This is a genomic window from Ramlibacter sp. bp-362 (assembly GCF_054956735.1).
Window position 1 is genome coordinate 1 of record NZ_JBUDXE010000016.1, and the last position, 54,200, is coordinate 54,200.

Here is a 54,200-nt window from a genome sequence, read left to right on the forward strand (position 1 = left end):
CCCCCCCCGACGCTCTTCCGGTCTGTCGTCCGATCTGTCGGCCGTTCTGTACGACGGCGAGGTGTGCCTGGGCTGGCGGTGAGCGCAGCGAACCCCAGCTTTCAAGCCGACACGGCCTCCAAGGCCGACGCGATCACCCCGCCGCCCAGGCACACCTCGCCGTCGTACAGAACGGCCGACTGGCCCGGGGTCACCGCCCACTGCGGTTCGTCGAACGCGAGGCGCATGCCTTCTTGCGTGGCCTCCAGCGTGCACGGCGCGTCCGCCTGCCGGTAGCGCGTCTTCGCCGCATACGCTCCCGGCGCCGGCGGCGTGCCGGCGATCCAGCTCAGGTCGTCGGCCTCCAGCGCAGACGACAGCAGCCAGGGATGGTCGTGGCCCTGCACGACCCACAGCGTGTTGTGCTCCAGGTCCTTGCGCGCGACGAACCACGGCGCATGTTCGCCGCCGCCGCGCTGCGCGCCCTTCTCCTTGACGCCGCCGATGCCCAGGCCCTGGCGCTGGCCCAGGGTGTAGAAGGACAGGCCCTGGTGCCTGCCGATCACGCGGCCGCGCGGGTCCTTGATCGGCCCGGGCTCCTTGCGGATGTAGCGGTTGAGGAATTCGCGGAAGGGCCGCTCGCCGATGAAGCAGATGCCCGTCGAATCCTTCTTGCGCGCGTTGGGCAGGCCGATCTCCTCGGCCAGGCGCCGCACCTCGGTCTTGCGCAGCTCGCCCACCGGGAACAGCGTCTTCGCGAGCTGCGCCTGGTTCAGCCGGTGCAGGAAATAGCTCTGGTCCTTGCTGGCGTCCAGGCCCTTGAGCAGCTCGAAGCGGCCGGCCCGCTCGCGCACGCGGGCGTAGTGGCCCGTCGCGATCTTCTCCGCGCCCAGGCGCATGGCGTGGTCCAGGAAGGCCTTGAACTTGATCTCGGCGTTGCACAGCACGTCGGGGTTGGGCGTGCGGCCCGCCTGGTACTCGCGCAGGAACTCGGCGAACACGCGGTCCTTGTATTCGGCGGCGAAGTTGACGTGCTCGATCTCGATGCCGATCACGTCGGCCACGGCGGCCGCGTCGACGAAGTCCTCGTTGGAGGAGCAGTACTCGCTGTCGTCGTCGTCTTCCCAGTTCTTCATGAAGATGCCGACGACCTCGTAGCCCTGCGCCTTGAGCAGGTGCGCGCTGACCGCGGAGTCCACGCCCCCGCTGAGACCGACGACGACACGCGGCTTGCGACCCATGTGTGCGATTATCCCAGCGCACCCTTGCCCCCATGCTCCAACGGCCCAACTCCGTGCCGCTGCCGCGGCAGCGCCTGTCGCCCGCCGGCGTGGCGGCGAGCGGGCTGCTGCACATCGCGCTGCTGTGGATGCTGCTGCAATACGCGCCGGTGCAGCAGGCCGTGCGCTACGTGGTGGCGCAGGCCATCCGTCCCGCGGCGCGGCCCCCGGCGGCGGCGCCGGCCAGCCGCGCGATCACGCTGCCGGCGCCGCCGGGCACGCCCGGCGACCCGCTGTCCGTCTTCAGCCAGCGGCCGCAGTCGAGCGTGCCCCTGCAGATCACCGACACGCTGCCCGACAGCCTGCGGCTGCGCAAGCCGCAGCCGCGGCGGCAGCGGCGCGAAACGCCGAAGGCGGACGCTGCCCCGGCGCCGCGCCTGCGCATGGACACGGAGCTGAACCTGCCGCAGCCGGAAGTGCAGCCCGCGCCGCCCAGGCCGGAACCGGAAACGGAGCCGGTGCGGCCGCTGCCGGTGCCCGTGCCGGAGACCGTTCCTGTGCCGGTGCCGCCGCCGCCCGAGCCCGTTCCTGTCCCGCCGCAGCCGGTCCCGGTGCCGGAGCCGTCTCCGCTGCCGCCGGTGCCCGCTCCGGAGCCGGTCCCCGTGCCGGCACCTCCGCCGGTGCTCGCCGCTCCGGCTCCCGCGCCGGAGCCGGCACCGGTGCCGCCGCCACCCGTTCCGATCGAGCCGGTGCCGCCGCCACCCATTCCCGTCGAGCCGGTGGCACCGCCCCCGGTTCCGATCGAACCGCCGCCGGTGCCCGCGCCTGCGCCCGTGCCGCTGCCCGTCGCGCCCGCGCCGGAGCCTTTGCCGGCGCCCGTTCCGCCGCACCCCGTGCCCGTCCCGGCGCCGGCCCCCGTGCCCGCGCCGGTTCCCGCGCCGCCAGCGCCGGTGCCGCCCGTGGCGAGCCCGCCCGCGCCCGCCGTGCCCGCCCCGGCGCCGCGCAGTGAAGCGCCCGTCCTCACCGTCCCCGTCACGCCTGGAGCACCGCAGGCGGGCTCCGTTACGCCGGGGCCGGCGCCCGGGCCCGGCTGGGGCGCACCCGGTGTCGCGCCGCCTGCCGTCGCGCGTCCGCCGGCGCTGCCGCCCGCTCCGTTGATCCTGCCGCCATCACCGCTGCCTTCGCTGCAGGGGCCCTACCGGACACCGCCGCGGCGCAGCCTGGCCGACATGGCCAACGAGCAGCTGCGGCGCGGGCAGGCGCGCGACAGGCTGGCGGAAGGGATGGAGGGCGCCGCGCGCGAGGATTGCCTGCGCGGAGAGCGGCAGGACGGGCCGGTGACGGGCTTGTTGAACGCGCCGTCGGTGGTGGGGCGTGCGCTTTCCGGGAATTGCCCGAAGTAGGGCTACTTGCCTTCGCCGTCGCCCAGCATGGGATCGCGTTCGCGGCCGGGGCCACGGATGCTCGGGTCGGAGTACACGGCCGACATCGGCAGCCGCACGCCGGCCAGGTAGTCCTCCAGGCAGCGCAGCACCAGCGGACTGCGGTGGCGGTCGGCCGTCGCGCGCAGTTCCTCCGGTGTCATCCACAGCGTGCGCACGATGCCGTGGTCCAGCGGGCGCCCCGGCTCCTCCTGGCCCACTTCGCCGGTGAAGGCGAAGCGCAGGTAGGTGATGTCCTCGCCCGTGGTGGCGCGCTGGAAGCGCGAGATGTAGACGCCCAGCAGGTGCGTGGGCCGGAAGTGCCAGGCGGTTTCCTCCAGCGCCTCGCGCGCGCAGCCCTCGGCCGGCGTCTCGCCGGGCTCCAGGTGGCCGGCCGGATTGTTGATCCGCAGGCCTTCGGTGGTTTCCTCCTCGATCATGAGGAAGCGGCCGTCGCGCTCGATCACGGCGGCCACGGTGACGCTCGGTCGCCAACGCTTGTCCATGGCGCATTATGTTGGTTGTGCGCACAATCGTGGCCTCCGCGACCCCGCCACGCCAATGCACCGCACCGCCACCGCCTTGCTGCTCGCCCTCGTCGCGCTGTCCGCGGCGGCCCAGTCCGGCCTCCCCGCGATCCAGGCGCCGCCCGCCGCCGCCAATCCTTACGGGCTCGGCGCGCTGTGGGCGCAGGGCGACCTGGTGTCGCGCGCGACGATCCTGGTCCTGGTGCTGATGTCGCTCGCGAGCTGGTACGTGCTGGTGGCCAAGCTGGTGGCGCAATCGCGCCTGGGCGGGCAGGGCCGCGCGGCGAACGCGAGCTTCTGGCGCGCCGACACCGTGCGGCAGGGCGCCGAGGCGCTGCAGCCGGGCAGCCCCTTCCGCTTCATCGCGGAATCGGCGCTGGAGGCCACGCGCAAGCACGACGGTCTGATCGGCAAGGTGGACCTCAACACCTGGGTCGCGCAGAGCATCGAACGCGCGGTGGGCACCGTGCACAGCCGCACGCAGGAGGGCCTGGCGGTGCTGGCCACCGTGGGGTCGACCGCGCCCTTCGTCGGCCTGTTCGGCACGGTCTGGGGCATCTACAACGCGCTGGTGCGCATCGGCGCCTCGGGCGCGGCGTCGATCGACAAGGTGGCCGGCCCCGTGGGCGAGGCGCTGATCATGACGGCGCTCGGCCTCGCCGTCGCCGTGCCCGCGGTGCTCGGCTACAACTGGCTGGTCCGGCGCAACAAGGTCGCCATGGACACGGTGCGCGCCTTCGGCTCGGACCTGCACACGGTGCTGCTCGCCACCGGCGGCAAGGAAGCCTGAGCTTGGCGATCCGGTATCACGCGCCGCCGGAGGAGGATCCGCTGATCGCGCAGATCAACACCACGCCGCTCGTCGACGTGATGCTGGTGCTGCTGATCATCTTCCTGATCACCATCCCGGTGGTGAACAGCTCCATCGCCGTGACGCTGCCGCGCGAGCAGAACCAGCAGCGCGACGCGCAGCAGGAGAACGTGATCGTCACGGTGGACGCGCAAGGCACGACCTGGTGGTTCGAGACGAAGTTGCCGGACCCTTCCGCGCTCACCGAACTGCTGACCCAGCTCGCGGCCATGCAGCCGCAGCCGGAGCTGCACATCCGCGGCGACGTGCGCGCGGACTACGAGGCCGTCGGCCGCGTCGTGCTGGCGGCGCAGCAGGCCGGTATCGCCCGCATCGGCTTCCTCACCGAACCGCCCCCGCGCTGAAGCCATGCACATCCGCGCCGGCAGCGAGCCCGATCCCGAACCGCTGGTGGACATCAACACCACGCCGCTGGTGGACGTGCTGCTGGTCCTGCTGGTGATGCTGATCATCACGATCCCGATCCAGCTGAACGCCGTGAGCCTGGAGATGCCGGGACGCAACGCGCCGCGACCGCCCGAGCCGCCACCGATCGTGCAGCTGGAAGTGGATGCCGCCGGGCGCTTCCTGTGGAACGGCGAGCCGCTCGCCGACCGCGCCGCGCTGGAGCGCAAGCTGCACGAGGCGGCGCGGCAGGCGCAGCAGCCGGAGATCCACGTCCGCCCGGACCGCCATGCGAAGTACGCGGCGGTGGCCGCGGCCCTCACGAGCGCCCAGCGGGAAGGCCTGGTGAAGATCGGCATCGTCGGCATGGAGCAGTTCGCGCCATGAGCGCCGCAGACGCCGCCGAGGCCCTGCTGATGTACGCCGTGGTGCCGCTGTGGATCGCCGCCGGCCTGGCGGACTGGGCCTGCCACCGCCGCACGGCCATCGAGCGCACCAGCGGCTGGCCCGAGAACGTCTTCCACTGGATCCTGTTCGCCGAGGGCGGCGTGGTGCTGGTCGCCGCCGCCTTCCTGGAGGTCACGGCCGGCGCGCTGCTGCTGGTGGCTGCGGCCTTCCTCGTGCACGAGGCCACCACCTGGATCGAGCTGCGCCACGTCGTGCCGCTGCGCGACGTGCGGCCGGCCGAGCAGATGGTGCACAGCTTCATGGAGGTCCTGCCGCTGGTGGTGCTGGCCTTGCTGGCCCTGATGGACTGGGAGCAGGCCCAGGCGCTCGCCGGTGCGGGCGCGGCCGACTTCGACCTCCGCGCGAGGGAGGTGCCGTGGCCCGCGGGCTACCTGCTCGCGGCCGGCGCCTCGGTGCTGGCCTTCAACGCGCTGCCGCTGGCGGAGGAGGGCGTGCGCTGCCTGCGCGCGCGCCGGTGATCAGGTCTCGTACTCGGGCGCGCCCTGCACCCACATGAAGGACTGCAGGTCGATCATGTCGCGCGCCTTGAAGCCCGGCTTGCGGTCCAGGTCGCGCCGCAGCACCGCCGCGAAGGTCAGCAGCTCCTGGTACAGCGGCCAGGACGGGCGCGGCTTGTAGTCCAGGGCGTAGCCGTACAGGTGGGCCGCCCGCCGGCTCGCGCGCGGCTTGATGAACAGGTGGCGGTCGGGCCGGGCGATGAAGCCGAACACCGTGGCCACCGGCCAGGTGAGCACGCGGCTCTTGCGCTGGGGCAGGTCGGCGAGCGCCTCGATCCAGTCGTTGAAGCGGCGCTGCGGCGAACCGTGGCCGTAGAGGAAGGCGTAGAGCTCGGTGGCGAACAGCCGGGCGCCGGCCGGCGACTTCACCGCGTCGCGCAAGGCCATGCGCTCGAACGAGAACAGCAGGTTGGAGCGCGACTCGATGCGCACCGCGGCGTCCGCGATGGCGCGGAACTCGCCGCGCGCCAGCAGCTTGCGGAAGGCGGCGGGGCCCAGTTCGGCCTCCCACTCGAGGTGGGCGCGCTCCTTGTGCGAGCGCTCGGCCACGAGGTAGGTCTCGTCCTCGAAGCCATCGGGATAGAACAGTTCGAACTTGCGGCGGCACAGGGCCGCACCGAGGTAGACGACGTTGGAGGCGCCGGCGCCGGTGAGGGGAAACGGGAGGAAAGCAGCACGTGCCATGAAGCCAGTGTTCGGTAGGCCCGTAGCTCAGCCACGTCGGACGGCGCCTCGCCGGCCTGTAGGACTCAGGCGGACGGCGCCAGGCGCAACTCGGCAATTTCGGATGGTGCACCGAGGCGCTTGGGCGGACCCCAGTAGCCGGTCCCACGGCTGACGTAGATCCACAGCCTGCCCAGCTTGTGCAGCCCGGCCGTGTAGGGCTGCTGCAGCGGGACGAACCAGGTCCAGGGCAGGAACTGGCCGCCGTGCGTGTGGCCCGAGAGCTGCAGGTCGAAGCCCGCCTGCGCCGCCGCGGGCGCGGTGCGCGGCTGGTGCGCGAGCAGGATGCGCGGCGCACCCCCGGGTGCGCCGCGCAGCGCCGCGGCCGGATCGCTCGCATGGCGCGCATCGAAATGGCCGCCGCCGTAGTCCGGCACGCCCGCCAGCACCAGCGCGGCGCCGCCGTGCCGCAGCACCACGTGCTCGTTGTGCAGCACGCGCACGCCCAGCCGCCGCAGTTCGGCCATCCAGCCGTCCACGCCCGAGTAGTACTCGTGGTTGCCGGTCACGAAGAAGCTGCCGTGGCGCGAACGCAGCTGCGCCAGCGGCGCGACGTGCCCGCGCAGTTCGGCGACCGAGCCGTCGACCAGGTCGCCGGTGATGGCCACGACGTCCGGCTCCAGCGCGTTCACCCGGTCCACGATGGCCTGCAGGTAGGCCTGCTTGATCGTGGGCCCCACGTGGATGTCGCTGATCTGGACGATGCGGAAGCCCGCGAGCGCGGGCGCGAGCCCCGGAAGCGGCACCTCCACGCGCTTCACGCGGGCCGGCCGGCGCGCGTTGAAGAAGCCGATGGCGGTGAAGGCGAGCGCCAGCAGGACCACGGCCGCGGCGCTGTCTTCGCGCAGGTCCGGCCCGCCCGCGAGGGCGAGGGCGAGCAGCAGCAGGTCGCGCAGCGCCGTCAGCACCAGCAGCGAGGAGAACAGGCCCAGGCACAGCATGCCGGCCCAGGTCAGCCGGTCGGACGCCGGGCCGCGCAGCATGCGCCGCGCGAGCAGGCCGGCCGGGACCAGCCCCGCCGAGGCGAGCAGCAGCAGGGCCAGCGCGATCGCCGCGGGCCCGGGCAGCACCGGCACGAGCCGCGCCCCGATGTACAGGTGCAGGGCCGCCGAGAAGGCGACCAGGGTGGTGAAGGACATGGGACTCGTTGCTCCTGGCGTTGGAGTGTTTTGCCCCCGCGGGCCGGCGGAGCTCAGCAGGCTTTCATGTAAGCTCGGGTCAGGATAACGACAAGCGGCAGCCCGGGGGCTGCGAGGAGAAAGCATGCTGATTGGTGTGCCCGCCGAAACCGCGGCGGGCGAAACCCGTGTGGCCGTCACGCCCGAGACGGCGAAGAAACTCAAGGCGCAGGGGCACGTGGTGCGCGTCGCCTCCGGCGCGGGCCTCGCGGCCAGCGCCACCGACGAGGCCTACCAGGCCGCCGGCGCGGAGATCACCGACCAGGTCGGCGCGCTCGGCTGCGAGCTGGTGCTCAAGGTGCGGCCGCCGCAGGACAACGAGCTGGCCGCGCTGAAGCCGGGCGCCGTCGTGGTGGGGATGCTCAATCCCTTCGACGCCGCCGGCCTGCAGCGCCTGGCCGCCGCCAACGTCACGGGCTTCGCGCTCGAGGCGGCCCCGCGCACGACGCGCGCGCAGAGCATGGACGTGCTGAGTTCGCAGGCCAACATCGCCGGCTACAAGGCCGTGATGATCGCGGCCAACGCGTACCAGCGCTTCTTCCCGATGCTGATGACGGCCGCCGGCACGGTGAAGGCCGCGCGCGTGGTGATCCTGGGCGTCGGCGTGGCCGGCCTGCAGGCCATCGCCACGGCCAAGCGCCTGGGCGCCGTGATCGAGGCCTCTGACGTGCGCCCCAGCGTGAAGGAGCAGGTCGAGTCGCTCGGCGCGAAGTTCATCGACGTGCCCTACGAGACGCAGGAAGAGAAGGAAGCGGCCGAGGGCGTGGGCGGCTACGCCCGCCCCATGCCGCAAAGCTGGCTCGACCGCCAGAAGGCCGAAGTGGCCAAGCGCGTGGCGCAGGCCGACGTGGTGATCACCACGGCGCTGATCCCCGGCCGCCCGGCCCCGGTGCTCGTCACCGAGGAGATGGTGCGTTCCATGAAGCCGGGCTCGGTGATCGTGGACCTGGCGGCGCCGCAGGGCGGCAACTGCCCGCTGACCGAGCCGGGCCGCACGGTGGCGAAGCACGGCGTGACGATCGTCGGCGAGACCAACCTGCCGGCCATGGTCGGCGCCGACGCGTCCGCGCTCTACGCGCGCAACGTGCTCGACTTCCTCAAGCTCATCCTGCCCAAGGAAGGCGGCCTGAAGATCGACATGGAAGACGACATCGTCGCGGCCTGCCTGGTCACGCGCGACGGCGAGGTGCGGAGGAAGTAATGGAAGTCAGTCATACCGTCATCAACCTGATCATCTTCGTGCTGGCCATCTACGTCGGCTACCACGTGGTGTGGAACGTCACGCCCGCGCTGCACACGCCGCTGATGGCCGTGACCAACGCGATCTCGGCCATCGTGATCGTCGGCGCGATGCTCGCCGCCGCCCAGACCGACACCTGGGCCGGGCGCATCATGGGCATCCTGGCCGTGGCGCTCGCCGCGGTGAACATCTTCGGCGGCTTCCTGGTGACGCGCCGGATGCTGGAAATGTTCAAGAAGAAAGAGAAGAAGGCGGAGGCCCCCAAGTGAGCATGAATCTCGTCGCGCTGCTGTACCTGGTGGCGTCGGTCTGCTTCATCCAGGCGCTGAAGGGCCTGTCGCATCCCACCACCTCCATCCGCGGCAACGTGTTCGGCATGGTGGGCATGGCGATCGCCGTGCTGACCACGGCGGCGCTGATCGTGGAGCTGTCCGGCGGCAAGGCCGCCGGCATGGTGTGGGTGCTGCTGGGCCTGGTGGTCGGCGGCGGCTATGGCGCGTACCGCGCCAAGACCGTCGAGATGACCAAGATGCCGGAGCTGGTGGCCTTCTTCCACAGCATGATCGGCCTGGCGGCGGTGTTCATCGCGGTGGCCGCGGTGCTGGAGCCCTCGGCGCTGCTGCAGAACCTGCCGCACGGGGCGCCGATCCCGTCCGGCAACCGGCTGGAGCTGTTCCTGGGCGCGGCCATCGGCGCCATCACCTTCAGCGGCTCGGTGATCGCCTTCGGCAAGCTCTCGGGCACCTACAAGTTCCGTCTGTTCAAGGGCGCGCCCGTGGTGTTCCCGGGCCAGCACAAGCTGAACCTGGTGCTGGGGCTGGTCACGATCGCGCTGGGCCTGGTCTTCATGGCCACCGAGAGCTGGACCGCCTTCTTCGCGATGCTGGCGCTGGCCTTCGTGATGGGCGTGCTGATCATCATCCCGATCGGCGGCGCCGACATGCCGGTGGTGGTGTCGATGCTGAACAGCTATTCGGGCTGGGCGGCGGCCGGCATCGGCTTCTCGCTGAACAACCAGATGCTGATCATCGCCGGCTCGCTGGTGGGCAGCTCGGGCGCGATCCTGAGCTACATCATGTGCAAGGCGATGAACCGCTCCTTCTTCAACGTGATCCTGGGCGGCTTCGGCGGCGAGGGCGCGGTGGCGGGCGCCGGCGAGGCCGTGCAGCGCAGCGTGAAGAGCGGCAGCGCCGACGACGCGGCCTTCATCCTCGGCAACGCCGAGACGGTGGTGATCGTCCCCGGCTACGGCCTGGCGGTCGCGCGCGCGCAGCACGCCGTGAAGGAGCTGGCCGAGAAGCTCACGCACAAGGGCATCACGGTGAAGTACGCGATCCACCCGGTGGCCGGCCGCATGCCGGGCCACATGAACGTGCTGCTGGCCGAGGCCGAAGTGCCCTACGACCAGGTGTTCGAGATGGAGGACATCAACGGGGAGTTCGGCCAGGCCGACGTGGCCATCGTCCTGGGCGCCAACGACGTGGTGAACCCGGCGGCGCTGCAGAAGGGCACGCCCATCTACGGCATGCCGATCCTGGAGGCCTACAAGGCCAAGACCGTGATCGTGAACAAGCGCTCCATGGCCGCGGGCTACGCGGGCCTGGACAATGAGCTGTTCTACATGGACAAGACGATGATGGTCTTCGGCGACGCCAAGAAGGTCGTCGAGGACATGGTGAAGGCAGTCGAATAGACCAGGAGAGTCGCATGAACAACCGCCCGTGGCTCGCGGCCTACCCCGAGGGGGTGCCGGCCGACATCGATGCCGGCCAGTACGGCTCGCTCGTGCAGCTGATGGAGGAGAGCTTCCAGAAGCATGCCGCCCGCACCGCCTATGTCTTCATGGGCAAGGAGGTGAGCTACGGCGAGACGGACTCGCTCTCGCGGGCGTTCGCGGCCTACCTGCAGGGCCTGGGCCTGGCCAAGGGCGACCGGGTGGCGGTGATGATGCCCAACGTGCCGCAGTACCCGGTGGCCGTGGCGGCGATCCTGCGCGCCGGCTTCGTGCTGGTGAACGTCAACCCGCTGTACACGCCGCGCGAGCTGGAGCACCAGCTGAAGGACTCGGGCTCCAAGGCCATCGTCATCATCGAGAACTTCGCGAACACGCTGCAGCAGTGCATCGCGGCGACGCCGGTGCAGCACGTGGTGCTGGCCAGCATGGGCGACATGCTGGGCGGCCTGAAGGGCGCGCTGGTCAACTACGTGGTGCGCAAGGTGAAGAAGATGGTGCCGGCCTACAGCCTGCCGAACGCCGTCAGGTTCAACGACGCGATCGCGCGCGGCCAGCGCGGCACGCTGCGCAAGCCCGAGATCAAGGCCGAGGACGTCGCCGTGCTGCAGTACACCGGCGGCACCACGGGCGTGTCGAAGGGGGCCGTGCTGCTGCACAGGAACGTGATCGCCAACGTGCTGCAGTCCGAGGCCTGGAACCAGCCCGTGATGGGCAAGGTGCCGGCCAACGAGCAGCCCACGGGCGTGTGCGCGCTGCCGCTGTACCACATTTTCGCGTTCACGGTGGGCATGATGCTGTCGCTGCGCACCGGCGGGAAGCTGATCCTGATCCCGAACCCGCGCGACCTGCCGGCGGTGCTGAAGGAGCTGTCGAAGCACAAGTTCCATTCGTTCCCCGCGGTCAACACGCTGTTCAACGGGCTGGCGCACCACCCCGACTTCGACAAGGTGGACTGGAGCAACCTGAAGGTCTCCGTGGGCGGCGGCATGGCGGTGCAGGGCGCCGTGGCGAAGCTGTGGCTGCAGAAGACCGGCTGCCCGATCTGCGAGGGCTACGGCCTGTCGGAGACCTCGCCTTCGGCCAGCTGCAACCCGGTGACCAGCACCGAGTTCACCGGCACGATCGGCGTGCCGCTGCCTTCGACGTACATGAAGTGCATCGACGACGCCGGCAACGAGGTACCCGTCGGCCAGCCGGGCGAGATCGCGATCAAGGGCCCGCAGGTGATGGCGGGCTACTGGCAGCGGCCCGACGAGACGGCCAAGGTCATGACGGCCGACGGCTGGTTCAAGAGCGGCGACATCGGGACGATGGACGAGAAGGGCTACTTCAAGATCGTCGACCGCAAGAAGGACATGGTGCTGGTCTCGGGCTTCAACGTCTACCCGAACGAGGTGGAAGACGTCGTGATGCAGATGCCCGGCGTGGCCGAATGCGCCGTGGTGGGCGTGCCCGACGAGGGCACGGGCGAGGCGGTGAAGCTGGTGATCGTCAAGCGCGATCCGGCGCTGACGGAAGACAAGGTGCGCGAGTTCTGCCGCGCCAACCTCACCGGCTACAAGCGCCCGCGCGTGATCGAGTTCCGCACCGACCTGCCGAAGACGCCGGTGGGGAAGATCCTGCGGAGGGAGCTCCGCGACAGGGCCTGAACGCCCTGGGTCCCCGCCTCCGCGGGGATGACGGTGGGAGAATCCCCCCATGCGCACCGCCATCGTCTCCGCCATGCACCAGGAGCTCTCCGCGGTGCTGGCGCTGCTGCCGGACGAGCAGAAGCAGGTCGTGGCGGGCCGCGAGTTCTGGGTGGGGCACCTCCACGGCCAGGAAGTCGTGGCGGTGCTCTCGCGCATCGGCAAGGTGGCCGCGGCGACCACCGCCACGGTGCTCATCGAACGCTTCCGCGTGGACCGCATCGTCTTCACCGGCGTGGCCGGCGGGCTGGCGCGCGGCGTGAACCGCGGCGACGTGGTGGTGGCCGATGCCTTCCTGCAGCACGACCTGGACGCCTCGCCGATCTTCCCGCGCTACGAGGTGCCGCTGTACGGCACCGACCGCTTCGCCACCGACGACGCGCTGACGGAGCAGCTCGCCGAAGCCGTGCGCCGGGCGCTGCACGGCGCGCACCTGCACCGGGGACTGGTCGCGAGCGGGGACCGTTTCGTGTCGAGCGCGGCCGAGAGCCAGTCGCTGCAGCTGGCCGTGCCCGAGGCGCTGGCCGTCGAAATGGAAGGCGCCGCCTTCGCGCAGGTCTGCCGCGACTACGGCGTGCCGTTCGCGGCCGTGCGCACGATCTCCGACCGCGCCGACGACGAGGCGCACGGGGACTTCCTGAGCTTCATCGACGAGGTGGCGAGCCGGCACTCGGCCGCGATCGTCGAGGCTTTCCTCAACGCAACCACCCGCGCTTCCTGAAATACCACATCGGCCCCAACGCCGACAGCAGCATCAGCCCCAGCGCGAACGGGTAGCCCGCCGTCCAGTCCAGCTCGGGCATCGCGCGGAAGTTCATGCCGTAGATGCTCGCGATCAGCGTCGGCGGCAGCAGCGCCACGCTCGCCACCGAGAAGATCTTGATGATCTTGTTCTGGTTGATGTTGATGAAGCCGACGGTGGCGTCCATCAGGAAGTTGATCTTGTCGAACAGGAAGGCCGTGTGGTTGTCCAGCGACTCGATGTCGCGCAGGATCTGCCGCGCCTCCTCGAACTGCTCGGCGCTCAGCATGCGGCTGCGCATCATGAAGCTCACGGCGCGCCGCGTGTCCATCACGTTGCGGCGGATGCGCCCGTTCAGGTCCTCCTGGCGCGCGATCGCCTCCAGCGCCTCGCCGGCCAGCGTGTCCGTCACCTCGCCGGAGAGCACCTGCTTGCTGACCTTCTCCAGCTCGTCGTAGATGCCTTCCAGCGTGTCGGCGGAGTATTCGGCGTCGCCGTCGAAGAGGGCCAGCAGCACTTCCTTCGCGTCCTCGATCAGGCCGGGCGCGCGGCGCGCGCGCAGGCGCAGCAGCCGGAACACGGGGACGTCCTCGTCGTGGATGGAGAAGAGCACGCCGTGGCTCTTCAGCGAGGTGTTCATCAGGTTGAGGATGAAGGCCACGCGCACGGCCCGCGGCTCGTCGCCGCCGCCCGCCATCAGGAAGTCGCTGCGGATGTGCAGGTCGCCGTTGTCTTCCTCGTAGAAGCGCGCCGATTCCTCGATGTCCTCGTCCATCGCGTCTTCCGGGATCGACAGGCCGTAGTACTGCTTGACCCAGCGCTTCTCTTCCAGCGTGGGCGCCTCGAGGTCGACCCAGATGGGCTGGAAGCGGGAAAGCTCTTCCAGCGACTCGATCTCTTCCTGGAAGAGGCGGCCGTTGGCGAGCGTGAAGATGTTGAGCATGCTGCTCGGACTCCAAGGATTCGGACAGGGGCTGAAGGTTGTGCAGCTCTCCGAATAATTGGAATCTGACCCCAATTAGTCGGAAAGCCGGGGACTAGGGTCGGGTTCCACGCGGCGCGCTCCGTGCAAAAGGATGGGCGATTATGCCGCGCCGGCACCGAGGAAGGCGAGCAGCTCGGCCTTGTGCGCGTAGGCGTCGCGTTCGCCCAGCGTCACCAGGGCCTGGACGAAGGCCGGCTCGAACAGCAGGTAGCTGGCCAGCCCGGCGCCGCCGTTGCGCATGGCGCCCAGGCCACCGAGGGCGCGGCGCACGCCGGAGGGCAGCAGGCGCAGGTGCGCGCGGGCCACGCCGTCCAGGGATTCGCTGGGCTGCAGCGCGAGCACGTCGACGGGGTGGTAGGGCAGCACGGCCCGGATCTCGTGCGGCAGCTCGTTGAGCGTGCGCGCGAGCCGCTGGGTCTGCTCCACGTCGGCCTGCAGCGTGTCGTGGAAGACGCTCGCCATGGCATGCGCCGCGATGCCGCCCAGGCCAGGCGCGCCGTTGGGGGTGGCGCCCAGCGCGGCGCGTTCCGGCTGGCCGACGCCGATCACCAGCACCTGGTGCGCGCCGAGGTGGATCGCCGGCGACAGCGGCGAGACCTGGCGCATGGAGCCGTCGCCGAAGAACTCCCGGCGGCCGTCCACCCACAGCGGCGTCGCCGGGAACAGGAAGGGGATGGCGCTGGAAGCCATCAGGTGCTCGATCGTGAGCGGCTGGAATTCGGCGCGCCGGCCCGGGCGGTTCCAGGGCCGGCGGTGCGCGTCGTCGGCGGTATGGCAGAACGTCCAGTGGGTGCCGCTCGTGTAGCTGGAGGCCGTCACCGCGACGACGTCCAGCGCGCCGGCCTGCAGCGAGGCGTCGATGCCGGCCAGGGAGATGCGGCGGTGCAGCGTGTCCACCAGCGGCATCGTGTCCAGCACCGCGCCACGGCGGCGTGCGTGCCCCCAGAGCTTGGCGGCCGCGAGCAGCCGGCTGAAGCGCACCCACAGCGGGGCCTCCAGGCGGTAGACGTCCTCGCAGTGCAGGCCGGACCAGAAGCCGCGCAGCTCCTCGAAGGCGGCGAGCCCGCGGCTGGCGGCGCTCGCCAGGTAGGCGGCGTTGAGCGCGCCGGCCGAGGTGCCCACGACCACCTGGAAGGGGAAGGTCTCGGCGCCGGCGGGATGCAGCCTCAGCATCGTCGCCAGCGCGCCCAGCACGCCCACCTGGTAGGCGCTACGGGCGCCTCCACCCATCAGGACCAGGGCGCGCACGGGGCGCGCGGGCTTCACCAGCCCCTCGTGGATGACGGTTTCAAGGCTCATGCGGGAAAACGCGCAGTACTGCAGAGGCGCAGGACAAATCCTACACGGCTGGGCCAGAACGTCCGACAGCACGGCTCAGGAGGCCCCCCTACATTGACTTCATCGCCCCGGACCACGGTCCGGCAGTACCTGCAAAGGAGCCGAGATGATCCAGCTAGCGACCGATCCGCATGCCAGCCGCTCGAACTGGCGTCCCGCCGCGGCCGACGCGAAGGACCAGCCCGCGTCCGCGCGCCGCAGCCGCAACGGCCATGCGTGGCCGTTCATCAGCCGCCACGTGGAACGCGTCTCGACCCCGCAGGAAACCAAGCGCGCGCCCGCCGACAGCGGCAGCTGAGCGCAAGGAGGTCACCATGTACAGGGAACCCAAGTCCACCAACCGCTACAACGACACGCCGCGCGACAAGCCGCAAGCCGATCGCGTGGAGCATGCCAATCTCGAGCGGCCCGGTGCGCAGCCGCATCCCAAGTGCGCTTCCGCCTGGAACCGCATGGACGCCGCGGCGCTGTGGCGCATGCGCTGAGCGACGAGCACACCACGCAGGGCGGCGCGCCCGCCTGCGAGCACGAATGCGGCCCTGCGGGGCCGTTTCGTTTTCGTGCCCGCGCAAGCCGCGCTGCGCGACGATGAATTCGCGCCTGAGCATTGAGGGATATCAATGGACTTTTGCGGAGGCGGGCGGCATAGTGGTCCGCATCCATCGAGAGAGTTCCAGTTCCTTCCCGCGCCGCAACGGCGCCGTCTCAACCGAGTGCAACAGGAGGCTCCATGAACCTGACGATCAGCGGTCACCATCTCGAAGTCACCCCGGCCCTGCGCAACTACGTGACCACCAAGCTCGATCGAATCACCCGCCACTTTGACCAGGTCGTGGACATCAAGGTACTGCTCACCGTCGTCAAGCAGAAGGAGAAGGAACGAAGGCAACGCGCCGAATGCAAGATCCACGTGAAGGGCAGCGAGATGTTCGCCGAGAGCGCCCACCACGATCTCTATGCGGCCCTGGACGAACTGGTCGACAAGCTCGATCGCCAGGTCGGGCGGCACAAGACCCGCATGCAGGACCACCACTGCGACGCGCCCAAACGCGTCATGTAAAGGTGAAAACAAGGCCCCGGGCGGGGCCTTGTCCTTTTTGTGCGGTGCAACCCGGGGCGTGCATAATCCGGCCCACTCACCATGAACCGCCTTGCGTCCATCCTGCCGCCCGCCCAGGTCCTGGTCGGCGTCGACGCCACCAGCAAGAAGCGCGCTTTCGAGGAAGCCGGGCTGCTCTTCGAGAACCTGCACGGCCTGTCGCGCGCGCTGATCACCGACAGCCTGTTCGCCCGCGAGCGGCTGGGCTCGACGGGGCTGGGCCATGGCGTGGCCATCCCGCACGGCCGCATCAAGGGCCTGAAGGCGCCGATGGCGGCGCTGTTCCAGCTGGCCAGCCCGATCGGCTTCGACGCGCCCGACGAACAGCCGGTCAACCTGCTGATCTTCCTGCTGGTGCCGGAAGCGGCCACCCAGAAGCACCTGGAGATCCTCTCCGAGATCGCCGAGCTGCTGAGCGACGCGCCCCTGCGCGAGAAGATCAAGGCGAGTCCCGACGCCGCCCAGCTCCACCAGCTCATCGCCGGCTGGCAGTCCGCCCAGCCGCAGTCCTGAGGCCCCCGCGCGCTTGAAGCCCACCGTCGTCAGCGCCGACGTCCTGTTCGAAGACCACCGCGCCACGCTCAAGTGGGAATGGGTGGCCGGGCTCGGCGCCTCCGAGCGGCGCTTCGACGAGGTGGCGGTGCGCGCCGCCCGCTCCGGCGCCGACCTCGTCGGCTACCTGAACTACATCCATCCCTACCGCGTGCAGATCCTGGGCGCCCGCGAGGTTGCCTACCTGACCAACGCCACGCAGGAGGACTGCGCGCGCCGCATCGCCCGCATCGTGACGCTGGAGCCGCCGGTGCTGGTATTGACCGACAGCCAGGTGGCGCCGGACGCGCTGCTGTCGATGTGCGAGCGGGCGCAGATCCCGATGTTCGCCACGCACGAGCCCTCGGCCTTCGTGATCGACGTGCTGCGCGCCTACCTGTCCAAGCACTTCGCCGAGCGCACGTCCATGCACGGCGTGTTCCTGGACATCCTGGGCCTGGGCGTGCTGATCACGGGCGAGTCGGGCCTGGGCAAGAGCGAGCTGGGGCTGGAGCTGGTCACGCGCGGCAACGGCCTGGTCGCCGACGACGCGGTGGACCTGTACCGCGTCAACCAGACCACCATCGAGGGCCGCTGCCCCGAGCTGCTGCAGAACCTGCTGGAGGTGCGCGGCATCGGGCTGCTGGACATCCGCGCGATCTTCGGCGAGACGGCGGTGCGGAGGAAGATGCGCCTGCGCCTGATCGTTCACCTGGTGCGGCGCGAGACCATGGAGCGCGAGTACGAACGCCTGCCCTACGAGCCGCTCACGCAGGACGTGCTGGGCGTGCCGGTGCGCAAGGCGGTGATCCCGGTGGTCGCAGGTCGCAACATGGCCGTGCTGGTGGAAGCGGCCGTGCGCAACACGATCCTGCAGCTGCGGGGCGTGGACACCTACCAGGAATTCGTCGAGCGGCACCGCCGCGCGATGGAGAAGGGGTCCTGAGCCGGATTCAGGACTTCCGGACGCAAAAGTCGCAAAAGCAGAACAGCCAAGGTCGCAAAAGACTTTAAAGGTTTCTTTTGCGACCTTTGCGCAACCTTTGCGACCTTTGCGTCCGGCTGTCCGCTTTCCTTGCTACCTCGGCGGCCGGTTCGGGCAGTTGGCCTTGGTGCAGCGCGCGTACAGGCTCAGCGCGTGGTCGGCGATGTCGAAGCCCTTGAGCTTGGCGACGGCGTGCTGGCGCTTCTCGATCTCGGCGTCGTAGAACTCCTCGACGCGGCCGCAGTCGAGGCACACCAGGTGGTCGTGGTGCTGGCCCTCGTTCAGCTCGTACACGGCCTTGCCGCTCTCGAAGTGGCTGCGGCTCAGGATGCCCGCCTGCTCGAACTGCGTCAGCACGCGGTACACGGTCGCCAGGCCGATGTCCGAGCGCTCCTCCAGGAGCACGCGGAACACGTCCTCCGCCGTCATGTGGCGCTGGTTGCCCTTCTGGAACACGTCGAGGATCTTCAGGCGCGGCAGCGTCGCCTTGAGTCCGGTGCTCTTGAGTTCGTCGATGTTGGACATGGTGCTGCCGCTACAATGGCCCGATCATATCCCCACCCCCCGCCATCGCTGCCATGCCCCTGCGCCAGACGCGCCTCGTCCTGGCTGCCGCCGCGGCCGTCGTCCTCGCCACGGGATGCGGCTCCCTGGACGGCGCCGGCCGCCGCCTCGCCAATGCCGTCACCCCCTACAAGGTGGAAGTCGTGCAGGGCAACTTCATCTCGAAGGAACAGGTGGACGCCTTGCAGAAGGGGATGGCCCGCGAGCAGGTGCGCCAGGTGCTGGGCACGCCGCTGATCACGGACCTGTTCCACGCCGACCGCTGGGACTACGTGTTCACGCTCAAGCGCCAGGGCGTGGCGCCGCAGAAGCGCCGCCTCACCGTCTTCTTCGCCAACGACGTGCTCGACCGGGTCGAGGGCGACCCCATGCCCAGCGAGTCCGAGTTCGTCACGACGCTGGAAACGAAGCGCAAGACCGGCAAGGTGCCGCGCCTGGAGGCAACCGAGGAGGAGCTGCGCGCCTTCCAGGGCCGCAGCCAGGCGGCGGCCGAGCCGCAGCCGGCGCAGCCTCCCGCGCCGGCCGCTCCCGTCAACTATCCGCCGCTCGAGCCGGCGTCGCGCTGAGGACGCCATGGGCAAGGGCACGCAGGCATTGAGGAACGTGGCGGTCGCCGGCGCGGTGCAGCCGCCCCCGGCCCACAGCACGCGGCATGCGGTCGCGGTGGCGGGCGCCTCCGGGCGCATGGGCCACATGCTGATCGAGGCCATCCAGGGCTCGGACGACTGCATCCTGGCCGGCGCGCTGGACGTCGCCTCCAGCCCCGCGATCGGCAACGACGCCGCGGCCTTCCTGGGCCATGCCAGCGGCATCCCGGTCACGGCCGACATCGCCGCCGGCCTGGACCACGCCCAGGTGCTGATCGACTTCACCCGTCCCGAGGGCACGCTGGCGCACCTGAAGGTCTGCCGCGAGCGCGGCGTCAAGGCCGTGATCGGCACCACCGGCTTCAGCGAGGCGCAGAAGCGCGAGATCGCCGACGCCGCGCGCGACATCGCCATCATGCTGTCGCCCAACATGAGCGTGGGCGTCAACGTCACCCTCAAGCTGCTGGAGATGGCCGCCAAGGCGCTTTCCACCGGCTACGACATCGAGATCATCGAGGCGCACCACCGCCACAAGGTGGACGCGCCTTCCGGCACGGCGCTGAAGATGGGCGAGGTGATCGCCCAGGCGCTGGGCCGCGACCTGAAGCAGTGCGGCGTGTTCGCGCGCGAGGGGGTCACGGGCGAGCGCGACCCGTCCACCATCGGCTTCTCGGCCATCCGCGGCGGCGACATCGTCGGCGACCACACGGTGCTGTTCGCCGGCACGGGCGAGCGCATCGAGATCACCCACAAGTCGGCCAGCCGCGCCACCTACGCCCAGGGCAGCCTGCGCGCCGTGCGCTTCCTGGCCGGGCAGGACAAGGGCCTGTTCGACATGTTCGACGTGCTCGGCCTGCGCTGAGGCGCGGATCCATGAGCTTCACCGACCTGTTCCGCCAGGGCGACGCGGTCACCCAGGGCGTCGCGCTCCTGTTGCTGGCCATGTCCGTGGCGAGCTGGGTCGTGATCCTCTGGAAGGCCTGGCTGCTGCGCCGCGCCGGCGCCGACGTCGCGCGCAGCACGGCGGCGTTCTGGCAGGCGGGCTCGGTCGACGAGGCGCGGCAGAAGGTAGCGGCGTTCGACCGCGAATCGCTGGTGCTGCCCCTGATCACCGCGACCGCGGAGCAGCCCGCTGGTTCGCTGGCCGCCGCCGGCGACAAGGCGCAGCAGCTCACCCGGGTGCTGCGCGACGCGCTGCACGGCGTGCTCGACAAGCTGCAGTTCGGCCAGGTGCTGCTGGCCACCGTGGGCTCCACGGCGCCTTTCGTGGGCCTGCTGGGCACGGTCTGGGGCATCTACCACGCGCTGACCGGCATCGCCAACGCCGGCCAGATCACGATCGACAAGGTCTCCGGGCCGGTCGGCGAGGCGCTGATCATGACGGCCGCGGGCCTGGCCGTCGCAATCCCCGCGGTGCTGGGCTACAACGTCTTCGGCCGGCGCATCGGCCGCATCGAAGCCGACCTGGAAGGCTTCGCCCGCGACCTGCGCGAGCTGCTGGCGCACGGCGCCCGCCCGGCGTCCGCCTGAAGCCATGGCCTTCGGCCGGCTGGAACGCACCCCGATCGCTCCGCCGATGAGCGAGATCAACGTCACGCCGATGGTCGACGTGATGCTGGTGCTGGTGGTGATCTTCATCATCACGGCCCCCCTGTTGGCGAGTTCGATCCGCCTGGACCTGCCCAAGGCCGAAGGCACGCAGCCGGCGGAGGCGCCGCGCTTCGTGACCCTGGTCCTGGACCCGGCGGGGCAGGTCTTCCTGAACGACCAGCCCGTGGACAAGGCGAAGCTCGCCGAGCAGCTGGCCGCCACCGCGAAGCAGAACCCCGACACCGAAATCCAGCTGCGCGCCGACCAGGCCGTGCCTTACGGGCGGGTGGTGGAAGTCATGGGGCTGGCGAACAAGGCAGGGCTGTCGAGGATCGGCTTCGTGGCGGAGCCGGCGAAGTAATCGCCGCACATCGCTTCTAGAACGCAGAGGACGCAGAGGTTGCGCAGAGAGCGCAGAGGAATTCCAGGAAATTTCTTTGCGTCCTCTGCGCAACCTCTGCGTCCTCTGCGTTCCCCTGTGGCCTTTCGGCCGCGGCCCTACAATTTCCGGATCATGGAAGACAAGTACAACCACCTGGCCGTCGAGAAGGCGGCCCAGGCCGAATGGACCGCGCGGGACGTCTATCGCGTGACGGAGGAGGCCGGGCGCAAGAAGTTCTATGCCTGCTCCATGCTGCCCTATCCCTCGGGCAAGCTGCACATGGGCCACGTGCGCAACTACACGATCAACGACATGTTGACGCGCTACCTGCGCATGAACGGCTACAACGTGCTGATGCCCATGGGCTGGGACGCCTTCGGCCTGCCGGCGGAGAACGCGGCGCTGAAGAACGGCGTGCCGCCGGCGAAGTGGACGTACGAGAACATCGCGTACATGAAGGGCCAGATGCAGGCCATGGGCCTGGCCATCGACTGGTCGCGCGAGATCGCCACCTGCGACCCCAGCTACTACAAGTGGAACCAGTGGCTGTTCCTCAAGATGCTGGAAAAGGGCATCGCCTACCGCAAGACCCAGGTGGTGAACTGGGACCCGGTGGACCAGACGGTGCTCGCCAACGAGCAGGTGATCGACGGCAAGGGCTGGCGCACCGGCGCCGTGGTGGAAAAGCGCGAGATTCCCGGCTACTACCTGAAGATCACCGACTATGCGCAGGAACTCCTGCGCTTCGTGCAGGAAGACCTGGGCGGCTGGCCCGAGCGCGTGAAGCTGATGCAGGAGAACTGGATCGGCCGCAGCGAGGGCGTGCGCTTCGCCTTCCCGCACGCGATCCGCGGCGACGACGGCCAGCTGATCGGCGACGGCCGCATGTACGTCTTCACGACGCGCGCCGACACGATCATGGGCGTGACCTTCTGCGCCGTCGCGCCGGAGCACCCGCTCGCCACGCACGCCGCGAAGTCCGACCCGAAGCTCGCGGCCTTCATCGAGGAGTGCAAGAAGGGCGGCACCACCGAGGCGGAGCTGGCCCTGAAGGAAAAGGAAGGCATGCCGACCGGCCTGCAGGTCACGCACCCGATCACCGGCGAGCCGGTGGACGTGTGGGTCGGCAACTACGTGCTGATGGGCTACGGCGACGGCGCGGTCATGGGCGTGCCGGGCCACGACGAGCGCGACTTCGCCTTTGCCCTGAAGTACGGCCTGCCCATCGTGCAGGTGGTGCACGTGGATGGCCAGGACTACGACTACCAGCGCTGGCAGGACTGGTACGCCGACAAGGAGCGCGGCGTGACCGTCAACTCCGACATCTTCAGCGGCTTCCCCTACCAGGAGGCGGTGAACGCCGTCGCGCACCACCTGCAACAGAAGGGGCTCGGCGAGAAGAAGACCACCTGGCGCCTGCGCGACTGGGGCATCAGCCGCCAGCGCTACTGGGGCACGCCGATCCCCATCATCCACTGCGACGAGCACGGCGCCGTGCCGGTGCCCGAGAAGGACCTGCCCGTGGTCCTGCCGCAGGACTGCGTGCCCGACGGCAGCGGCAACCCGCTGAACAAGCGCGAGGACTTCCTCGCCTGCCAGTGCCCGGTGTGCGGCAAGCCGGCCCGGCGCGAGACCGACACCATGGACACCTTCGTGGATTCGTCCTGGTACTTCATGCGCTACTGCGACCCGCGCAACGACGAGAAGATGGTCGCGGAGGGCACGCAGTACTGGATGCCGATGGACCAGTACATCGGCGGCATCGAGCACGCGATCCTGCACCTGCTGTACGCGCGCTTCTGGACCAAGGTCATGCGCGACCTGGGGCTGGTGAAGATCGACGAGCCCTTCACGAAGCTGCTGACGCAGGGCATGGTGCTCAACGAGGCCTTCTCGCGCACGACCACCGGCAAGCAGTACTTCTGGGCGCACGAGCTGGACATCGAGCGCGACGAGCACGCCAAGGTGATCTCGGCGAAGTCGAAGGCCGACGGCCAGCCGGTCACCTACGAGGGCTGGACGACCATGTCCAAGTCCAAGAACAACGGCGTGGACCCGCAGGAGCTGATCGAGCGCTACGGCGCCGACACGGCGCGCCTTTACACGATGTTCACGTCGCCGCCGGAAGCCACGCTGGAGTGGAACGACGCCGCGCTGGAAGGCAGCCACCGCTTCCTGCGCCGGGTCTGGAACTTCGGCGCGAAGCTGGGCGCCGGCACGCCCGCGAAGGCGGCGAGCTACGGCAAGGCGGCCCAGGCGCTGCGCCGCGAGATCCACACGGTGCTGCGCCAGGTGGACTACGACTACCAGCGCATGCAGTACAACACCGTCGTCTCCGGTGCGATGAAGATGCTCAATGCGCTGGAGGACTACAAGGCCGATGCCGACGCGGGCGCCGACGCCGCGCTGCGCGAGGGCTTCGGCATCCTGCTGCGCGTGCTGTACCCGGCCACACCGCACCTCACCTGGACGCTGTGGCGCGAGCTGGGCTACGCCGGCACGCAGGGCGAGCTGCTGGACGCCCCCTGGCCGCAGGTGGACGAGGGCGCGCTGGTGCAGGACGAGGTGGAGCTGATGCTGCAGGTGAACGGCAAGCTGCGCGGCGCCATCCTGGTGCCGGCCGGCGCCGACAAGGCGGCGATCGAGAAGATCGCGCTGGCGAGCGAGGCCTTCGCGAAGTTCGCGAACGGCGCGCCCGCGAAGAAGGTGGTGGTGGTTCCCGGCCGCCTCGTGAACGTGGTCGTATGAAGCGGCGCTCGTTGTTCGCGCTCGCGCCGGCGGCCCTGCTCGCCGGCTGCGGGTTCCAGCTGCGCAAGGCGCCCGATTTCAGCTTCGAGTCGCTGCTGCTGAATGCGCCGGCCGATTCGCCGCTGGCGAAGGAGCTGGCGCGCGCGCTCACGGCCAGCGGCAAGGTGCAGGTGCTGCGCACGCCCGCGCCGGCCAGCCCCACGGGCGGCGCGGCGACGCCGCCGCCGGCGGTGCCGCCCGTGCGCGGCGGCCGCGTCGTGTTCGACCTGCTGCAGGAGCAGCGCGAGAAGGTGGTCGTCGGCCTGAACGCCAGCGGGCAGGTGCGCGAATTCCAGCTGCGGCTGCGCGTGCGCTTCCGCGCCCGCAGCGCCGGCGGCCAGGAGCTGGTGCCGGAGACCGAGCTCACGCAGCACCGCGACATGAGCTTCAACGAGCAGGCCGTGCTCGCGAAGGAGGCCGAGGCCTCGCTGCTGTACCGCGACATGCAGGACGACATCGTGCAGCAGCTCATGCGCCGGCTTTCCGCCCTGCACCCGGTGTAAGACGCACCGCAGGCGGGCGTCCTCGCCGGGCCTGCACCGCGCCGCACAGGCGTCCTACAGCGCCGTGCGCCGCCGGATGGGAACCTTGCCTCCTGGCAGCACAGGAGCCTTCGCATGGACGCCACCGGAACCTCCGCCACCCAGGCCTTCATCGCCCGCGAGGCGCGCTACGGCGCGCGCAACTACGCGCCGGTGCCGGTGGTCGTGGACCACGCCCGCGACTGCCTGGTGTGGGACGTGGAGGGCCGCGAGTACATCGACATGATGAGCGCGTACTCCTCGGTGAGCCACGGGCATTTGCATCCGCGCATCGTGGCGGCGGCCCAGCGCCAGATGGAGAAGGTGGCGGTGATGTCCCGCGCCTACTACGGCACCACGCTGGGCCCGCTGCTGGAGAAACTGAGCCAGCTCACCGGCTTCGAGCGCGCGCTGCCCATGAACACCGGGGCCGAGGCGGTGGAGACGGCGATCAAGTGCGCGCGCCGCTGGGGCCACCGCGTCAAGGGCATCCCGGACGGGCAGCAGCGCATCCTGGTCGCCCGCGGCAACTTCCACGGCCGCACCAGCACGATCATCGGCTTCTCCAGCGAGGAGGAGTACCGCGAGGGCTTCGGCCCCTTCGACGGGGGCTTCCAGCACTTCGACTACGGCGACATGGCGAGCCTGGAGGCCGCGGCCAGCGAGCACACCTGCGCCGTGCTGATCGAGCCGATCCAGGGCGAGGCGGGCATCCGCCTGCCCCCCGCCGGCTTCTTCCGGGAACTGCGGGCCTGGTGCGACGCGCACCGCGTCCTGCTGATCGACGACGAGGTGCAGGCCGGCCTGGGCCGCACGGGCACCTGGTTCGCGTTCGAGCAGGAGGGGATCCGGCCCGACGGCCTGATCCTGGGCAAGGCGCTGGGCGGCGGCCTGCTGCCGGTGAGCGCCTTCTGCGCCGACGAGGCGGTGATGCAGGTGTTCATCCCGAACAGCCACGGCTCCACCTTCGGCGGCAACGCGCTCGCCGCGGCCGTGGCGCTGGAAGGGCTGAAGGTGCTGGAGGAGGAAGGCCTGGTGGCGCACTGCGCCGAGAAGGGCGCCTACCTGCTGCGCCGCCTGCGCGAAGTGCAGGCCGAACTGGCGCCGCTGATCCGCGACGTGCGCGGCCGCGGGCTCTGGATCGGCGTGGACATCGAGCCTTCCTGCACCACGGCCCGCGACCTGGTGGAGCGGCTGGCGGCCGAGGGCGTGCTGTCGAAGGAAACGCACGACACCGTGATCCGCTTCGCGCCGCCGCTGACGATCACCTACGAGCTGATGGACCGGGCGGTGGACGCCTTCCACCGCGTGGCGCGCCAGCGGCATCGGGAGCTGGGATTGGCGTGACGGTGGGGTTCGCTGCGCTCACCGTCCGCCGGCCTGCGGCCGTCGCCACCCTACGCAACGACGCACTCCCATGTAGGGTGGCGCGGCCGCGGCCGCGGCAGGTGAGCGGAGCGAACCCCACCGAAGGGCGCCCGCTAAACTCGCGCCCATGCAGCTCGCTGCCGCCCAACTGACCCCGCACCTCCAACGCGGCCTGCGACCCCTCTACACCTTGCACGGCGACGAGCCGCTGCTGGTGCAGGAGGCTGCGGACGCGATCCGCGCGGCGGCGCGGGCGCAGGGCTACACCGAGCGCAGCGTCCACACGGTCGCGGGCGCCCACTTCGACTGGAGCGCCGTGCTGGCGGCGGGCGGGTCGCTGAGCCTGTTCGCCGACCGGCAGATCGTCGAGATCCGCATCCCCTCGGGCAAGCCGGGCAAGGACGGCAGCGCCGCCCTGCAGCAGGTGGCCGAGGGCGCCGCCGGCAACGACAGCACGCTGACCCTGGTGCTGCTGCCCCGGCTGGATTTCGCGACGAAGAAGTCCGCCTGGTTCGCCGCCCTGGAAGGCGCCGGCGTCGCCATCGAGGTCCAGCCGGTGGAGCGCAACGCGCTGCCGCAGTGGATTTCGCAGCGGCTCGCGCAGCAGGGCCAGAAGGTCGCCGCCGGCGAGGAGGGCCAGCGCACGCTGCAGTTCTTCGCCGACCGCGTGGAGGGCAACCTGCTGGCCGCGCACCAGGAGATCCAGAAGCTCGCGCTGCTGCACCCGCCGGGCGAGCTGCGCTTCGAGCAGGTGGAAAGCGCCGTGCTGAACGTCGCCCGCTACGACGTCTTCAAGCTGTCCGAGGCGGTGCTGGCCGGCCAGGTGGCGCGGGTGCAGCGCATGCTGGACGGCCTGCAGGCGGAGGGCGAGGCCGAGGTGCTGGTGCACTACACGCTGGCCGAGGACATCCGCGCGCTCAAGCGAGTGAAGGACGCGCTGGCGGCCGGCCGGCCGCTGCCGGTCGCGCTGCGCGAGCAGCGGGTCTGGGGCCTCAAGGAAAAGCTGTTCGAGCGGGTGCTGCCGCGCCTGACGCCGATCGTGCTGGACAACCTGCTGCACGGCGCCCACGTGGTCGACGGCATCGTCAAGGGCCTGAAGACCCCCGGCTGGCCGTCCAACGGCTGGCAGGCGCTGCACAAGCTGGCGATGGACCTGTGCCTGGCCGTCGCGCCTGCCCCCACGCCGGGCGCCCCCCACAGGCCGAGGGGATAATCACCCCATGAACGCGCTCAACATCGCCGAACAGATGCACGGCCTGGGCCTGCAGGCCCGGGAGGCGTCCGCGCGCATGGCCTCGGCCTCGGCGGCGCGCAAGGCGGACGCCCTGCGCGCCCTGGCCGGCCTGCTGCGCAGCCAGGCGGAGCCCCTGCAGGCCGAAAACTCCAAGGACATCGCCCGCGCCACCGCCGCCGGCCTGGCCGCGCCCATGGTCGACCGCCTGAAGCTCACGCCGAAGGTGCTGGAGACGCTGGCCCTGGGCTGCGAGCAGCTCGCCGCCATGCCCGACATCGTCGGCGAGGTGATCGGCATGCAGCAGCAGCCCAGCGGCATCCGCGTGGGCCGGATGCGGGTGCCGATCGGCGTGTTCGGCATGATCTTCGAGAGCCGTCCCAACGTGACCATCGAGGCGGCCAGCCTGTCGATCAAGAGCGGCAACGCCTGCATCCTGCGCGGCGGCTCCGAGGCGATCGAATCCAACAAGGCCCTGGCGCGCCTGGTGCAGCAGGCGCTGCAGCAGGCCGGGCTGCCGGCCGAGGCGGTGCAGCTGGTGCAGACCACGGACCGCGAGGCCGTCGGCCACCTGATCGCCATGCCCGAGTACGTGGACGTGATCATCCCGCGCGGCGGCAAGGGCCTGATCGAGCGCATCAGCCGCGAGGCGAAGGTGCCCGTCATCAAGCACCTGGACGGCAACTGCCACACCTACGTCGACGACCCCTGCGACCTCGCGATGGCCGTGCGCGTGACCGACAACGCCAAGACGCAGAAGTACAGCCCCTGCAACGTCACCGAGAGCCTGCTGGTCGCGCGGCCCGTGGCGCGCGAATTCCTGCCGGAGATCGGCGCGATCTTCGCCGCCAAGGGCGTGGAGATGCGCTGCGACCCCGAGTCCCGGGCGATCCTGCAGCAGGTCGCGGGCGCGCAACTGAAGGAAGCGAGCGAACAGGACTGGTCCGAGGAATACCTGGCGCCGATCATCAGCATCAAGGTGGTGGAGGGAATCGACGAGGCGATCGCCCACATCAACCGCTACTCCTCGCACCACACCGACGCCATCCTCACCCGCGACCACGTGCACGCGCAGCGCTTCCTGCGCGAGGTGGACTCGGCCAGCGTCATGGTGAACGCCAGCACGCGCTTCGCCGACGGATTCGAATACGGGCTGGGCGCCGAGATCGGCATCAGCACGGACAAGTTCCACGCCCGCGGCCCCGTGGGCATCGAAGGCCTCACGTCCCTCAAGTGGATCGTGCTGGGCGAAGGCGAAGTGCGGACCTGAGCCGCGTCAACGGCAACAACAAGAGGACCGCATGGTTCCCCATCTCATCACGGCCCTCACGGGCCCGATCAACGAACTCGAGCAACGAATCCTCGAGTCCATGCCGGCCGTGGAGCGCTGGTTCCGGCTGGAGTGGATGGAGCACACGCCGCCCTTCTACTGTTCGGTGGACATCCGCAACGCCGGCTTCAAGCTGGCGCCGGTGGACACCAACCTGTACCCGGGCGGCTGGAACAACCTGACGCCCGAGATGCTGCCGCTGGCCGTGCAGGCGGCGATGGCGGCGGTGGAGAAGATCTGCCCCGAGGCCAAGAACCTGCTCGTGATCCCGGAGAACACGCGCAACAGCTTCTACCTGAGCAACGTGGTGCAGCTGCAGCGGATCTTCCGCATGGCCGGCCTGAACGTGCGCGTCGGCTCGATCGACCCGGCGATCAAGAAGGCCACCACCATCGACCTGCCGCACGGCGAGAGCGTGACGCTGGAGCCGGTGGTGCGCGGCAAGCGCCGCCTCGGCCTGAAGAACTTCGACCCCTGCACCATCCTGCTGAACAACGACCTGACGGCGGGCGCCCCCGGCATCCTGGAGGACCTGCACGAGCAGTACCTGCTGCCGCCGCTGCACGCCGGCTGGTCGGTGCGGCGCAAGAGCCGCCACTTCCAGAGCTACGAGGAGGTGGCCAAGCGCTTCGGCAAGATGCTGGGCATCGATCCCTGGCTGGTGAACCCGCTGTTCAACCGCTGCGGCGAGCTCGACTTCCAGAAGCAGGAAGGCATGGAGTGCCTGCGCACCAACGTCGACGCGCTGCTGGCGAAGATCCGCAAGAAGTACAAGGAATACGGCATCAACGAGAAGCCGTTCGTGGTGGTCAAGGCGGACAACGGCACCTCGGGCATGGGCATCATGACCGTGCGCGACGTGAAGGACCTCGAGGCGCTGCGGCAGCGCCCGAAGAACAAGCCGCCGGTGGTCAAGACCGGGCAGGCCATCACCGACGTGATCATCCAGGAAGGCGTGCTCACCGCCGAGCGGATCAACGAGGCCGTGGCCGAGCCGGTCGTCTACCTGATGGACCGCTACGTGGTGGGCGGCTTCTACCGCATCCACGCCGAGCGCGGCACCGACGAGAACCTGAACGCGCCAGGCGCGAGCTTCGTCCCGCTGGCTTTCGCGGAGAGTACGCGCTTACCTCAACCCGGACAGAAGCCGGGCGCCAGCGCCCCCAACCGCTTCTACATGTACGGCGTGATCGGCCGGCTGGCGACGGTGGCCGCCAGCTACGAGCTGGAAGCCACGGACCCCGAGGCCGAGGTCTACGAGTAGGCTGGCGCACAATACGCCTCCCGAACTGAAGACCCCGCCCGCTCCCTGTCCACGGGACGGGGCCCACCGGTGCAGAACTCGAAATCCTCGCTCGCGGCGCTGACCCTCGGCGCCATCGGTGTCGTCTACGGTGACATAGGCACCAGCGTCCTGTACGCCGTCAAGGAAGTGTTCGGCGGCGGGCACGTGCCGTTCACGATCCCGAACGTCTACGGGATCCTGTCCATCTTCTTCTGGACGCTGACGGTCATCGTCTCGATCAAGTACGTGCTGCTGGTCCTGCGCGCCGACAACAACGGCGAGGGCGGGCTGATCGCCATGCTCGCGCTGGCCTCGCAGGCGGTGAAGGAGAAGCCGCGCCTTCGCCGCGCCCTGCTGGGGGTGGGCATCTTCGGCACCTCGCTCTTCTACGGCGACGGCGTGATCACGCCGGCGATCTCGGTGCTCTCGGCCGTCGAGGGCCTGGAGGTCGTGTCGCCGCGCTTCGCCGACTGGGTGATCCCGCTGACGCTGCTGATCCTGCTGGCGCTTTTCATCGTGCAGAAGCGCGGCACGGGCGGCATCGGCCGCTTCTTCGGCCCGGTCACGCTGGTTTGGTTCGTCACGATCGCCGCCCTGGGCGTGTCGCACATCGTGCGGCACCCCGAGATCCTGAAGGCGCTCAGCCCGCTGTACGCGCTGCGCTTCATGTGGGAGCAGCCCGGCACCAGCTTCATCATCCTGGGTGCCGTGGTGCTGTGCGTCACCGGGGCGGAGGCCCTCTACGCGGACCTGGGGCACTTCGGCAAGAAGCCGATCCGCCTGGCCTGGTTCACCATCGCCATGCCGGCGCTCACGCTCAACTACTTCGGCCAGGGCGCGCTGCTGCTGGCCCGGCCGGAGGCGGTGAAGAACCCCTTCTACATGCTGGCGCCCCCGTGGGCGCTGCTGCCGCTGGTGCTGCTGGCCACCCTGGCGACGGTGATCGCTTCGCAGGCGCTGATCACCGGCGCCTTCAGCGTCACCAAGCAGGTGGTGCAGCTGGGCTACCTGCCGCGCCTGAACATCCAGCACACCAGCGTGCGCGACACCGGCCAGATCTACGTGCCGGCCGTGAACTGGGGGCTGTTCGCCGCGATCGTCCTCGCCGTCGTGATGTTCCGCTCCTCCAGCAACCTGGCCGCGGCCTACGGCATCGCCGTCACGCTGGACATGCTGATCACGACCACGCTCACCTTCTTCGTGATCCGCTTCGGCTGGGGCTACCCGCTGGCGCTGTGCATCGCCGCCACCGGCTGTTTCTTCGTCGTGGACCTCGCCTTCTTCAGCTCCAACCTGCTGAAGCTGGTGGACGGCGGCTGGTTCCCGCTGCTGATCGGCGGCGGCATCTTCACGCTGATGATGACCTGGAAGCAGGGCCGCGCCATCCTCAACGAGAAGCTGCGCACCGACGCGATCGACCTGCGCAGCTTCCTCGCCTCGGTCTTCGAGGCGCCGCCGCTGCGCGTGCCGGGCACGGCCGTGTTCATGACCGCGGAGCCGGGCACGGTGCCCAACGCGATGCTGCACAACCTGAAGCACAACAAGGTGCTGCACGAGCACAACGTGTTCGTCACCGTGCGCAACCACGAGGTGCCCTGGGTCGGGCTGGACAAGCGCGCCGAGATCGAGGCGCTGGGGCACGACTGCTGGCAGGTGACCCTGCACTACGGCTTCAAGAACGACCCCGACGTGCCGCGCGCGCTGGAGCAGATCCGCACCCGCGGCTGCGAGCTGGAGCCCATGACCACCAGCTACTTCCTGTCGCGCGACGTGGTGGTCCCCACCATCGGCGGCGGCATGGCGCGCTGGCGCGAGAAGCTGTTCGCGCAGATGCACCACAACGCCGGCGCGGCGGCGGAGTTCCTCAACCTCCCCAGCAACGCCGTGGTGGAGCTGGGCAGCAAGGTGGAGATCTGAGGCGGTGAAGGAGCTGCGCGGCAAGGTCGCGGCGATCACCGGCGCGGGCTCCGGCATCGGCCGGGCCCTGGCGCTGGAGCTCGCGCGGGCCGGCGCGCGCCTGGCCCTCAGCGACGTGGACCCGGAGGGCCTGGCGCGGACGGCGCAGCTGGTGCAGGCCGAAGGGGCCAGCTGCACGACAGCGCGGGTGGACGTGGCCGACCGGGGCGGCGTCGTCGCCTGGGCGGACGCCTGCCGCGCCGCGCACGGCCAGGTGAACCTCCTCGTCAACAACGCCGGCGTCGCGCTCGCGGCCGCCGCCGAGTCGGTGCGCATCGACGACTTCCACTGGCTGATGGGCATCAACTTCTGGGGCGTGGTGCACGGCACCCAGGCCTTCCTGCCGCACCTGCGCGCGAGCGGCGAGGGCCACGTCGTGAACATGTCCAGCATCTTCGGCATCGTCGCGATGCCGACGCAGTCGGCCTACAACGCCAGCAAGTTCGCCGTGCGGGGCTACACCGAGGCCCTGCGCATGGAGCTGGAACTGGAAGGCGCGCCGGTGGGCGTGACTTGCGTGCATCCCGGAGGCGTGGCAACGAACATCGCCCGCGCCCAGCGGCTGGGTGCGGGCATCCCCGCCCTGATGGGCACCGACGAGGAAGGCTTCCGCCGCCGCTCCGAGCGCCTGATCCAGACCACCACGCCGGAGGCCGCGGCGCGCCGCATCCTCGCGGGCGTGCGGCGCAATGCCCGCCGCCTGCTGGTCGGGCCGGACACCCGGGCGCTGGATATCATGGCGCGGGTGCTCGGCGCCGGCTACCAGCCGCTGCTGGTGCGCCAGGTGCGCCGCCTGCGCACCGCCTGAGGAGGGCCATGTCCACCAGCACGCCCACGGAGTTCGACGTGGTCGTGGTCGGCGCCGGGATCTCCGGCGTGGCCGCGGCCCACTACCTGCGGCGGGAGTGCCCGGACCGCAGATTCGTCGTGCTGGAAGGGCGCGACGCGATCGGCGGCACCTGGGACCTGTTCCGCTATCCCGGCATCCGCTCCGACTCCGACATGTTCACGCTGGGCTTCACCTTCCGGCCCTGGACCAGCGACGCCTTCATCGCCGAGGGCGGCGCCATCCGCGACTACATCCGCGAGACCGCGCGCGAGGAGGGCCTGCTGCCGCGCATCCGCTTCCGCCACCGCGTCACGGCCGCCGACTGGGACACGGCCAGCGCGCGCTGGACGGTGCAGGTGGATGCGGACGGCACGCCGCGGCGCTTCACCTGCCGCTTCCTGTTCTTCTGCAGCGGCTACTACGACTACGGGCGCGGGCACGAGCCCCAGTGGCCCGGGCGCGATGCCTTCGCCGGCCGCATCGTGCACCCGCAGCACTGGCCGGCCGACCTGGACTGCACCGGCAAGCGCGTGGTGGTGATCGGCAGCGGCGCGACGGCGATCACGCTGATCCCCTCGCTCGCGGCGCGGGCGGCGCACGTGACCATGCTGCAGCGCTCGCCGAGCTACATCCTCGCGCTGCCCGGGCGCGACCCGATCGGGCGCGCGCTGCAGAAGCTCCTGCCGCGCCGCGGCGCCTACCGGCTGATCCGCTGGAAGAACATCCTGCTGTCCACGGCCCTGTTCCAGCTCGCCCGCCGCTGGCCGCGCGGGGTGGGACGCTGGCTGGTGGCGCAGGCGCGGGAGCGCAGCGGCCTCGCCGCCGAACACCTGCAACCGCGCTACGCGCCCTGGGACCAGCGCCTGTGCATCGCGCCGGACGCCGACGTGTTCCAGGCCTTCCGGTCCGGCCAAGCCTCCGTGGTCACCGGGGAGATCGCGTCCTTCACGCCGGCGGGCCTGCGGCTCGCCTCCGGCGAGGAGTTGCCGGCCGACATCGTCATCACCGCCACGGGCCTCAGGCTGCAGCTGTTCGGCGGGGCGCGGCTGGCCGTGGACGGCCGCCCCGTGCAGGTGGGCGAGGCGCTCTCGTACAAGGGCATGATGCTGGCCGGCGTGCCCAACCTCGCCCTGGCGATGGGCTACACCAACGCCTCCTGGACGCTCAAGGCGGAGCTGATCGCGCGCCAGGTCTGCCGCATGCTGAACTACATGGCGGCGCACCGCCTCGACGTCTGCGTCCCGGTGCACGGGGGCGACGCCGGGCCGACGCGGCCGGCGCTGGACCTGCAATCGGGCTACATCCAGCGCGCCGCCGGCGAGCTGCCGCGGCAGGGCTCGCGCAAGCCCTGGCGCATCCACCAGAACTACCTGCGCGACCTGTTCACGCTGAAGTGGTCGCCGCTGCGCGACGGCGCCCTGCGCTTCGGGCGGCAGGGCGAGGCGGTGCGCTGAGGGCGGGGCGTCCGGCCCGCTGCCCGGCAGGGCCGGAAGGCGCCGGCGATGCCGGCCCGTCCGACTTGTGCGACAGTTCCGGGCAATGAACATCCTCTTCGTCGCCGACCCCCTGGAAGCCTTCCAGGTCTACAAGGACACGACCTTCTCGATGATGCGCGAGGCGCAGCGGCGCGGCCACCGCGTGGCCGCCTGCGAGCCGCGCCACCTGACCTGGCGCTCCGGCGGCCGGGTGCACGCGCCGGTGCGCGAGATCACGCTCACGGGCGATCCCGAGGCCTGGTTCCGCGTGGACCGCACCGAGGTGCGCGAACTGCGCGCGTTCGACGCCGTGCTGATGCGCAAGGACCCGCCCTTCGACGACGAGTTCTTCTACGCCACGCACCTGCTGGAGCAGGCGCAGCGCGAGGGCGCGAAGGTGTTCAACCGGCCGGCGTCGCTGCGCGACCACCCCGAGAAGCTCGCGATCATGGAGTTCCCGCAGTTCGTGAGCCCGACGCTCGTGACGCGTTCGGCCGACGAGGTGCGGCGCTTCCACGAGGAGCACGGCGAGATCATCCTCAAGCCCCTCGACGGCATGGGGGGCATGGGCATCTTCCGCGTCGGGCCGGAGGGGCTGAACCTCGGCTCCATCATCGAGACGCTCAACCACCACGGCGCCACCACGATCATGGTGCAGCGCTTCGTGCCGGAGATCACCCAGGGCGACAAGCGCGTGCTGGTGATCGGCGGGCGCGTCGTGCCCTTCTGCCTGGCGCGCATCCCGCAGGGCAGCGAGATCCGCGGCAACCTTGCCGCCGGCGGCAAGGGCGTGGCCCAGCCGATCACGGAGCGCGACCGCGAGATCGCCGAGACCATCGGCCCGCTGCTGGCCGGCCGCGGCCTGCTGCTGATCGGCCTGGACGTGATCGGCGACTGCCTCACCGAGATCAACGTCACCAGCCCCACCTGCTTCCAGGAGATCACGCAGCAGACGGGCTTCGACGTCCCGGCGATGTTCCTCGATGCGCTGGAGGAAGCGGTCGACCGGGACCGGACGGTGATCTAGCGGGCCTGCCCGTCCACGAACACCTTCAACTCGCCCGGGGCGAAGGGCGTCCAGGTCTCGTTGACGGTCAGCGGCGCCGTCACCACCACCGCCACCTTGTCGGTCGGCGAGGTGTGCTGGGCGAAGTCGATGCTCAGGTCCTCGTCGGCGAGCTGTGCATGCGTGAACGGATGCCTGCGCTCCACGTACCAGAGGTGGGTGGAGCAGTGCGCCCACAGCGCGTCGCCGTTGGACAGCAGGAAGTTGAAGCGTCCGTGCTTCGCGATGCGCGGCGTGAGCTCGCGCAGCGTCAACGTCAGTTCCTGCACGCTCGGCACGCCCGCGTGCGACTTCGACAGTTCCTGCAGCAGCCAGCAGAAGGCGCGCTCGCTGTCGGTGTTGCCGACCGGGCGGAAGTGCGCGTGCAGGCGCGGATGGAAGTCCTGCAGGTCGCCGTTGTGGGCGAACACCCAGTAGCGCCCCCACAGCTCGCGCACGAAGGGATGGCAGTTCTGCAGCGCGATCTCGCCCTGCGTCGCCTTGCGGATGTGCGCGACGACGTGGCGGCTCTTGATGGGATAGCGGCGGATCAGCTCGGCCACCGGCGACTCGCAGGCCGGCTGGTGGTCCACGAAGTGGCGCAGGCCCTTGCCCTCGAAGAAGGCGATGCCCCAGCCGTCGGCGTGGTGGTCGGTGCGGCCGCCGCGCTGGGCGAAGCCGGCGAAGCTGAACGTCACGTCGGTCGGCGTGTTGCAGTTCATCCCCAGCAACTGGCACATGACGCGATTATTCCGGCGTCGCGCGGCGGCGGGGCGACTCGCGCAGCTGCCATGCCGCCAGCACGGCCAATGCGCAGACCCCGGCCAGCAGCAGGAAGGTCTCGTTGAACGCGGCCAGCCGCGCGAGGCTGGTGCCCTGGTGGGCCAGCGAGTCGCCGTGCGCCGCCAGCCGCGACTCCAGCACGATCGCGCAGAGGCTCACGCCGGTGGCGCCGCCCAGCATGCGCAGGAAGTTGATGGCGCTCGCGCCCTGCGGGACCAACGCCTTGTCGAGCGAGCGCAGCGCGCCGAGGTTCAGCGAAGGCAGGATGAAGCCCAGCCCGATGCGTCCCAGCGTGGCCCAGGCCACCAGCACCCACAGCCCGGTCTGCAGCCCCACGGTGGGCATCAGCGCGAAGGACGCGGCCAGCAGCGCGAGCCCGCCGCTCACCATCACGTAGGTGGGGATGCGGTTGACCAGCCGCCCGGCGATGCCGATGGTGATGGCCAGCACGATGCCGGAGGGCAGCAGGATGGTGCCCACGTGCGAGGCCGGCAGCATGAGCGCGACCTGCATGTACACGGGCAGCAGGTAGGTGGACCCGAACAGCGCGATCCCGTAGATGAAGGCGCACAGGCTGCCGAAGGCGTAGGTGCGGAAGCCGAACAGGTCCAGGTTCATCAGCGCCGCCTGGCCGGTGCGCCGCGCGCGGCGCAGCCACACGATCATGATCGCCAGCGCGAGCAGCGCCGCGCCGATGAGGCCGCCGGCCAGCAGCGGGTCTCCGCCGCGCACTTCCACCAGGCCGTTGAGCAGGCACAGCGTGCCCGCGCTCCCCAGCAGCAGCCCGCGCCAGTCCAGGCGCGTGCCGCCCTTCTGCGCCTCGGCGCCGCCCGGCGCGCTGGTCGGCACGAAGCGGTAGGCGAGCCAGATCGACAGCAGGCAGAAGGGCACGACCAGGAAGAAGATCGAGCGCCAGCCGAACCAGTCCACCAGCACGCCGCCGATGCTGGGGCCGAGCGCCGGCGCCAGCACCACGCCCATGCCGAAGACGCCGCTGGCGCGTCCCTGCTCGCTGGGCTCGAAGGCGCGCAGCATGATGATCGCGGGAATGGGCTGGACGACGCCCGCCGCCAGCCCTTCGGCGACGCGCGCGCCGAGCACCAGCGGATACCAGGCCGCGACGCCGCCGGCGATGCCGCCCGTGAGCAGCAGCAGCATGGTGCCCACGTAGGTGCGGCGGTAGCCGAAGCGCGCGAGCAGCCAGGGCGTGGTCAGCATCGACACGGTCATCGCGACCATGAAGCCGGAGCTGACCCACTGGGCCCGCTCCTGGTTCAGGCCGAAGTGGTGGCTCATGTCGGGGATGGCGACGTTCACGACCGTGGACGACATGATCGACGCCATGGTCCCGACCATCAGCGAGGCCATCAGCAGCCACCGGTAGCGCGGCCCGTGCTGCGCGCGCAGGGCGGCCGGCGAGCCGGCTTGCAGCGCTTCGCTCACGCGCGACGGGCGCCCTGGGCGCAGGCGGGGCAGATGCAGGCCAGGCGCTGCGCCTCGGCGGGCACGCGGGCCAGCAGCTCGGCGCTGAAATCCAGCCGCGTGCACCAGCAGGCGTCCTGCTTCACGCCCGTCGCGCGTTCCAGCTCCATGGCGCAGCGGTTGGCGGCGCCGCAGAGCGGGCAAATGCGGGCATCGGCGGGCGGGGGGTTCGGATGCACCGGCGGAGTGTACCCAGCCGGGTGGCGGGCCGGCGTCGGATCAGGCCGCGACCTGTTCCTCGTGCCGCGGCTGCGCCGCGCGCCCGGCGGGGGCCGGAGCGCGCTGCGACAGCGCCTCGATCGCGCGCGGCACGACGGCGCCGGCATCCACGGGGCGCAGCATGCGGCTGCGCACCAGGCGCTCCAGGCTGCGCCGCGTCATCGAATGGGGCTGGCCGCCGTGGCTCACGAACATGAACAGCGTCGCGCGCTGGTTCACCCAGTTCAGGCTGGCCCGGCGCCAGTGGCCGCGCGAGCACAGGTCGACCCACGAACCCTGGTGCAGGCCCTCGACGATGGCGGCGGCATCGGGCGCCTCGCCGGCGCCCGTCTCCAGCGGCACCGGCCCGCTGGCGGGCTCCTCCTCGAAGCCGGCCGCCTGCAGCTCGCCGGGCGTGAGCCAGGGCGTCGCCGCCGGCGCCGGCGGCTGCTGCCTTTCGGTGGAGAGCAGGGCGGGATCGAGCTGCGGCGGCGCCGCGACCGGCGGGCTCGCCTTGCGCGACTGCGCCCGCAGCTTGAGCACGGGGCGGTGCAGCCGCTCGAGCGCGTGGAAGAAGTTCGCGTGCTGCGAGGGATCCTGGCCGACCAGTTGCAGGCCGGCGCGCAGGCGCTCCAGCATGCCCGGCACCCGGGTGAACAGGCGCGCCGGGTCGCGCAGGGTCTGCTCCGGCTTGACGCTCCACAGCAGCTCCGGCACCACCGCGTTCCAGCCGCCGGGGTCCACCTGGCGCTGCGGGTCCGTGAGGCGCGCGTGCGCCATCACCAGCGACCAGGGGCCGAACAGGAAGTCCTGCACCACCGCGGGCACGCCCTCGAGGTCGGCGCGCTGCGCCAGCGTGCGCGCGACCTGCGCCGCCTCGGCGGCCCGCGTCTCCGCGAAGTGCATCGCGTCGACGGCGACCTGCCGGCCCTCGTGGCCGAGCGCGTCCTCGCCGGCCCAGCGTTCCTCCAGCGCCTGCAGGGCCTCCGCGAAGGGCTGCTCGTCGCGCACCTCGCCTTCGTTCAGCGCATGGAAGACGGAACGCACGCCGGCAAAGAAGTCCTGGAAGTCGCTCGCGAACTCGTCGTTGTAGCGGAAGCTGCGCTCGGCCACGCGCTCGACCAGGCGCCGGCCCGCGTGGTCCTCCTGCGCGAAGAAGCGAGGCGTGACCAGGGCCAGCTTCGCGAGGGCCGGCTCCAGGGCGACGACGGCCTCGCGCACCGGTGCCAGCAGGCGCGGGTCGCGCGCGACCTGGTCCACCAGCTTGCGCACGACCTCCAGGCCCAGCACCTGCCCGACCTGGCGCGCTTCGGCCTTCAGGCGCGCGCGGTGCTGCGCGCGTTCCCGGGCCGCGGCCCAGCGGCCCCAGGCCGTGTCGTCCAGGCTGCGCGTGGTGGTGACGGGGCGGTGCGGCCGCTCCACGGGAGGCAGGGCGCGGTGCCGCTGCACGGCCTCGGCATCGTAGGGCTCGTCGCCCTCCGGCGCCGCCCCGGCCGCGTCCTGCCGCACCTTCTCGTAGTACGCCGGCGCCAGCGGCTGGCTGGAGGGCGGCGTGCGCGAGAACAGGAAATGCTGGAACAGTTCGTCCGCCAGTTCGACGCGCGACAGGTCGGCCCAGGAAGCGCCGCCGAGCGGGCCCGTGGTCGTCCAGGACGCAGGGGCAGCGGCCTCCTGCGGGCCGGTGGCGCCCGCTGCGCCGCCTGCGTGCGCCACCGGGGCCGGCGAGGGCGTCGGCGCAGTCGCCTTGCCCGGCGGGGACGCGCTCGGGAGAAGCCGGTAGCTCGCCGCGTTCAGCCGCGCGTCGTGCAGCAGCTTCAGCACCTCGTCGTACAGCGCCGCGATCTCGGTTGCCAGCGAGGGCACGAGATGCTGCGTCCACAGCTTGCCGGCCGGGGGCTGCGGCGCCGGCTGCATCAACTCGCGCAGCGCCAGCGCGAAGACCTCGGGCCGCAGGGGATTGCGTTCCGGCTGGACCACCTCCAGGCCCAGCGCGCTGCTCATGAGCGCGTCCAGTTCGGCCAGGGGCCGCTCCAGCGCCGGGGCGAGCAGCTGCAGCACGCGCGCGCTTTCGATCTCGCCGGCCAGCGCTTCGTCGTCCAGCAGCGCGAGTCCGCCGGCGGGATCCGCGCCGGACTCCTGCGCGGGCGCGCGCGGCGGTGTGGGCGCGGGCGCTGCCTGCAGCAGCTCGGGGAAGCGCCGCGCCCAGTCGGCCTTGCGGCGCATCAGTTCCAGCCAGGCGTCGGCGAGCACCTGGCGCTGCGCCATCGCGGGGCAGCGGTCTTCCTCCAGCTGCAACGCGGCGACCGCCTGGTCCACGGCGCGCCCCACCATCGCGGGCGCGGCCGCGATCGCGAGCGCCATGCAGCGAGCTGCAGTTTCCGTGAGAGGGACCATGACAGCGGCCACTCTACGCAGCGGGCCGGCGCCCGGCCCGCCGCGCCGGCCTTGGTCACGCCTGTTACGAAGAAAGGCTGATAGGCGGGCGCGCCCGGCCGACGAGCGCGGCCGGTGCCCGCGCCGGCGTCAGCAGCGCGCCGCGGCCTTCACCTTCGCGCGCCAGGCGTGCAGCAGCGGCTCGGTGTAGCCACTGGGCTGCTCGCAGCCCTGGAACACCAGGTCCAGCGCGGCGCGGTAGGCCGCGGAACTGTCCCCGTTCCCCGCCATCGGCCGGTAGGCCGGGTCGCCCGCGTTCTGCCTGTCCACCACGGCGGCCATGCGCTGGAAGGTCGCGAGCACCTGCTCCTTCGTCACGACGCCGTGCAGCAGCCAGTTGGCGATGTGCTGGCTGGAGATGCGCAGCGTCGCCTTGTCCTCCATCAGGCCCACGTTGTGGATGTCGGGCACCTTGGAGCAGCCGACGCCCTGGTCGATCCAGCGCACGACGTAGCCGAGGATGCCCTGCACGTTGTTGTCCAGTTCCTGCTGGCGCTCCTCGGCGCTCCAGTGCGCCTCCGCGGCGACCGGCACCGTGAGCAGGCCTTCCAGCAGCTGGTCGCGTTCCGCCTGGCCGAAGGGGAGCTTCTCCATCTCCTCCTGCAGCGCCGCGACGTCCACCTGGTGGTAGTGCAGGGCGTGCAGCGTGGCCGCCGTCGGCGACGGCACCCAGGCCGTGTTGGCGCCGGCGCGCGGATGGACGATCTTCTGTTCCAGCATCGCCGCCATCTTGTCCGGCATGGCCCACATGCCCTTGCCGATCTGCGCGCGTCCGCGCAGCCCGCAGGCCAGGCCCACCAGCACGTTGCTGCGCTCGTAGGCCTGGATCCAGGCGGTGGACTTCATGTCGCCCTTGCGGATCATCGGCCCGGCGTGCATGTCGGTATGGATCTCGTCGCCGGTGCGATCGAGGAAGCCCGTGTTGATGAAGGCGACGCGCGCGGCCGCCTCGGCGATGCAGGCCTGCAGGTTCACGCTGGTGCGGCGCTCCTCGTCCATGATGCCCAGCTTCACCGTGTTCGCGGGCAGGCCCAGCAGCTGCTCCACGCGGCCGAACAGCTCGGAGGCGAAGGCCACTTCGGCCGGGCCGTGCATCTTGGGCTTCACGATGTAGACGGAGCCTGCGCGCGAGTTGCGGATGCCGTTCGCGCCCTTGCCCTGCAGGTCCACCATGGCGATCGCGGTCGTGATCACCGCGTCCATGATCCCTTCGTACACCTCCTGGCCGCCGTTCCACAGGATCGCGGGGTTGGTCATCAGGTGGCCGACGTTGCGCAGGAACAGGAGCGACCGCCCGTGCAGGCGCAGCTCGCCGCCTTGCGGCTTCGTGTAGACGCGATCCGGGTTCAGCCCGCGCGTGAAGCTCTTGCCGCCCTTGTTCACCTGCTCGGTCAGCGTGCCCTGCAGGATGCCGAACCAGTTGCGGTAGGCGAGCAGCTTGTCGTGGGCGTCGACGGCGGCGATCGAGTCCTCGAGGTCGAGGATGGTGGAGAGCGCCGCTTCCACGATCACGTCGCTCACGCCGGCCGCATCGCCGGCGCCGATGGGGCTGCCGCGGTCGATGACGATTTCCAGGTGCAGGCCGTTGTTGCGCAGGAGGACGGACGAAGGCGCGCCGGCATCGCCGCGGTAGCCGACGAACTTCGCCGCATCCTTGAGGCCGGTGGACGCGCCGCCCTTCAGCTGCACCGCGAGCCGGCCGTTCTCGACGCGGTAGGCCGTGGCGTCCGCATGCGAGCCGCTCGCCAGCGGTGCCGCCTGGTCCAGCACCTGGCGCGCGCGGGCGATGACCTGCGCGCCGCGCACCTCGTTGTAGCCGGGTCCCTTGTCGGCGCCGCCGGTCTCGGGGATCACGTCGGTGCCGTAGAAGGCGTCGTACAGCGAACCCCAGCGCGCGTTCGCCGCGTTGAGCGCATAGCGCGCGTTCAGGATGGGCACCACCAGCTGCGGGCCGGCCTGCAGGGCGAGTTCGGCATCGACGTCGGCGGTGCTCGCCTGCACCGGCTCGCCGGCCGGCACGATGTAGCCGATCTTCTCGAGGAAGCCGCGGTAGGCCGCCGTGTCGCGGATCGGGCCCGGGTTCTTCCTGTGCCACGCGTCGATCTCGCGCTGCAGCCGCTCGCGCTCGGCGAGCAGCGCCGCGTTCTTCGGCGACAGCTCCCGCACGATGGCGGCGAAGCCGCGCCAGAAGGCGCCGGCATCGACGCCCACCGTGGGCAGCACTTGTTCGTCGAGGAAGCGCGCGAGTGCGCTATCCACCTCCAGGCCGTGCACGCTGGTTCTGCTGGTCATCGGATTTCTCCAGAGTCAAGGAATCGAAAAAGGGGAGCACGTCGCGCAGCGTGGAGCCGGTGCGGGTGGGTTGCGTGCCCAGCTCCTCGAAGGGGAGCCGGTAGCGGTTGATCCACAGCGTGCGGAAGCCGAACCAGGTGGCGCCCAGCGCGTCCCACCCGTTGCAGCTCACGAAGAGGATGTCGGCGGGCGCGAGGCCGGTCGCCTGCGTGCCGAGGCGGTAGGCCTCGGGATGCGTCTTGTACTTGCGGACGGTGTCGACGCTGAGCACGTGGCCGAGGAGGGTGTCGAGGCCGGCGTTGCGCACCAGGCCTTCGAGCATGGCCGGGTCGCCGTTGCTCAGGATGCCGGTCGGGATGCCGTGTGCCTGCAGCGCCTGCAGCACCTCGCGCACCTCCGGGAACGCGGACAGGTGCTGGTACGCGTCCATCAGCCGCTGCTCGCGTTCGGCCGTGAGCTCCAGCGCCAGGCGCTTGCACGCGTAGCGCAGGCCGGCGCGCGTCAGTTCGCTGAAGGGGCGGTAGTGCGCGCCGTCGTCACTGGTCGTGACGAGGCGCGTGTACTCGATCTGCTTGTCGCGCCAGAGCACGGACAGCGCCGCGCCCTGGCCGGGGAAGAGGCGTTCCGCGAGCGCGCCGACGCTGTACACGTCGAAGAGCGTCCCGTACGCATCGAAGAGCACTGCCATGGGTTGGTCCATGGCCGTACTTTAGAGGGAAGTCAGCTCTTCATTGTGCACTGCAAAAGATCGGAATCCCTGACCCGCGCGCGCGCAATCGGGCCTGTTTCTCAGAACTTGAAAATGCGTTCCGCATTGCCGGAACGAATGGCCCGCATCTGCGCTTCCGGCAGCGCAGCCGTATTCGTGAAAGCGCCTTTCGTATCGTGGACCCAGTGCGGCCAGTCGGTGCCGAACATCACGTGCTCGGCGCCCACGACCGAGACCAGGTACTGCAGCGCACCGAGGTTGTAGGTGATGCAGTCGTAGTAGATGTGGCGCAGGTAGTCGGTCGGCTTGCGCTTCATCTGCCGGCGCTGCGGCAGCTCGACCTCGTCGCCCTTCTCGAAGCGGCCCACGAGATACGGCAGCGTGCCGCCGCCGTGCGAGGCGATCACCTTGAGGTTGGGGTAAGCGTCGAAGAAGCCCTCGAAGATCATGCGCGTGATCGCCAGCGTGGTGTCGAACATGAAGCCCACGGACCAGCTCAGGTCGAACTTGGTCATGTCCATCATGTCCACGCCCGGCGGGTCGGTCGGGTGCACCAGCACGGGCAGGCCGCGGCGGTCGATCTCCTTCCAGACCGGCGCGAACATCGGGTCCGTGAGGCTCTTGCCCGAGACGTTGGCCAGCACCATCACGCCGACGGCGCCCTTCGCGCAGCTGCGCTCGAGTTCCTCCACGGCGCGCTGCGGGTACTCCCAGGGCAGCGAGGCGAACCAGCGGATGCGGTCGGGGTAAGCGGACTGCGCCTCGGCGACGTTGTCGTTGGCCTCGCGCGCGGCCTGCACGCTCACCTCCTCGCCGCCCCAGTACACGTTGGGGCAGGTGAGCGAGACGACGGACACGTCCACCTTGGCCTCGTCCATGTGCTGGATGCGCAGCTTCCAGTCGAAGTGGCCCTTCTGCGGCAGCACCACGGGCGTGTTGCCGCGGAAGATCTCGCGCTGGCCGTCGGGGCGGGTCTGGATGTTGTAGATGCCGCCCTTCTCCTTCAGCAGTTCGAGCCACTTCGTGGTGAACATGTGGGTGTGGACGTCGATGACGGTCATGCGGGACTCCTGTGAACGAAAGGGGAAAGGGGCTCAGTGCGGCAGCACCTGGCCCAGGAAGGCCTGCAGGCGGGGGCTCTGCGGGCGCTCGAAGAAATCGGCGGGGCCGGCGACCTCGATCACCTGCCCCTGGTCCATGAAGATCACGCGGTCGGCCACGCGGCGCGCGAAGCCCATCTCGTGGGTGACGATCATCATCGTCATGCCTTCGCCGGCCAGGCTCTCCATCACCTGCAGCACCTCGTGGACCATCTCGGGGTCGAGCGAGGCGGTGGGTTCGTCGAACAGCACCACCTCGGGCCGGGTGCACAGCGCGCGCGCGATCGCCACGCGCTGCTGTTGGCCGCCCGAGAGCTGCGCCGGGTAGCGTTCGGCCAGGTGCTGCAGGCCGACGCGCTCGAGATAGTGCATGGCGCGCTCCTGCGCCTCGCGCCGCGGCACGCCCGCGCCCCACACGGGGCCGACGGTGCAGTTCTGCAGCGCGCTCATGTGCGGGAACAGGTTGAACTGCTGGAACACCATGCCCACGCGCCGGTTCACCGCGAGGCGGGTGGCGCGCGTGATCGCGTCGGCGTCCACGTCCATGCCGCAGACCCGCAGGCTGCCTTGCTGGAAGGCCTCCAGCAGGTTCACCGTGCGCACCAGCGTGGACTTGCCCGAGCCGGACGGCCCGCAGATCACGATGCGCTCGCCCGGCCGCACGGCCAGGTCGATGTCGCGCAGCGCATGGTAGGCGCCGTACCACTTGTTGATGCCGCGCATGCGGACCACGGGTTCGTCGGCGGCGGGGGAGGCGGTCATGGGGTCCCGTTCGTTCTTCACCGGCGCGACTCCAGGCGGCGGCTGTAGCGCGACAGCCCGTAGCACACGGCGAGGTACACCAGGGCCAGGAACACCTGGCCGGAAGTGAGGATGTTGGCGTCGCCCGTCCACTCGGGCGACTTGGCGCCGTTCTCGATGGCGCCGAGCAGGTCGTTCAGGCCGATCACCGACAGCAGCGTCGTTTCCTTGATCACGGCGATCATGATGTTGACCAGCGCCGGCACCACGGCGGCCAGCGCCTGCGGCAGCACGATGAGGCGCAGCGCCGCGAAGTCGCCCAGGCCCACGGCCGCGGCGGCCTCCAGTTGTCCCTGGCCGACGGTCTGCAGGCCGCCGCGGAACACCTCCGCCGCCATCGCGGCATTGAACAGCGCGAAGGCGACCAGGGCACGCGTGAACAGGTCGACGTTCCACCCCGGCGGCAGGAACATGGGCAGCAGCGTCGCCGCGATGAACAGCAGCGCCAGCAGCGGCGCGCTGCGCATGCCTTCGACGAAGCCGGCGCACAGCGCCCGCACCACCGGCATGCGCGAGCGCCGGCCCAGGGCGAACAGCAGGCCCAGCGGCAGCGCGGTGGCGAAGGTGACGAGCGTCGCGACCAGCGTCAGCAGCAGGCCGCCCCAGCGCGTCGGCGGCACGAAGGCGAGCGGGCCGCCCCCGAGCAGCAGCGCGCCCAGCACCACCGGCAGCAGCACGAAGCCCCACAGCACGCGGCCGGGGTCCGCATCGGGCCGCCGCCGCACCGCCCAGGTCCAGAAGGCCGCGAACAGGCCGAAAGCCGTCCAGGCGCGCCACAGCTGCTCCTGCGGATAGCCGCCGACCAGCCAGGGCTTCCAGCGTGCGCTGACGAAGGCCCAGCACGCGCCCTGCGTGTCGGGACAGGCTTCGCTGCTGGCGCCCGTCCAGTGCGCGCGCAGCAGGCCCCATTGCAGGAACTTCCATGCCAGGAACAGCAGCAGCGCCGCCAGCAGCACGGTCAGCACGCCCATCGCGGGCGTCGGGAACCACAGGCGCATCCAGCGGGCGCGCGCCGGCAGCACCGTCACCGGGGCCGGCCGCGCAGCTAGCGGGAGGGCGCGCAGGTAGTCGGCCATCAGCGTGCCTGGCGGCGCAGCAGGCGCCAGTTGGCGAAGTTCACGGCCAGCGCGATCGCGAGGTTGATCGCGGCATAGAGCAGCACCACCAGCGTCATCGCTTCCAGCGCCTGGCTGGTCTGGCTCAGCACGGTGCCGCCGACGATCTGCATGATGTCCGGGTAGCCGATCGCCGCGGCCAGCGACGAGGCCTTGGCGAGCGACTGGTACTGGCCAGCCGCCGGCGGCAGCGCGAGCCGCAGCGCCTGCGGCAGCACGACCAGCAGCGCGGCGCGGGCGCCGCCCAGGCCCACGCTGGCCGCCGCTTCCGACTGGCCGCGCGGCACCGACTGGATGCCGGCGCGGAAGATCTCGGCGAGGAAGGCGCTGTTGTAGATGGCGAGGCCCAGCGTCAGCGCCACCAGCTCCGGCAGCAGCGCGAGGCCGCCGGCCACGTTGAAGCCTTCGGCGGCCGGCATGTCGAGCGCGAGCGCGCCGTCGACCCAGTGGGGCCAGGGCAGGAACAGGCCGCGGTTGTTCAGGAGCATGCCGCCGAACTGCAGGCTGTCGGAGACCGGGGGCAGCACCGCCAGCGCCGAGAAGTACCAGAAGAAGATCTGCAGCAGCAGCGGGATGTTGCGGAACACCTCCACGTACACGCCGCAGGCGCCGCGCACCAGCGGCTGCTCGGTGAGGCGCCCGAAGGCGACCAGCAGCGCGATCATGGTGCCCAGCACCGCCGACAGCGCCACCACCAGCAAGGTGTTGAGCGTGGCGACGACCACCGCGTCCAGGTAGGTCGAGCCCGCCTTGAAGGGCACCAGCGCCTGCGCGATCTCGAAGCCGGCCTGCACGTGCAGGAAGTCGAAGCCGCTCGCCACGCGCAGCTGCGCGAGGTTGGCGCGGAAGTTGGAGAGGCCGGCGAAAGCGAGCCAGGCCACGACGGCCAGCAGGACCGCCTGGCCGACGTAGCCCGGCAGCCGTTCGCGGAGAACGGCGCGGGACATCCTCATCGCCGCATCAGCGCACCGGCACGGACATCATCAGGCCGCCGTTGGCGACCAGGGCGTTGCGCCCGCGCTCCAGGCGCAGCGGCGTCTTGGGACCGACGTTGCGGTCCCAGATCTCGCCGTAGTTGCCGACGGCCTTGATGGCCTTGTAGGCGTAGTCGTTGGACACGCCCATCTTGGTGCCGAAGTCGCCGGTGATGCCCAGCAGGCGCTGGATCTCGGGCTTGTCGGACTTGAGCATCGTGTCCACGTTGGCCTGCGTCACGCCCATTTCCTCGGCGGCCACGAGCGCGTTGAGCGTGAACAGCACCAGCGCCTCCCAGCGCGGCTGGCCCTGGGCGACGATGGGGCCGATCGGCTCGTTGGAGACGGTCTCGGCCAGCACCTTGAACTCGTCGCGGTTCGGCAGCTTGGCCAGGCGCGCGGCGAGGCCCGAGCGGTCGTTGATGGCGGCGTCGCAGCGCTTGGCGACGAAGGCGTCCCAGGCCTGCTCCTGCGAGGCGAAGGTGACGATCTTGTATTTGAGCTTGCGGGCGCGGAAGTAGTCGGCCACGATCAGCTCGGAGGTGCTGCCCTGCGCCGTGCAGATGGTCGCGCCGTTCAGGTCGCTGATCTTGTTGGCCTTGGACTTGGTGGTGACCGCGAAGCCCTGGCCGTCGAAGAACATCACCTTCGGGAACTTCAGGCCGCCGATGTCGCGGCTCTGCGTCCACGTGAAGCGGTGCGTGAGCACGTCGACGCCGCCGGCCGGCAGCGTGGCGAAGGCGGTCTTCAGGTCCATCGGCTGCAGCTGGATCTTGTTCTCGTCGCCCAGCGTCGCCGCGGCGATCGCCTTGCACAGGTCAACGTCGAAGCCGGTGCGCTTGCCGCTGTTGTCCTCCGCCGAGAAGCCCGGGGCGGCCAGCGTCACGCCGCACTTCAGCACGCCGTGGGCCTTGACGTCGTCGAGCACGTCGGCGCGGGCGGGGCCGGCCAGCGCGGCCAGGGAAGCGAGGGCGAGCATGCCCTGCAGCAGGCGGTGCGCGCGAAGGGGGAAGTCCATGTCTGTCTCCGACGGTTGTGTTCGCCGCCGAGTGTAGCCGCCGGGCGTTAGCATGCCATCGGGGCTGACCCGCCCGTATGATCGGCGCGCCATGGACAAGCTCAAGCAGCTCGAATCCTTCGTCTCGGTCGCCACCAAGGGCAGCCTGACGGCCGCCGCCCGGGCCGAGGGCGTGGCGCCGGCGATCATGGGCCGGCGGCTCGACGCGCTGGAGGAGCGGCTGGGCGTCAAGCTGCTGGTGCGCACCACGCGCCGCATCACGCTCACGCACGAGGGCAGCGCCTTCCTGGAGGACTGCCAGCGCCTGCTGGCCGACCTGGCCAACGCCGAGGCCAGCGTCAGCGCCGGCGGCGTCAAGGCGGCCGGCCACCTGCGCATCACGGCGCCGGCCGGCTTCGGCCGCCGCCACGTGGCGCCCCTGATCCCGCGCTTCCGCGAGCTGCACCGGGAGGTGACGATCTCGCTGAACCTGAGCGACCGGGTCGTCGACCTGGCCGGCGAGGGCTTCGACTGCGCCGTGCGCGTGGGCGACTTCCCCGACTCCTCGCTCGTGAGCGTGCGGCTGGCGGACAACCGGCGCCTGTGCGTCGCCACGCCCGACTACCTGCGCCGGCACGGCACGCCTGCGCGTCCCGAAGACCTGCTCAAGTTCGACTGCCTGACGCTGTCCAGCGATGCCTCGCAGACCCGCGGCTGGGCGTTCTCGCTGCCGCGCGAGGGCGGCGAGCCCGAGCTGGTGCACCTGAAGCCGGGCGGGCCGCTCGACTGCTCGGACGGGCAGGTGCTGCACGGCTGGTGCCTGCAAGGCTACGGCATCGCCTGGCGCAGCACTTGGGAGGTCGAGCAGGAGATCGCCGACGGCCGCCTGGTGGAGGTGCTGGCGGAATTCGCGGCGCCGCCCAACGGGATCTACATCGTGTTCCCGCAGCGCAAGCACCTGCCGCTGCGGGTGCGGCTGTGGATCGACTACCTCAAGGACCACTACGCCCAGCCGCAGTTCTGGCGCGCGGGCCCCAAGCCATGACCCAAGAAGCCATCCTCGCCTTCCTGCACATCTCGGCCATCCTGGCCCTGGTCGTCTTCATCAGCAGCGAGGCGGCGATCTGCCGGCCCGAGTGGATGAACGCCGACATCGTCGAGCGCCTGGTGCGGGTGGACCGCATCTACGGCATCGCCGCGGTGACGGTGCTGGCGACGGGGCTGCTGCGGATCTACCTGGGCGCCAAGGGCGCGTTCTGGTACTGGGGCAACTGGCTGCTGCACGTGAAGATCGGGCTGTTCCTGCTCGCGGCGCTCATTTCCATCGTGCCGACGCTGCGCTTCATCCGCTGGCGCAAGGCGCTGCGCGCCTCGGGCGCGCTGCCGGCGCCGGAGGAGGTGCGCAAGGTGCGCAAGCTGGTGATGCTCCAGGCGCACATCATCCCCGTCATTCCGTTGGCCGCGGTCTTCCTCGCGCGGGGCTTCGGCGGACGGTGAACCGGTGGGGTTCGCTCGCGCTCACCTTCCGCGGCGTGCCGCCGCGCCACCCTACGGCGGCGGAGGGCCGGGCCCGCGTAGGGTGGCGCGGCAACGCCGCGGAAGGTGAGCGGAGCGAACCCCACCGCATCCCCCCTTCCCGACGCCGAACCCCACCCGACCCCGCCACTTAAAATCCCCCGATGCTCCAAGCCAAACAGGAATTGCTCGCCGCGCTCGCGGCCGGGCTGGAACAGCTGTCGCCGGGGGCGGGGGCGAAGGCGGCGTTCGAGCTGCCCAAGGTGGCCGCGCACGGCGACCTGGCCTGCACCGCGGCGATGCAGCTGGCCAAGCCGCTCAAGCGCAACCCGCGCCAGGTCGCGGAAGCCCTGCGCGAGAGCCTGCTGGCCACGCCGGCCTTCGGCCAATGGGTCGATGCGGTCGAGATCGCCGGACCCGGCTTCCTGAACATCCGCCTGAAGACCGCCGCCAAGCAGCAGGTGGTGCGCGAAGTGCTGGCCGCCGGCGCCGGCTTCGGCCAGCAGCCGCTGCACGGCCGGCGCGTGCTCGTGGAATTCGTCTCCGCCAACCCCACCGGACCGCTGCACGTGGGCCACGGCCGCCAGGCGGCCCTGGGCGACGCGATCTGCAATCTCTACGCCACGCAGGGCTGGAACGTCTGGCGCGAGTTCTACTACAACGACGCCGGCGTGCAGATCCAGACGCTCGCCACCAGCGTGCAGGCGCGCGCCCGCGGCCTCAAGCCCGGAGACGCCGGCTGGCCGGAAGCCGCCTACAACGGCGACTACATCCAGGACATCGCCGACGACTTCCTCGCGAGGAAGACGGTCAAGTCGGACGACCGCGAGTTCACCGCCAGCGGCGACGTCGAGGACCTCGACGGCATGCGCCTGTTCGCCGTGGCCTACCTGCGGCACGAGCAGGACCTCGACCTGCAGTCCTTCGCCGTGCGCTTCGACAACTACTACCTCGAGTCCAGCCTCTACACCAGCGGCAAGGTCGACGCCGTGGTGCAGCGCCTGCGCGACGCCGGCAAGACCTACGAGCAGGACGGCGCGCTGTGGCTGAAGTCCACCGACTACGGCGACGACAAGGACCGGGTGATGCGCAAGGGCGACGGCAGCTACACCTACTTCGTCCCCGACGTCGCCTACCACATCAGCAAGTGGGAGCGCGGCTTCACCAAGGTGGTGAACATCCAGGGCACCGACCACCACGGCACCATCGCCCGCGTGCGCGCGGGCCTGCAGGCCGCCGGCGTCGGCATCCCCGAGGGCTACCCCGACTACGTGCTGCACACCATGGTGCGCGTGATGCGCGGCGGCGAGGAGGTGAAGATCTCCAAGCGCGCCGGCAGCTACGTGACCCTGCGCGACCTGGTGGAGTGGACCAGCAAGGACGCCGTGCGCTTCTTCCTGCTGTCGCGCAAGCCCGACACCGAATACGTGTTCGACGTCGACCTGGCGCTGGCGCAGAACAACGACAACCCGGTCTACTACGTGCAGTACGCGCACGCCCGCATCAGCTCGGTGCTGGCCGCCTGGGGCGGCGACCCGGCGACGCTGGCCGGCGCCGACCTGTCGTCCCTGGAGCACCCCGCCGCGTTGAACCTGATGCTGCAGCTGGCGCGCTACCCGGAGATGCTCACCGCCGCCGCGGCCGATTTCGCGCCGCACGACGTCACCTTCTACCTGCGCGAGCTGGCCGCCGCCTACCACAGCTACTACGACAGCGAGCGCATCCTGGTGGACGACGAGAAGCTGAAGCTGGCGCGCCTGGCCCTCGTGGCCGCCTGCGCGCAGGTGTTGCACAATGGCCTGGCTGTGCTCGGGGTGGGTGCCCCGCACAAGATGTGAGCATGAAACACAAGCAAAGCGGCAACGTCTTCGTCGGCATCATCATCGGGGTGGTCCTGGGCCTCGCCGCCGCCCTCGCGGTGGCGGTCTACGTCACCAAGGTGCCCGTCCCGTTCCTGAACAAGGGCCCCAGCCGCTCCGCGGAACAGGACGCGGCGGAGTCGCGCAAGAACCAGAACTGGGATCCCAACGCGCCCCTGTACGGCAAGAACCCGGCCAAGGCCCTGCCGCCCGCCCCGGGCATCGCGATGCCGCCCCCGGCGGCCAAGGCCTCGGAGTCGGCCCCGGGCGCGACGAAGGAAGCCGAAAAGGGCCGCGACAAGGGCCCGGACGCCCCGGCGGTGCTGGGCCGGCCGGCGCCCGCCGACCCGCTGGGCGACCTCGCCGCGGCGCGCGCCGGCGGCGGCAACGACCCCTTCATCTACTTCGTGCAGGCCGGCGCCTTCCGCACGCCGGAGGACGCCGAGGCGCAGCGCGCCAAGCTGTCCCTCATGGGCATCGAGGCCAAGGTGACCGAGCGCGAGCAGTCGGGCCGGCAGGTCTATCGCGTGCGCGTGGGCCCGTTCAACAGCAAGGACGACGCCGACCGCCAGAAGGAAAAGCTGGACGCCGGCGGCTTCGACACCGCGCTGGTGCGCGTCCAGCGGTAGCGCCGCGCCGCCAGGCGGAGGAACCATCCCCCGGCGCGCCCGCTCTGACGCAGTTCAAGGAGAACCAAGGAAATGAAACGACGCGAGTTTGCGGCCGCCACGGCCGGTGTGCTGGGCGCCTCCGCCCTGGGCTGGCCGGGCGTGGCATCGGCGCAGCGCCGGCCGGAAGAGGGCAAGGACTTCCGCGCCCTCGACACGAAGGCGCCCGTGGAAGCGCCGGCCGGCAAGATCGAGGTCGTCGAATTCTTCTGGTACAGCTGCCCGCACTGCAACGCCTTCGAGCCCAAGCTGAACGCGTGGCTCAAGACCATCCCCGCCGACGTCGCCTTCCGCCGCGCGCCCGTGGCCTTCCGCGACGACTTCGTGCCGCAGCAGCGCCTGTACTACACGCTGGAGGCCATGGGCAAGGTCGACGAGCTCCACTCCAAGGTCTTCCACGCGATCCACGTGGAGCGCCAGCCGACCAACCGCGAGGACAGCATCCTCGCCTTCGCGCAGAAGAACGGCCTCGACCGCGCGAAGTTCCAGGAGCTGTACAACTCCTTCTCGGTCTCCACCAAGGCCCGCCGCGCCAAGCAGCTGCAGGACCAGTACCAGGTGGACGGCGTGCCCGCGCTGGGCGTGGCGGGCCGCTGGTACACCGACGCCACCATGGCCGGCAGCATGGACCGTGCCCTGCAGGTCGTCGACTACCTCGTCGGCGAGGTGCGCCGGGGCAAGTAGGGCGGACAAACCGCACGCACGCCGCCCGCGTGCCAGTCCAAAGCCCGCGCGAGCGGGCTTTTTCGTCCATGCTCGCTACAATGCCAGCAAGATTCGTGCCCTCATGAAGAACAACGTTCTCCTCGCCGGCCTCGCGCTGGCCCTCGCCGCCGCGGCCCTGCCCGCCGCGGCCGAAAAGGCCGACCGCAACAAGCCCATGAACGTCGAGGCCGACGCGCTGCGCTACGACGACCTCAAGCAGACGAGCGTCTTCACCGGCAACGTGGTGGTGACCAAGGGCACCATCGTGATCCGCGGGGCGAAGCTGACCGTGAAGCAGGACCCCGAGGGCTACCAGTTCGGCGTCGTCACGGCGGCGCCGGGCAAGCAGGCCTACTTCCGCCAGAAGCGCGACGGGGTGGACGAGACCATCGAGGGCGAGGCGGAGACCATCGAGTACGACGGCCGCGCCGACCGCGTGAAGTTCATCGGCCGCGCGGAGATGCGGCGCCTGCGCGGCGCCACCGTGAGCGACGAGACCAGCGGCTCCGTGATCGTCTACGACAACAGCAACGACCAGTTCACCGTGGAGGGCGCCGCCATCGCCGGCGCGACGCCGTCCAACCCGGGCGGCCGCGTGCGCGCGACGATCGCGCCGCGTCCCAGCGCCTCGGCGCCGGCCACGCCCGCGGCGCCGCCCGCCAGCCTGCGTCCCAGCACCACCCTGCCGCCGGGGAGCCGCTGATGGGCGACGCGGAGACGGTGCAGGCCCAGCCGCCGGTGGCGGTGGCGAGCCGGCTGGAAGCGCGGCACCTGCGCAAGTCCTACGGCGGCCGCAAGGTGGTGCAGGACGTGTCGCTGGAGGTGGACAAGGGCGAGGTCGTGGGCCTGCTGGGCCCCAACGGCGCCGGCAAGACCACCTCGTTCTACATGATCGTGGGCCTGGTGCGCTGCGACGGCGGCGAGATCGCCATCGACGGCCGCGCCGTGGAGCACATGCCGATCCACCGGCGCTCGCGCCTGGGCCTGTCCTACCTGCCGCAGGAAGCCTCGATCTTCCGCAAGCTCAACGTGCAGGACAACGTGCGGGCCGTGCTGGAGCTGCAGCGCGACGAGGCCGGCCGGCCGCTGGCGCGCGCCGAGATCGAGCGGCGCCTGACGGCGCTGCTGCAGGACCTGCGGGTGGACCACCTGCGCGACTCGCCGGCCGTGGCGCTGTCCGGCGGCGAGCGGCGGCGCGTGGAGATCGCGCGGGCGCTGGCGACGCAGCCGCGGTTCATCCTGCTGGACGAGCCCTTCGCCGGCATCGACCCCATCGCCGTGATCGAGATCCAGCGCATCATCGGCTTCCTCAAGTCGCGCGGCATCGGCGTGCTCATCACGGACCACAACGTCCGCGAGACGCTGGGCATCTGCGACCACGCGTACATCATCAGCGAGGGCCGCGTCCTGGCGCAGGGCACGCCGGCCGAGATCGTGAACAACGCCGACGTGCGCCGGGTCTACCTCGGCGAGCACTTCCGCATGTAGGCCCCGCCGGCAGCATGAAGCAGGGGCTGTCTCTACGCATTTCGCAGCACCTGGCGCTGACGCCCCAGTTGCAGCAGTCGATCCGCCTGCTGCAGCTGTCGACGCTGGAGCTGGCGCAGGAAGTCCAGCAAATGCTGGACGAGAACCCCTTCCTGGAGCTGCAGGCCGACGAATCCGGCGAGGAATTCGGCATCCCGACCAGCGACGCGCGCGTGCGCGACGACGACGGCGAGCACGAGGCAGACGAGGCCGCGGCCGCGCCGGCGGAGGACGCCGATCCCAGCTGGGACGGCGACGGCAGCACGGAGACGGTGCCCGACGACGGCGAATGGGGCGGCGAGGCGCCGCCGCGCAGCAACGCGCACGGCAGCGAAGACGACGTCGATGCCACCGAACTGGCCCGCGGCAACGAGTCGCTGCAGTCCTGGCTGCACCGGCAGGCGCTGGCCCTGCGGCTGTCGGAGGAGGACCGGGTCGCGCTGCGCTACCTGATCGAGTCGCTCAACGACGACGGCTACCT

At 70.6% G+C, this 54,200-nt stretch carries 55 protein-coding genes (1 of these 55 running past the window's edge); 37 read left to right on the forward strand and 18 right to left on the reverse strand.

Annotated features, from left to right (window positions below; genetic code table 11):
* Positions 1 to 101: 101 nt before the first annotated feature.
* On the reverse strand, positions 102 to 1,220 hold the full coding sequence (gene mnmA, locus ACY0MJ_RS18665) for a tRNA 2-thiouridine(34) synthase MnmA (RefSeq protein WP_462640044.1): 1,119 nt from the start codon (positions 1,218 to 1,220) through the stop codon (positions 102 to 104).
* Positions 1,221 to 1,252: 32 nt separating this feature from the next.
* On the opposite strand from mnmA, the gene ACY0MJ_RS18670 reads away from it, so the two are divergent.
* Positions 1,253 to 2,602, forward strand: a complete 1,350-nt coding sequence (locus tag ACY0MJ_RS18670) for a hypothetical protein (RefSeq protein WP_462640045.1) — start codon at positions 1,253 to 1,255, stop codon at positions 2,600 to 2,602.
* Positions 2,603 to 2,604: 2 nt separating this feature from the next.
* On the opposite strand, the gene ACY0MJ_RS18675 is transcribed toward ACY0MJ_RS18670, so the two are convergent.
* The gene (locus ACY0MJ_RS18675; RefSeq protein WP_462640046.1) at positions 2,605 to 3,126 is read right to left on the reverse strand and encodes an NUDIX hydrolase; all 522 of its coding nucleotides are present in this window, start codon (positions 3,124 to 3,126) and stop codon (positions 2,605 to 2,607) included.
* A gap of 55 nt (positions 3,127 to 3,181) precedes the next feature.
* Here ACY0MJ_RS18675 and ACY0MJ_RS18680 point away from each other — a divergent pair, with 55 nt between their 5' ends.
* The 4 genes from ACY0MJ_RS18680 to ACY0MJ_RS18695 are packed head-to-tail and all read left to right on the forward strand — an operon-like array spanning position 3,182 to position 5,328.
* A complete protein-coding gene (locus ACY0MJ_RS18680; RefSeq protein ID WP_462640047.1) occupies positions 3,182 to 3,937 on the forward strand; it encodes a MotA/TolQ/ExbB proton channel family protein in 756 nt (251 codons plus the stop codon).
* A 2-nt stretch (positions 3,938 to 3,939) separates the two neighbouring features.
* Positions 3,940 to 4,362 (forward strand): ExbD/TolR family protein, encoded by a 423-nt coding sequence (locus ACY0MJ_RS18685; RefSeq protein ID WP_462640048.1) that lies wholly within the window; start codon positions 3,940 to 3,942, stop codon positions 4,360 to 4,362.
* 4 nt (positions 4,363 to 4,366) lie between these two features.
* On the forward strand, positions 4,367 to 4,789 hold the full coding sequence (locus tag ACY0MJ_RS18690; RefSeq protein WP_462640049.1) for an ExbD/TolR family protein: 423 nt from the start codon (positions 4,367 to 4,369) through the stop codon (positions 4,787 to 4,789).
* Entirely contained in the window at positions 4,786 to 5,328 is a 543-nt protein-coding gene (locus tag ACY0MJ_RS18695; RefSeq protein ID WP_462640050.1) for a diguanylate cyclase, read from the forward strand. The genes ACY0MJ_RS18690 and ACY0MJ_RS18695 overlap by 4 nt, the downstream gene beginning before the upstream one ends.
* On the opposite strand, the gene ACY0MJ_RS18700 is transcribed toward ACY0MJ_RS18695, so the two are convergent.
* Together ACY0MJ_RS18700 and ACY0MJ_RS18705 are read right to left on the reverse strand one after the other, a co-directional pair.
* A complete protein-coding gene (locus tag ACY0MJ_RS18700) occupies positions 5,329 to 6,051 on the reverse strand; it encodes a hypothetical protein (protein WP_462640051.1) in 723 nt (240 codons plus the stop codon).
* 65 nt (positions 6,052 to 6,116) lie between these two features.
* The gene (locus ACY0MJ_RS18705) at positions 6,117 to 7,229 is read right to left on the reverse strand and encodes a metallophosphoesterase (RefSeq protein ID WP_462640052.1); all 1,113 of its coding nucleotides are present in this window, start codon (positions 7,227 to 7,229) and stop codon (positions 6,117 to 6,119) included.
* 124 nt (positions 7,230 to 7,353) lie between these two features.
* Between ACY0MJ_RS18705 and ACY0MJ_RS18710 the strand changes: the two genes are divergently transcribed.
* From ACY0MJ_RS18710 to ACY0MJ_RS18730, 5 genes are read left to right on the forward strand one after another with little or no spacing between them, the layout of a single operon-like run.
* Complete coding sequence (locus ACY0MJ_RS18710; protein ID WP_462640053.1) at positions 7,354 to 8,469, forward strand: Re/Si-specific NAD(P)(+) transhydrogenase subunit alpha; 1,116 nt, start codon at positions 7,354 to 7,356, stop codon at positions 8,467 to 8,469.
* The gene (locus ACY0MJ_RS18715) at positions 8,469 to 8,777 is read left to right on the forward strand and encodes a proton-translocating transhydrogenase family protein (RefSeq protein ID WP_462640054.1); all 309 of its coding nucleotides are present in this window, start codon (positions 8,469 to 8,471) and stop codon (positions 8,775 to 8,777) included. Before ACY0MJ_RS18710 ends, ACY0MJ_RS18715 begins: the two co-directional genes overlap by 1 nt.
* Entirely contained in the window at positions 8,774 to 10,201 is a 1,428-nt protein-coding gene (locus ACY0MJ_RS18720) for an NAD(P)(+) transhydrogenase (Re/Si-specific) subunit beta (RefSeq protein ID WP_462640055.1), read from the forward strand. The genes ACY0MJ_RS18715 and ACY0MJ_RS18720 overlap by 4 nt, the downstream gene beginning before the upstream one ends.
* Positions 10,202 to 10,215: 14 nt before the next feature.
* Positions 10,216 to 11,892, forward strand: a complete 1,677-nt coding sequence (locus ACY0MJ_RS18725; RefSeq protein WP_462640056.1) for a long-chain-fatty-acid--CoA ligase — start codon at positions 10,216 to 10,218, stop codon at positions 11,890 to 11,892.
* A 49-nt stretch (positions 11,893 to 11,941) separates the two neighbouring features.
* Positions 11,942 to 12,652 (forward strand): 5'-methylthioadenosine/adenosylhomocysteine nucleosidase, encoded by a 711-nt coding sequence (locus tag ACY0MJ_RS18730; protein ID WP_462640057.1) that lies wholly within the window; start codon positions 11,942 to 11,944, stop codon positions 12,650 to 12,652.
* Here the strand turns inward: ACY0MJ_RS18730 and corA are convergent.
* Positions 12,627 to 13,616 carry a magnesium/cobalt transporter CorA gene (corA, locus tag ACY0MJ_RS18735; RefSeq protein WP_462640058.1) on the reverse strand — a complete coding sequence of 330 codons (990 nt, stop codon included), beginning with the start codon at positions 13,614 to 13,616 and terminating at the stop codon, positions 12,627 to 12,629. The genes ACY0MJ_RS18730 and corA overlap by 26 nt on opposite strands.
* Positions 13,617 to 13,757: 141 nt before the next feature.
* Complete coding sequence (locus tag ACY0MJ_RS18740) at positions 13,758 to 14,957, reverse strand: patatin-like phospholipase family protein (protein WP_462640059.1); 1,200 nt, start codon at positions 14,955 to 14,957, stop codon at positions 13,758 to 13,760.
* Between the two features lie 145 nt (positions 14,958 to 15,102).
* Here ACY0MJ_RS18740 and ACY0MJ_RS18745 point away from each other — a divergent pair, with 145 nt between their 5' ends.
* From ACY0MJ_RS18745 to hprK, 5 genes are all read left to right on the forward strand, one after another.
* Entirely contained in the window at positions 15,103 to 15,294 is a 192-nt protein-coding gene (locus tag ACY0MJ_RS18745) for a hypothetical protein (RefSeq protein WP_462640060.1), read from the forward strand.
* Positions 15,295 to 15,310: 16 nt separating this feature from the next.
* The gene (locus ACY0MJ_RS18750) at positions 15,311 to 15,481 is read left to right on the forward strand and encodes a hypothetical protein (RefSeq protein ID WP_462640061.1); all 171 of its coding nucleotides are present in this window, start codon (positions 15,311 to 15,313) and stop codon (positions 15,479 to 15,481) included.
* Positions 15,482 to 15,726: 245 nt separating this feature from the next.
* Positions 15,727 to 16,056, forward strand: a complete 330-nt coding sequence (hpf, locus tag ACY0MJ_RS18755) for a ribosome hibernation-promoting factor, HPF/YfiA family (RefSeq protein WP_462640062.1) — start codon at positions 15,727 to 15,729, stop codon at positions 16,054 to 16,056.
* Positions 16,057 to 16,137: 81 nt separating this feature from the next.
* Complete coding sequence (locus ACY0MJ_RS18760; protein WP_462640063.1) at positions 16,138 to 16,608, forward strand: PTS sugar transporter subunit IIA; 471 nt, start codon at positions 16,138 to 16,140, stop codon at positions 16,606 to 16,608.
* A 13-nt stretch (positions 16,609 to 16,621) separates the two neighbouring features.
* Complete coding sequence (gene hprK / locus ACY0MJ_RS18765; protein ID WP_462640064.1) at positions 16,622 to 17,572, forward strand: HPr(Ser) kinase/phosphatase; 951 nt, start codon at positions 16,622 to 16,624, stop codon at positions 17,570 to 17,572.
* Between the two features lie 132 nt (positions 17,573 to 17,704).
* Here the strand turns inward: hprK and fur are convergent, their stop codons facing one another.
* Positions 17,705 to 18,136: a ferric iron uptake transcriptional regulator gene (fur, locus tag ACY0MJ_RS18770; protein ID WP_462640065.1), complete on the reverse strand. Its 432-nt coding sequence runs from the start codon at positions 18,134 to 18,136 to the stop codon at positions 17,705 to 17,707.
* 53 nt (positions 18,137 to 18,189) lie between these two features.
* On the opposite strand from fur, the gene ACY0MJ_RS18775 reads away from it, so the two are divergent.
* The 14 genes from ACY0MJ_RS18775 (at position 18,190) to gshB (ending at position 34,543) form a co-directional block, all read left to right on the forward strand.
* Positions 18,190 to 18,741, forward strand: a complete 552-nt coding sequence (locus tag ACY0MJ_RS18775) for an outer membrane protein assembly factor BamE (protein ID WP_462640066.1) — start codon at positions 18,190 to 18,192, stop codon at positions 18,739 to 18,741.
* Positions 18,742 to 18,748: 7 nt separating this feature from the next.
* The gene (gene dapB / locus ACY0MJ_RS18780) at positions 18,749 to 19,624 is read left to right on the forward strand and encodes a 4-hydroxy-tetrahydrodipicolinate reductase (RefSeq protein ID WP_462640067.1); all 876 of its coding nucleotides are present in this window, start codon (positions 18,749 to 18,751) and stop codon (positions 19,622 to 19,624) included.
* A gap of 11 nt (positions 19,625 to 19,635) precedes the next feature.
* Positions 19,636 to 20,292, forward strand: coding sequence for a MotA/TolQ/ExbB proton channel family protein (locus tag ACY0MJ_RS18785; RefSeq protein ID WP_462640068.1), 657 nt, complete (start codon positions 19,636 to 19,638; stop codon positions 20,290 to 20,292).
* 4 nt (positions 20,293 to 20,296) lie between these two features.
* Positions 20,297 to 20,713: an ExbD/TolR family protein gene (locus ACY0MJ_RS18790; protein ID WP_462640069.1), complete on the forward strand. Its 417-nt coding sequence runs from the start codon at positions 20,297 to 20,299 to the stop codon at positions 20,711 to 20,713.
* A gap of 153 nt (positions 20,714 to 20,866) precedes the next feature.
* Positions 20,867 to 23,482, forward strand: coding sequence for a leucine--tRNA ligase (gene leuS / locus ACY0MJ_RS18795; RefSeq protein WP_462640070.1), 2,616 nt, complete (start codon positions 20,867 to 20,869; stop codon positions 23,480 to 23,482).
* Positions 23,479 to 24,024 carry an LPS-assembly lipoprotein LptE gene (locus tag ACY0MJ_RS18800; RefSeq protein ID WP_462640071.1) on the forward strand — a complete coding sequence of 182 codons (546 nt, stop codon included), beginning with the start codon at positions 23,479 to 23,481 and terminating at the stop codon, positions 24,022 to 24,024. The genes leuS and ACY0MJ_RS18800 overlap by 4 nt, the downstream gene beginning before the upstream one ends.
* 114 nt (positions 24,025 to 24,138) lie before the next feature.
* Positions 24,139 to 25,389 carry an ornithine--oxo-acid transaminase gene (rocD, locus tag ACY0MJ_RS18805; RefSeq protein WP_462640072.1) on the forward strand — a complete coding sequence of 417 codons (1,251 nt, stop codon included), beginning with the start codon at positions 24,139 to 24,141 and terminating at the stop codon, positions 25,387 to 25,389.
* Positions 25,390 to 25,537: 148 nt separating this feature from the next.
* On the forward strand, positions 25,538 to 26,623 hold the full coding sequence (gene holA, locus ACY0MJ_RS18810; RefSeq protein ID WP_462640073.1) for a DNA polymerase III subunit delta: 1,086 nt from the start codon (positions 25,538 to 25,540) through the stop codon (positions 26,621 to 26,623).
* Positions 26,624 to 26,630: 7 nt separating this feature from the next.
* On the forward strand, positions 26,631 to 27,911 hold the full coding sequence (locus ACY0MJ_RS18815) for a glutamate-5-semialdehyde dehydrogenase (protein ID WP_462640074.1): 1,281 nt from the start codon (positions 26,631 to 26,633) through the stop codon (positions 27,909 to 27,911).
* A gap of 31 nt (positions 27,912 to 27,942) precedes the next feature.
* Positions 27,943 to 29,235, forward strand: coding sequence for a glutamate--cysteine ligase (gene gshA, locus ACY0MJ_RS18820; RefSeq protein ID WP_462640075.1), 1,293 nt, complete (start codon positions 27,943 to 27,945; stop codon positions 29,233 to 29,235).
* A 69-nt stretch (positions 29,236 to 29,304) separates the two neighbouring features.
* Positions 29,305 to 31,173, forward strand: a complete 1,869-nt coding sequence (locus tag ACY0MJ_RS18825; RefSeq protein WP_462640076.1) for a potassium transporter Kup — start codon at positions 29,305 to 29,307, stop codon at positions 31,171 to 31,173.
* Positions 31,174 to 31,177: 4 nt separating this feature from the next.
* Positions 31,178 to 32,020, forward strand: coding sequence for an SDR family NAD(P)-dependent oxidoreductase (locus ACY0MJ_RS18830; RefSeq protein ID WP_462640077.1), 843 nt, complete (start codon positions 31,178 to 31,180; stop codon positions 32,018 to 32,020).
* Between the two features lie 8 nt (positions 32,021 to 32,028).
* Positions 32,029 to 33,495 carry a flavin-containing monooxygenase gene (locus ACY0MJ_RS18835; protein ID WP_462640078.1) on the forward strand — a complete coding sequence of 489 codons (1,467 nt, stop codon included), beginning with the start codon at positions 32,029 to 32,031 and terminating at the stop codon, positions 33,493 to 33,495.
* Between the two features lie 85 nt (positions 33,496 to 33,580).
* Complete coding sequence (gshB, locus tag ACY0MJ_RS18840; RefSeq protein ID WP_462640079.1) at positions 33,581 to 34,543, forward strand: glutathione synthase; 963 nt, start codon at positions 33,581 to 33,583, stop codon at positions 34,541 to 34,543.
* Here the strand turns inward: gshB and ACY0MJ_RS18845 are convergent.
* From ACY0MJ_RS18845 to ACY0MJ_RS18895, 11 genes are all read right to left on the reverse strand, one after another.
* Positions 34,540 to 35,301 (reverse strand): class II glutamine amidotransferase, encoded by a 762-nt coding sequence (locus tag ACY0MJ_RS18845; RefSeq protein ID WP_462640080.1) that lies wholly within the window; start codon positions 35,299 to 35,301, stop codon positions 34,540 to 34,542. The two genes, gshB and ACY0MJ_RS18845, sit on opposite strands and share 4 nt — an antisense overlap.
* A gap of 7 nt (positions 35,302 to 35,308) precedes the next feature.
* A complete protein-coding gene (locus tag ACY0MJ_RS18850; RefSeq protein WP_462640122.1) occupies positions 35,309 to 36,712 on the reverse strand; it encodes an MFS transporter in 1,404 nt (467 codons plus the stop codon).
* Between the two features lie 71 nt (positions 36,713 to 36,783).
* Entirely contained in the window at positions 36,784 to 37,005 is a 222-nt protein-coding gene (locus ACY0MJ_RS18855; RefSeq protein WP_462640081.1) for a cysteine-rich CWC family protein, read from the reverse strand.
* A gap of 40 nt (positions 37,006 to 37,045) precedes the next feature.
* Positions 37,046 to 39,418, reverse strand: a complete 2,373-nt coding sequence (locus ACY0MJ_RS18860; RefSeq protein WP_462640082.1) for a DUF1631 family protein — start codon at positions 39,416 to 39,418, stop codon at positions 37,046 to 37,048.
* A gap of 129 nt (positions 39,419 to 39,547) precedes the next feature.
* Positions 39,548 to 41,749, reverse strand: a complete 2,202-nt coding sequence (locus ACY0MJ_RS18865) for a malate synthase G (RefSeq protein WP_462640083.1) — start codon at positions 41,747 to 41,749, stop codon at positions 39,548 to 39,550.
* On the reverse strand, positions 41,709 to 42,449 hold the full coding sequence (locus tag ACY0MJ_RS18870) for a haloacid dehalogenase type II (protein ID WP_462640084.1): 741 nt from the start codon (positions 42,447 to 42,449) through the stop codon (positions 41,709 to 41,711). The genes ACY0MJ_RS18865 and ACY0MJ_RS18870 overlap by 41 nt, the downstream gene beginning before the upstream one ends.
* 89 nt (positions 42,450 to 42,538) lie before the next feature.
* Complete coding sequence (locus ACY0MJ_RS18875) at positions 42,539 to 43,519, reverse strand: amidohydrolase family protein (RefSeq protein ID WP_462640085.1); 981 nt, start codon at positions 43,517 to 43,519, stop codon at positions 42,539 to 42,541.
* Between the two features lie 33 nt (positions 43,520 to 43,552).
* Complete coding sequence (locus tag ACY0MJ_RS18880; RefSeq protein WP_462640086.1) at positions 43,553 to 44,320, reverse strand: amino acid ABC transporter ATP-binding protein; 768 nt, start codon at positions 44,318 to 44,320, stop codon at positions 43,553 to 43,555.
* Between the two features lie 17 nt (positions 44,321 to 44,337).
* Positions 44,338 to 45,435 (reverse strand): amino acid ABC transporter permease, encoded by a 1,098-nt coding sequence (locus tag ACY0MJ_RS18885; RefSeq protein WP_462640087.1) that lies wholly within the window; start codon positions 45,433 to 45,435, stop codon positions 44,338 to 44,340.
* Positions 45,435 to 46,427 (reverse strand): ABC transporter permease subunit, encoded by a 993-nt coding sequence (locus ACY0MJ_RS18890; RefSeq protein WP_462640088.1) that lies wholly within the window; start codon positions 46,425 to 46,427, stop codon positions 45,435 to 45,437. The genes ACY0MJ_RS18885 and ACY0MJ_RS18890 overlap by 1 nt, the downstream gene beginning before the upstream one ends.
* Before the next feature lie 7 nt (positions 46,428 to 46,434).
* Complete coding sequence (locus ACY0MJ_RS18895; RefSeq protein WP_462640089.1) at positions 46,435 to 47,466, reverse strand: amino acid ABC transporter substrate-binding protein; 1,032 nt, start codon at positions 47,464 to 47,466, stop codon at positions 46,435 to 46,437.
* A gap of 91 nt (positions 47,467 to 47,557) precedes the next feature.
* On the opposite strand from ACY0MJ_RS18895, the gene ACY0MJ_RS18900 reads away from it, so the two are divergent.
* The 8 genes from ACY0MJ_RS18900 to ACY0MJ_RS18935 form a co-directional block, all read left to right on the forward strand.
* Complete coding sequence (locus ACY0MJ_RS18900; RefSeq protein ID WP_462640090.1) at positions 47,558 to 48,490, forward strand: LysR family transcriptional regulator; 933 nt, start codon at positions 47,558 to 47,560, stop codon at positions 48,488 to 48,490.
* Entirely contained in the window at positions 48,487 to 48,942 is a 456-nt protein-coding gene (locus tag ACY0MJ_RS18905) for a DUF2214 family protein (RefSeq protein ID WP_462640091.1), read from the forward strand. The genes ACY0MJ_RS18900 and ACY0MJ_RS18905 overlap by 4 nt, the downstream gene beginning before the upstream one ends.
* Before the next feature lie 182 nt (positions 48,943 to 49,124).
* Positions 49,125 to 50,798, forward strand: a complete 1,674-nt coding sequence (argS, locus tag ACY0MJ_RS18910) for an arginine--tRNA ligase (protein WP_462640092.1) — start codon at positions 49,125 to 49,127, stop codon at positions 50,796 to 50,798.
* A 2-nt stretch (positions 50,799 to 50,800) separates the two neighbouring features.
* On the forward strand, positions 50,801 to 51,448 hold the full coding sequence (locus ACY0MJ_RS18915) for an SPOR domain-containing protein (protein WP_462640093.1): 648 nt from the start codon (positions 50,801 to 50,803) through the stop codon (positions 51,446 to 51,448).
* Between the two features lie 72 nt (positions 51,449 to 51,520).
* Positions 51,521 to 52,171 (forward strand): thiol:disulfide interchange protein DsbA/DsbL, encoded by a 651-nt coding sequence (locus ACY0MJ_RS18920; protein WP_462640094.1) that lies wholly within the window; start codon positions 51,521 to 51,523, stop codon positions 52,169 to 52,171.
* Positions 52,172 to 52,274: 103 nt separating this feature from the next.
* Positions 52,275 to 52,895, forward strand: a complete 621-nt coding sequence (lptA, locus tag ACY0MJ_RS18925) for a lipopolysaccharide transport periplasmic protein LptA (protein ID WP_462640095.1) — start codon at positions 52,275 to 52,277, stop codon at positions 52,893 to 52,895.
* A complete protein-coding gene (lptB, locus tag ACY0MJ_RS18930) occupies positions 52,895 to 53,680 on the forward strand; it encodes an LPS export ABC transporter ATP-binding protein (protein ID WP_462640096.1) in 786 nt (261 codons plus the stop codon). Before lptA ends, lptB begins: the two co-directional genes overlap by 1 nt.
* A 14-nt stretch (positions 53,681 to 53,694) precedes the next feature.
* Positions 53,695 to 54,200, forward strand: the start of a protein-coding gene (locus ACY0MJ_RS18935) for an RNA polymerase factor sigma-54 (protein WP_462640097.1). Its footprint extends 1,006 nt past the window's final position; the window shows 506 of its 1,512 coding nt (coding positions 1-506); it begins with the start codon at positions 53,695 to 53,697; its stop codon lies beyond the right edge, outside the window.

Bases quoted from the DNA above. Each gene is read 5' to 3' on its own strand.
- mnmA (WP_462640044.1), bottom strand. From the start codon at position 1,220: ATGGGTCGCAAGCCGCGTGTCGTCGTCGGTCTCAGCGGGGGCGTGGAC.
- ACY0MJ_RS18670 (WP_462640045.1), top strand. From the start codon at position 1,253: ATGCTCCAACGGCCCAACTCCGTGCCGCTGCCGCGGCAGCGCCTGTCG.
- ACY0MJ_RS18675 (WP_462640046.1), bottom strand. From the start codon at position 3,126: ATGGACAAGCGTTGGCGACCGAGCGTCACCGTGGCCGCCGTGATCGAG.
- ACY0MJ_RS18680 (WP_462640047.1), top strand. From the start codon at position 3,182: ATGCACCGCACCGCCACCGCCTTGCTGCTCGCCCTCGTCGCGCTGTCC.
- ACY0MJ_RS18690 (WP_462640049.1), top strand. From the start codon at position 4,367: ATGCACATCCGCGCCGGCAGCGAGCCCGATCCCGAACCGCTGGTGGAC.
- ACY0MJ_RS18695 (WP_462640050.1), top strand. From the start codon at position 4,786: ATGAGCGCCGCAGACGCCGCCGAGGCCCTGCTGATGTACGCCGTGGTG.
- ACY0MJ_RS18700 (WP_462640051.1), bottom strand. From the start codon at position 6,051: ATGGCACGTGCTGCTTTCCTCCCGTTTCCCCTCACCGGCGCCGGCGCC.
- ACY0MJ_RS18705 (WP_462640052.1), bottom strand. From the start codon at position 7,229: ATGTCCTTCACCACCCTGGTCGCCTTCTCGGCGGCCCTGCACCTGTAC.
- ACY0MJ_RS18710 (WP_462640053.1), top strand. From the start codon at position 7,354: ATGCTGATTGGTGTGCCCGCCGAAACCGCGGCGGGCGAAACCCGTGTG.
- ACY0MJ_RS18715 (WP_462640054.1), top strand. From the start codon at position 8,469: ATGGAAGTCAGTCATACCGTCATCAACCTGATCATCTTCGTGCTGGCC.
- ACY0MJ_RS18725 (WP_462640056.1), top strand. From the start codon at position 10,216: ATGAACAACCGCCCGTGGCTCGCGGCCTACCCCGAGGGGGTGCCGGCC.
- ACY0MJ_RS18730 (WP_462640057.1), top strand. From the start codon at position 11,942: ATGCGCACCGCCATCGTCTCCGCCATGCACCAGGAGCTCTCCGCGGTG.
- corA (WP_462640058.1), bottom strand. From the start codon at position 13,616: ATGCTCAACATCTTCACGCTCGCCAACGGCCGCCTCTTCCAGGAAGAG.
- ACY0MJ_RS18740 (WP_462640059.1), bottom strand. From the start codon at position 14,957: ATGAGCCTTGAAACCGTCATCCACGAGGGGCTGGTGAAGCCCGCGCGC.
- ACY0MJ_RS18745 (WP_462640060.1), top strand. From the start codon at position 15,103: ATGATCCAGCTAGCGACCGATCCGCATGCCAGCCGCTCGAACTGGCGT.
- ACY0MJ_RS18750 (WP_462640061.1), top strand. From the start codon at position 15,311: ATGTACAGGGAACCCAAGTCCACCAACCGCTACAACGACACGCCGCGC.
- hpf (WP_462640062.1), top strand. From the start codon at position 15,727: ATGAACCTGACGATCAGCGGTCACCATCTCGAAGTCACCCCGGCCCTG.
- ACY0MJ_RS18760 (WP_462640063.1), top strand. From the start codon at position 16,138: ATGAACCGCCTTGCGTCCATCCTGCCGCCCGCCCAGGTCCTGGTCGGC.
- fur (WP_462640065.1), bottom strand. From the start codon at position 18,136: ATGTCCAACATCGACGAACTCAAGAGCACCGGACTCAAGGCGACGCTG.
- ACY0MJ_RS18775 (WP_462640066.1), top strand. From the start codon at position 18,190: ATGCCCCTGCGCCAGACGCGCCTCGTCCTGGCTGCCGCCGCGGCCGTC.
- dapB (WP_462640067.1), top strand. From the start codon at position 18,749: ATGGGCAAGGGCACGCAGGCATTGAGGAACGTGGCGGTCGCCGGCGCG.
- ACY0MJ_RS18785 (WP_462640068.1), top strand. From the start codon at position 19,636: ATGAGCTTCACCGACCTGTTCCGCCAGGGCGACGCGGTCACCCAGGGC.
- ACY0MJ_RS18790 (WP_462640069.1), top strand. From the start codon at position 20,297: ATGGCCTTCGGCCGGCTGGAACGCACCCCGATCGCTCCGCCGATGAGC.
- leuS (WP_462640070.1), top strand. From the start codon at position 20,867: ATGGAAGACAAGTACAACCACCTGGCCGTCGAGAAGGCGGCCCAGGCC.
- ACY0MJ_RS18800 (WP_462640071.1), top strand. From the start codon at position 23,479: ATGAAGCGGCGCTCGTTGTTCGCGCTCGCGCCGGCGGCCCTGCTCGCC.
- rocD (WP_462640072.1), top strand. From the start codon at position 24,139: ATGGACGCCACCGGAACCTCCGCCACCCAGGCCTTCATCGCCCGCGAG.
- holA (WP_462640073.1), top strand. From the start codon at position 25,538: ATGCAGCTCGCTGCCGCCCAACTGACCCCGCACCTCCAACGCGGCCTG.
- ACY0MJ_RS18815 (WP_462640074.1), top strand. From the start codon at position 26,631: ATGAACGCGCTCAACATCGCCGAACAGATGCACGGCCTGGGCCTGCAG.
- gshA (WP_462640075.1), top strand. From the start codon at position 27,943: ATGGTTCCCCATCTCATCACGGCCCTCACGGGCCCGATCAACGAACTC.
- ACY0MJ_RS18835 (WP_462640078.1), top strand. From the start codon at position 32,029: ATGTCCACCAGCACGCCCACGGAGTTCGACGTGGTCGTGGTCGGCGCC.
- gshB (WP_462640079.1), top strand. From the start codon at position 33,581: ATGAACATCCTCTTCGTCGCCGACCCCCTGGAAGCCTTCCAGGTCTAC.
- ACY0MJ_RS18845 (WP_462640080.1), bottom strand. From the start codon at position 35,301: ATGTGCCAGTTGCTGGGGATGAACTGCAACACGCCGACCGACGTGACG.
- ACY0MJ_RS18850 (WP_462640122.1), bottom strand. From the start codon at position 36,712: ATGGCCTCGCTGATGGTCGGGACCATGGCGTCGATCATGTCGTCCACG.
- ACY0MJ_RS18860 (WP_462640082.1), bottom strand. From the start codon at position 39,418: ATGGTCCCTCTCACGGAAACTGCAGCTCGCTGCATGGCGCTCGCGATC.
- ACY0MJ_RS18865 (WP_462640083.1), bottom strand. From the start codon at position 41,749: ATGACCAGCAGAACCAGCGTGCACGGCCTGGAGGTGGATAGCGCACTC.
- ACY0MJ_RS18870 (WP_462640084.1), bottom strand. From the start codon at position 42,449: ATGGACCAACCCATGGCAGTGCTCTTCGATGCGTACGGGACGCTCTTC.
- ACY0MJ_RS18875 (WP_462640085.1), bottom strand. From the start codon at position 43,519: ATGACCGTCATCGACGTCCACACCCACATGTTCACCACGAAGTGGCTC.
- ACY0MJ_RS18880 (WP_462640086.1), bottom strand. From the start codon at position 44,320: ATGACCGCCTCCCCCGCCGCCGACGAACCCGTGGTCCGCATGCGCGGC.
- ACY0MJ_RS18885 (WP_462640087.1), bottom strand. From the start codon at position 45,435: ATGGCCGACTACCTGCGCGCCCTCCCGCTAGCTGCGCGGCCGGCCCCG.
- ACY0MJ_RS18890 (WP_462640088.1), bottom strand. From the start codon at position 46,427: ATGAGGATGTCCCGCGCCGTTCTCCGCGAACGGCTGCCGGGCTACGTC.
- ACY0MJ_RS18895 (WP_462640089.1), bottom strand. From the start codon at position 47,466: ATGGACTTCCCCCTTCGCGCGCACCGCCTGCTGCAGGGCATGCTCGCC.
- ACY0MJ_RS18900 (WP_462640090.1), top strand. From the start codon at position 47,558: ATGGACAAGCTCAAGCAGCTCGAATCCTTCGTCTCGGTCGCCACCAAG.
- ACY0MJ_RS18905 (WP_462640091.1), top strand. From the start codon at position 48,487: ATGACCCAAGAAGCCATCCTCGCCTTCCTGCACATCTCGGCCATCCTG.
- argS (WP_462640092.1), top strand. From the start codon at position 49,125: ATGCTCCAAGCCAAACAGGAATTGCTCGCCGCGCTCGCGGCCGGGCTG.
- ACY0MJ_RS18915 (WP_462640093.1), top strand. From the start codon at position 50,801: ATGAAACACAAGCAAAGCGGCAACGTCTTCGTCGGCATCATCATCGGG.
- ACY0MJ_RS18920 (WP_462640094.1), top strand. From the start codon at position 51,521: ATGAAACGACGCGAGTTTGCGGCCGCCACGGCCGGTGTGCTGGGCGCC.
- lptA (WP_462640095.1), top strand. From the start codon at position 52,275: ATGAAGAACAACGTTCTCCTCGCCGGCCTCGCGCTGGCCCTCGCCGCC.
- lptB (WP_462640096.1), top strand. From the start codon at position 52,895: ATGGGCGACGCGGAGACGGTGCAGGCCCAGCCGCCGGTGGCGGTGGCG.